The 56158-nt window shown below is 71.0% G+C and carries 53 protein-coding genes; 16 read left to right on the top strand and 37 right to left on the bottom strand.

The genetic code is table 11. The annotated features are described in order from the left end of the window. Positions 1 to 13: 13 nt before the first annotated feature. The gene (locus JKJ07_RS04820) at positions 14 to 568 is read right to left on the bottom strand and encodes a DUF2752 domain-containing protein (RefSeq protein ID WP_202990027.1); all 555 of its coding nucleotides are present in this window, start codon (positions 566 to 568) and stop codon (positions 14 to 16) included. A 160-nt stretch (positions 569 to 728) separates the two neighbouring features. Beyond that, positions 729 to 1967, bottom strand: a complete 1239-nt coding sequence (locus JKJ07_RS04815) for a winged helix-turn-helix domain-containing protein (protein WP_202990026.1) — start codon at positions 1965 to 1967, stop codon at positions 729 to 731. Between the two features lie 40 nt (positions 1968 to 2007). Here JKJ07_RS04815 and JKJ07_RS04810 point away from each other — a divergent pair, with 40 nt between their 5' ends. Genes JKJ07_RS04810 through JKJ07_RS04800 form a run of 3 tightly spaced genes read left to right on the top strand, consistent with a single transcriptional unit; the run spans position 2008 to position 3487 of the window. Continuing rightward, entirely contained in the window at positions 2008 to 2508 is a 501-nt protein-coding gene (locus JKJ07_RS04810; RefSeq protein WP_202990025.1) for a GNAT family N-acetyltransferase, read from the top strand. Positions 2509 to 2517: 9 nt separating this feature from the next. Further along, positions 2518 to 3081: a GNAT family N-acetyltransferase gene (locus JKJ07_RS04805; RefSeq protein ID WP_202990024.1), complete on the top strand. Its 564-nt coding sequence runs from the start codon at positions 2518 to 2520 to the stop codon at positions 3079 to 3081. 4 nt (positions 3082 to 3085) lie between these two features. Beyond that, entirely contained in the window at positions 3086 to 3487 is a 402-nt protein-coding gene (locus JKJ07_RS04800) for a thiol-disulfide oxidoreductase DCC family protein (protein ID WP_202990023.1), read from the top strand. Here the strand turns inward: JKJ07_RS04800 and JKJ07_RS04795 are convergent. Genes JKJ07_RS04795 through JKJ07_RS51030 form a run of 3 tightly spaced genes read right to left on the bottom strand, consistent with a single transcriptional unit; the run spans position 3469 to position 5242 of the window. Next, positions 3469 to 4320 (bottom strand): HTTM domain-containing protein, encoded by an 852-nt coding sequence (locus tag JKJ07_RS04795; protein WP_236028423.1) that lies wholly within the window; start codon positions 4318 to 4320, stop codon positions 3469 to 3471. The genes JKJ07_RS04800 and JKJ07_RS04795 overlap by 19 nt on opposite strands. Next, positions 4317 to 4754, bottom strand: coding sequence for a hypothetical protein (locus JKJ07_RS04790; protein WP_202990021.1), 438 nt, complete (start codon positions 4752 to 4754; stop codon positions 4317 to 4319). The genes JKJ07_RS04795 and JKJ07_RS04790 overlap by 4 nt, the downstream gene beginning before the upstream one ends. 11 nt (positions 4755 to 4765) lie before the next feature. Next, positions 4766 to 5242 (bottom strand): MarR family winged helix-turn-helix transcriptional regulator, encoded by a 477-nt coding sequence (locus tag JKJ07_RS51030; protein ID WP_202990020.1) that lies wholly within the window; start codon positions 5240 to 5242, stop codon positions 4766 to 4768. Between JKJ07_RS51030 and JKJ07_RS04780 the strand changes: the two genes are divergently transcribed. Both JKJ07_RS04780 and JKJ07_RS04775 read left to right on the top strand, forming a co-directional pair. Then, on the top strand, positions 5228 to 5791 hold the full coding sequence (locus tag JKJ07_RS04780) for an MMPL family transporter (protein WP_202990019.1): 564 nt from the start codon (positions 5228 to 5230) through the stop codon (positions 5789 to 5791). The two genes, JKJ07_RS51030 and JKJ07_RS04780, sit on opposite strands and share 15 nt — an antisense overlap. A gap of 11 nt (positions 5792 to 5802) precedes the next feature. Beyond that, complete coding sequence (locus tag JKJ07_RS04775; protein WP_202990018.1) at positions 5803 to 6273, top strand: MMPL family transporter; 471 nt, start codon at positions 5803 to 5805, stop codon at positions 6271 to 6273. On the opposite strand, the gene JKJ07_RS04770 is transcribed toward JKJ07_RS04775, so the two are convergent. The 4 genes from JKJ07_RS04770 to JKJ07_RS04755 are packed head-to-tail and all read right to left on the bottom strand — an operon-like array spanning position 6231 to position 10299. After that, on the bottom strand, positions 6231 to 7064 hold the full coding sequence (locus JKJ07_RS04770) for a carbohydrate ABC transporter permease (protein ID WP_202990017.1): 834 nt from the start codon (positions 7062 to 7064) through the stop codon (positions 6231 to 6233). The genes JKJ07_RS04775 and JKJ07_RS04770 overlap by 43 nt on opposite strands. After that, positions 7061 to 8074, bottom strand: coding sequence for a carbohydrate ABC transporter permease (locus JKJ07_RS04765; protein ID WP_202990016.1), 1014 nt, complete (start codon positions 8072 to 8074; stop codon positions 7061 to 7063). Before JKJ07_RS04765 ends, JKJ07_RS04770 begins: the two co-directional genes overlap by 4 nt. 2 nt (positions 8075 to 8076) lie before the next feature. Next, positions 8077 to 9312 carry a sugar ABC transporter substrate-binding protein gene (locus JKJ07_RS04760; protein ID WP_202990015.1) on the bottom strand — a complete coding sequence of 412 codons (1236 nt, stop codon included), beginning with the start codon at positions 9310 to 9312 and terminating at the stop codon, positions 8077 to 8079. Between the two features lie 18 nt (positions 9313 to 9330). Further along, positions 9331 to 10299, bottom strand: a complete 969-nt coding sequence (locus JKJ07_RS04755; protein ID WP_307834119.1) for a LacI family DNA-binding transcriptional regulator — start codon at positions 10297 to 10299, stop codon at positions 9331 to 9333. A gap of 134 nt (positions 10300 to 10433) precedes the next feature. On the opposite strand from JKJ07_RS04755, the gene JKJ07_RS04750 reads away from it, so the two are divergent. Further along, complete coding sequence (locus tag JKJ07_RS04750) at positions 10434 to 12362, top strand: glycogen debranching N-terminal domain-containing protein (RefSeq protein ID WP_202990013.1); 1929 nt, start codon at positions 10434 to 10436, stop codon at positions 12360 to 12362. A 154-nt stretch (positions 12363 to 12516) separates the two neighbouring features. Here JKJ07_RS04750 and dapB read toward each other — a convergent pair whose 3' ends face one another. The 16 genes from dapB to rimP form a co-directional block, all read right to left on the bottom strand. Further along, positions 12517 to 13275: a 4-hydroxy-tetrahydrodipicolinate reductase gene (dapB, locus tag JKJ07_RS04745; protein WP_202990012.1), complete on the bottom strand. Its 759-nt coding sequence runs from the start codon at positions 13273 to 13275 to the stop codon at positions 12517 to 12519. Then, positions 13259 to 14167 (bottom strand): phosphatase PAP2 family protein, encoded by a 909-nt coding sequence (locus JKJ07_RS04740; protein WP_202990757.1) that lies wholly within the window; start codon positions 14165 to 14167, stop codon positions 13259 to 13261. The genes dapB and JKJ07_RS04740 overlap by 17 nt, the downstream gene beginning before the upstream one ends. 86 nt (positions 14168 to 14253) lie before the next feature. Beyond that, entirely contained in the window at positions 14254 to 15588 is a 1335-nt protein-coding gene (locus JKJ07_RS04735) for a M16 family metallopeptidase (protein WP_202990011.1), read from the bottom strand. A 6-nt stretch (positions 15589 to 15594) separates the two neighbouring features. Then, positions 15595 to 17937, bottom strand: a complete 2343-nt coding sequence (locus tag JKJ07_RS04730) for a polyribonucleotide nucleotidyltransferase (RefSeq protein WP_202990010.1) — start codon at positions 17935 to 17937, stop codon at positions 15595 to 15597. A 194-nt stretch (positions 17938 to 18131) separates the two neighbouring features. Further along, a complete protein-coding gene (rpsO, locus tag JKJ07_RS04725; protein ID WP_202990009.1) occupies positions 18132 to 18401 on the bottom strand; it encodes a 30S ribosomal protein S15 in 270 nt (89 codons plus the stop codon). 116 nt (positions 18402 to 18517) lie between these two features. Beyond that, a complete protein-coding gene (locus JKJ07_RS04720; protein ID WP_202990008.1) occupies positions 18518 to 19450 on the bottom strand; it encodes a bifunctional riboflavin kinase/FAD synthetase in 933 nt (310 codons plus the stop codon). A 373-nt stretch (positions 19451 to 19823) separates the two neighbouring features. Then, complete coding sequence (gene truB, locus JKJ07_RS04715) at positions 19824 to 20663, bottom strand: tRNA pseudouridine(55) synthase TruB (RefSeq protein ID WP_236028487.1); 840 nt, start codon at positions 20661 to 20663, stop codon at positions 19824 to 19826. 59 nt (positions 20664 to 20722) lie between these two features. Further along, entirely contained in the window at positions 20723 to 22051 is a 1329-nt protein-coding gene (locus JKJ07_RS04710) for an MATE family efflux transporter (RefSeq protein ID WP_202990006.1), read from the bottom strand. Positions 22052 to 22527: 476 nt separating this feature from the next. Then, positions 22528 to 23565 carry a DHH family phosphoesterase gene (locus JKJ07_RS04705; protein WP_438871370.1) on the bottom strand — a complete coding sequence of 346 codons (1038 nt, stop codon included), beginning with the start codon at positions 23563 to 23565 and terminating at the stop codon, positions 22528 to 22530. An 11-nt stretch (positions 23566 to 23576) separates the two neighbouring features. Continuing rightward, positions 23577 to 24047 carry a 30S ribosome-binding factor RbfA gene (rbfA, locus tag JKJ07_RS04700; protein ID WP_202990005.1) on the bottom strand — a complete coding sequence of 157 codons (471 nt, stop codon included), beginning with the start codon at positions 24045 to 24047 and terminating at the stop codon, positions 23577 to 23579. Positions 24048 to 24141: 94 nt separating this feature from the next. Next, positions 24142 to 24435: a DUF503 domain-containing protein gene (locus JKJ07_RS04695; RefSeq protein ID WP_202990004.1), complete on the bottom strand. Its 294-nt coding sequence runs from the start codon at positions 24433 to 24435 to the stop codon at positions 24142 to 24144. A gap of 39 nt (positions 24436 to 24474) precedes the next feature. Beyond that, positions 24475 to 25497, bottom strand: a complete 1023-nt coding sequence (locus JKJ07_RS04690; RefSeq protein ID WP_202990003.1) for a TRM11 family SAM-dependent methyltransferase — start codon at positions 25495 to 25497, stop codon at positions 24475 to 24477. A 68-nt stretch (positions 25498 to 25565) separates the two neighbouring features. Beyond that, positions 25566 to 28631, bottom strand: coding sequence for a translation initiation factor IF-2 (gene infB / locus JKJ07_RS04685; protein ID WP_202990002.1), 3066 nt, complete (start codon positions 28629 to 28631; stop codon positions 25566 to 25568). 92 nt (positions 28632 to 28723) lie between these two features. Further along, entirely contained in the window at positions 28724 to 29062 is a 339-nt protein-coding gene (locus JKJ07_RS04680; protein WP_202990001.1) for a YlxR family protein, read from the bottom strand. A gap of 40 nt (positions 29063 to 29102) precedes the next feature. Then, a complete protein-coding gene (gene nusA / locus JKJ07_RS04675) occupies positions 29103 to 30137 on the bottom strand; it encodes a transcription termination factor NusA (RefSeq protein WP_202990000.1) in 1035 nt (344 codons plus the stop codon). Continuing rightward, positions 30134 to 30754, bottom strand: a complete 621-nt coding sequence (gene rimP, locus JKJ07_RS04670; RefSeq protein WP_202989999.1) for a ribosome maturation factor RimP — start codon at positions 30752 to 30754, stop codon at positions 30134 to 30136. Before rimP ends, nusA begins: the two co-directional genes overlap by 4 nt. Before the next feature lie 176 nt (positions 30755 to 30930). Here rimP and JKJ07_RS04665 point away from each other — a divergent pair, with 176 nt between their 5' ends. From JKJ07_RS04665 to JKJ07_RS04655, 3 genes are read left to right on the top strand one after another with little or no spacing between them, the layout of a single operon-like run. After that, the gene (locus tag JKJ07_RS04665) at positions 30931 to 31398 is read left to right on the top strand and encodes a hypothetical protein (RefSeq protein WP_202990755.1); all 468 of its coding nucleotides are present in this window, start codon (positions 30931 to 30933) and stop codon (positions 31396 to 31398) included. 13 nt (positions 31399 to 31411) lie between these two features. After that, positions 31412 to 31837: a ferritin-like domain-containing protein gene (locus JKJ07_RS04660; protein ID WP_202989998.1), complete on the top strand. Its 426-nt coding sequence runs from the start codon at positions 31412 to 31414 to the stop codon at positions 31835 to 31837. Positions 31838 to 31890: 53 nt separating this feature from the next. Then, positions 31891 to 32616: a nucleotidyltransferase domain-containing protein gene (locus tag JKJ07_RS04655; protein ID WP_202989997.1), complete on the top strand. Its 726-nt coding sequence runs from the start codon at positions 31891 to 31893 to the stop codon at positions 32614 to 32616. Here JKJ07_RS04655 and JKJ07_RS04650 read toward each other — a convergent pair whose 3' ends face one another. Both JKJ07_RS04650 and map read right to left on the bottom strand, forming a co-directional pair. Then, positions 32617 to 33306 carry a VIT1/CCC1 transporter family protein gene (locus JKJ07_RS04650; RefSeq protein WP_202989996.1) on the bottom strand — a complete coding sequence of 230 codons (690 nt, stop codon included), beginning with the start codon at positions 33304 to 33306 and terminating at the stop codon, positions 32617 to 32619. Next, positions 33303 to 34160, bottom strand: coding sequence for a type I methionyl aminopeptidase (map, locus tag JKJ07_RS04645; protein WP_202989995.1), 858 nt, complete (start codon positions 34158 to 34160; stop codon positions 33303 to 33305). Before map ends, JKJ07_RS04650 begins: the two co-directional genes overlap by 4 nt. Before the next feature lie 121 nt (positions 34161 to 34281). On the opposite strand from map, the gene JKJ07_RS04640 reads away from it, so the two are divergent. Further along, complete coding sequence (locus JKJ07_RS04640; RefSeq protein WP_202989994.1) at positions 34282 to 34593, top strand: STAS domain-containing protein; 312 nt, start codon at positions 34282 to 34284, stop codon at positions 34591 to 34593. Here the strand turns inward: JKJ07_RS04640 and JKJ07_RS04635 are convergent. From JKJ07_RS04635 to JKJ07_RS04605, 7 genes are all read right to left on the bottom strand, one after another. After that, the gene (locus tag JKJ07_RS04635; RefSeq protein WP_236028420.1) at positions 34583 to 38155 is read right to left on the bottom strand and encodes a SpoIIE family protein phosphatase; all 3573 of its coding nucleotides are present in this window, start codon (positions 38153 to 38155) and stop codon (positions 34583 to 34585) included. The genes JKJ07_RS04640 and JKJ07_RS04635 overlap by 11 nt on opposite strands. A gap of 74 nt (positions 38156 to 38229) precedes the next feature. Beyond that, the gene (locus JKJ07_RS04630; protein WP_202989993.1) at positions 38230 to 38979 is read right to left on the bottom strand and encodes a gamma-glutamyl-gamma-aminobutyrate hydrolase family protein; all 750 of its coding nucleotides are present in this window, start codon (positions 38977 to 38979) and stop codon (positions 38230 to 38232) included. A gap of 29 nt (positions 38980 to 39008) precedes the next feature. Next, the gene (locus tag JKJ07_RS04625; RefSeq protein WP_202989992.1) at positions 39009 to 39692 is read right to left on the bottom strand and encodes a gamma-glutamyl-gamma-aminobutyrate hydrolase family protein; all 684 of its coding nucleotides are present in this window, start codon (positions 39690 to 39692) and stop codon (positions 39009 to 39011) included. Positions 39693 to 39903: 211 nt separating this feature from the next. Beyond that, a complete protein-coding gene (locus tag JKJ07_RS04620) occupies positions 39904 to 40668 on the bottom strand; it encodes a 3-oxoacyl-ACP reductase (RefSeq protein WP_202989991.1) in 765 nt (254 codons plus the stop codon). Then, entirely contained in the window at positions 40669 to 42024 is a 1356-nt protein-coding gene (locus tag JKJ07_RS04615; RefSeq protein WP_202989990.1) for an aldehyde dehydrogenase family protein, read from the bottom strand. It abuts the gene before it with no gap. 55 nt (positions 42025 to 42079) lie between these two features. After that, complete coding sequence (locus JKJ07_RS04610; protein WP_202989989.1) at positions 42080 to 43426, bottom strand: glutamine synthetase family protein; 1347 nt, start codon at positions 43424 to 43426, stop codon at positions 42080 to 42082. Positions 43427 to 43490: 64 nt separating this feature from the next. Then, entirely contained in the window at positions 43491 to 45017 is a 1527-nt protein-coding gene (locus JKJ07_RS04605; protein ID WP_202989988.1) for an amino acid permease, read from the bottom strand. 720 nt (positions 45018 to 45737) lie between these two features. Between JKJ07_RS04605 and JKJ07_RS04600 the strand changes: the two genes are divergently transcribed. The 5 genes from JKJ07_RS04600 to JKJ07_RS04580 all read left to right on the top strand — a co-directional run bounded on the left by JKJ07_RS04600 (position 45738) and on the right by JKJ07_RS04580 (position 50135). Continuing rightward, a complete protein-coding gene (locus JKJ07_RS04600; RefSeq protein ID WP_202989987.1) occupies positions 45738 to 46109 on the top strand; it encodes a helix-turn-helix domain-containing protein in 372 nt (123 codons plus the stop codon). Between the two features lie 54 nt (positions 46110 to 46163). Further along, positions 46164 to 47450: a sensor histidine kinase gene (locus tag JKJ07_RS04595; protein WP_202989986.1), complete on the top strand. Its 1287-nt coding sequence runs from the start codon at positions 46164 to 46166 to the stop codon at positions 47448 to 47450. After that, a complete protein-coding gene (locus tag JKJ07_RS04590; protein WP_202989985.1) occupies positions 47447 to 48103 on the top strand; it encodes a response regulator in 657 nt (218 codons plus the stop codon). Before JKJ07_RS04595 ends, JKJ07_RS04590 begins: the two co-directional genes overlap by 4 nt. A gap of 77 nt (positions 48104 to 48180) precedes the next feature. Next, the gene (locus JKJ07_RS04585) at positions 48181 to 49074 is read left to right on the top strand and encodes an ABC transporter ATP-binding protein (protein ID WP_202989984.1); all 894 of its coding nucleotides are present in this window, start codon (positions 48181 to 48183) and stop codon (positions 49072 to 49074) included. After that, on the top strand, positions 49071 to 50135 hold the full coding sequence (locus tag JKJ07_RS04580; RefSeq protein WP_202989983.1) for an ABC transporter permease: 1065 nt from the start codon (positions 49071 to 49073) through the stop codon (positions 50133 to 50135). The genes JKJ07_RS04585 and JKJ07_RS04580 overlap by 4 nt, the downstream gene beginning before the upstream one ends. Here the strand turns inward: JKJ07_RS04580 and JKJ07_RS04575 are convergent. Genes JKJ07_RS04575 through JKJ07_RS04565 form a run of 3 tightly spaced genes read right to left on the bottom strand, consistent with a single transcriptional unit; the run spans position 50125 to position 54885 of the window. Next, positions 50125 to 50730 carry a TetR/AcrR family transcriptional regulator gene (locus tag JKJ07_RS04575; RefSeq protein ID WP_202989982.1) on the bottom strand — a complete coding sequence of 202 codons (606 nt, stop codon included), beginning with the start codon at positions 50728 to 50730 and terminating at the stop codon, positions 50125 to 50127. The genes JKJ07_RS04580 and JKJ07_RS04575 overlap by 11 nt on opposite strands. A 19-nt stretch (positions 50731 to 50749) precedes the next feature. Then, positions 50750 to 52885, bottom strand: coding sequence for a YhgE/Pip domain-containing protein (locus tag JKJ07_RS04570; RefSeq protein WP_202989981.1), 2136 nt, complete (start codon positions 52883 to 52885; stop codon positions 50750 to 50752). Then, entirely contained in the window at positions 52882 to 54885 is a 2004-nt protein-coding gene (locus tag JKJ07_RS04565; RefSeq protein ID WP_202989980.1) for an ABC transporter ATP-binding protein, read from the bottom strand. The genes JKJ07_RS04570 and JKJ07_RS04565 overlap by 4 nt, the downstream gene beginning before the upstream one ends. A gap of 117 nt (positions 54886 to 55002) precedes the next feature. Here JKJ07_RS04565 and JKJ07_RS04560 point away from each other — a divergent pair, with 117 nt between their 5' ends. Continuing rightward, the gene (locus JKJ07_RS04560; protein WP_236028418.1) at positions 55003 to 55983 is read left to right on the top strand and encodes an LLM class F420-dependent oxidoreductase; all 981 of its coding nucleotides are present in this window, start codon (positions 55003 to 55005) and stop codon (positions 55981 to 55983) included. Positions 55984 to 56158: the final 175 nt, after the last annotated feature.

Genomic DNA, 56158 nt, shown 5'->3' with positions numbered 1-56158 from the left:
TAGGACGGCCCGGTCAGACGTAGAGCGCGGTGAACGGGGCCCAGGGCAGGTTGCGCAGCACGCTCCAGACCGCCCACACAGCGACAAACGTGATCAGGACGGCCGGGCTGAGATTGAGCTGCGGCAGGTTCCACTTGAAGAGGCGCTTCGCGGCCCAGGCCACGTACAGATAAAGGAGGAACGGGACCGCGAAGGTGAAGAGGGCGTGGTGGCGGGCGGCGGCGGGGAGGTCGCCATGCAGCAGATACCACGCGGCGCGGGTGCCGCCGCAGCCCGGGCAGACGAAGCCGGTGGTGTATTTGAGCAGGCAGGTGGGGGCGTCACCGGCGCCGGCCTCGGCCGGGTGGGTGGCCAGGGTGTAGCCGACCGCGCCGCCCATGCAGACCAGCAGTGCCACGGGGGCGGCCCAGATCGGCGACCTGGTCCAGATTTTCTGCACGAAACGGGTAACCCGGTCGGGCTCCCTCGCGGCCTGCTGCTGCGCGTAATAGGCCAGCCACTCCGGCGGCACCGGCGGACCCTGCACCGGCTGGTCATCCAGCCACGGGCGCTCGGTGGCGGTGGTCATGCCCGCCACGGTACACCCGGCCGGCCGCTGCTCACTCCCCCAAGATCGCCGCTCATCGCCCGCTCCGCCCCGCCCCTCCACCCATGATCGACTCGCGGCCTTTGCGTGATCAACTCGCCGCCCCTCTACCCGTGAACAACTCGCCGCCTCTCTACCGTGATCAACCCGCCGTCCCTCTTGCCGTGATCAACTTCAGGGCCGAGGTCAGCGGGCCCGCCAGGTCGCCGCGCTCGGGCGGGGCGATCTCGTCGAGGCTCAACCAGGCGGCCAGGCGCTGCAGCTCGGCGGCGAGGGCGGTGGCAGTCTCCTCCTGCTCGGCCCCGGGCTCGAGCCAGGCGGCCGGGATCAGCAGCCGGCCCGTCTTGCGGTCGGCCTTGAGATCGACCCGGGCCGCCAGCTGATCGCCGAGCAGGAACGGCAGCACGTAATACCCGTAGAGGCGCTGCGCGGCCGGCACGTAGATCTCGATGCGGTAATTCATGCCGAACAGCCGCTCGGTGCGCCCCCGCTCCCAGATCAGCGGGTCGAAGGGGCTGACCAGCGTGGCCGCGCGCACCCAGCGGGGCAGCTTCGCCTCGTGATGCAGATAGGTCGGCTGCTTCCACCCGGGGACGGTCACCGGGCGCAGCACCTGATCGTCGACCAGCTCGGCCACGGCCTGCTTGAAGCCGTCGACCGGGAGGCGGAAGTAATCGCGCAGCTCGGGCTCGGCGGCCACCCCGAGCGCGCGGGCCGAGAGCTCGACCAGGGCCCGGAAGGCGTCGGCCGGGGCGGGGGTCGGCGCGTTGAGCACGGCCTGGGGCAGCACCCGCTCGGGCAGGTCGTAACGCCGGGCGAACGACGTCGTGCGCTCGGCCGCGGTGATCTGCCCGGTGTAGAAGAGCCACTCGAGGGCCTGCTTGACGGCCGACCAGTTCCAGCCCCAGTTGTCCTTGCGGCGGGGCTCGTCGTGCTCGATCTCCGCCGCCGTGATCGGGCCGCGGTCGCGCACCACGCCGAGCACGCGGGCGACCAGCTCGGGCTGCTCCTGCGCGACCCGGCGCATGCCGCCCCAGGCCATCTCGGCCGCGCGGGCCATCCGCCAGCGGAACAGCGGCTGCAGGTCGGTGGTGATCAGCGACGCCTCGTGACCCCAGAACTCGAACAGGTCGCGCGGCTTGCGATAGGCCGCCCGCTCGAGCAGCTCGACCGGATAGGGCCCGAGCCTGCTGTAGAGCGGCATGAAGTGGGCCCGCTGCAGCACATTGACCGAATCCATCTGGATCAGGTGGACCCGGCGCAGCACCCGGCGAAGGTGACGCAGGTCGGTCGCGCCGCCCGGCTTGGCGTCGGCGAAACCCTGCGCGGCCAGCGTCACCCGGCGGGCCTGCGCGACGGAGAGAGAGTCTGGGAGAGCCATCGATGAGCACGCTAGACCAGGGGTACGACAAAATCGCGGGATGACCGAGCTCCGGCGGATCACCGAGGCCGACTACGACGAGGTCGCGGCCATGCACGTCAAGACCTGGCAGACCGCGTACGAGGGAATTGTCCCGGCTGAGCACCTCGACGCGCTGGACCCGGCGGCGTTCGCGGCCCGCCGCCGAAGCAACCCGTACCCGGACGCCGAGCACCTGATCGCTATCGAGGACGGCCGCATCGTCGCCTTCGTCACTTTTGGACCCGACCGCTCGGATCCCGCCGAGGGCGAGCTGTACGGCATCTACGTGCTCGCCACCCACGCCGGCCACGGCATCGGCCGCCGGCTGCTCGAGGCGGCCCGGGCCGGACTGAGCGCGGCTGGTTTCCCGAGCATGCGGCTGTGGGTGCTCGAGGAGAACCACGCGGCCCGCGGCTTCTACGAGCGGATGGGCCTGACCCCGGACGGCGCCCGCAAGATGTGGACGCCGCGCGGTTCGATGGTCGAACTGCCCGAGCTGCGGTACGCGACGCCTCTGTAGGCTCCCCACATGGCAATCGGCTTCGTCCGTCCCGCCCGCCCCGAGGACGCGGCGGAGATCGCCCGCATCCAGCTGTCCACGTGGCGCTCGGCGTATCGGCGCATGTTCCCCGCCCACGTGCTCGCGAACCTCGACGAGGCGTACCTGGGCCGGGGTTGGACCGAGGCGATCGAGCGCCCGCCGACCGAGCGGCATCGCGTGCTGGTCGCGGTCGAGCAGGGTGAGGCGGCGTCGAGCACGGTCGGCTTCGCGGCGTTCGGCCCGGCCGACGAGCAGGCCCTGGCCCCCGAGGAGCCGGAGCTGCCCGAGACGGTCGCCGCGATCACCGACCTGCTGGTCGAGCCGCGCTGGGGCCGGCGCGGGCACGGCAGCCGCTTGCTCTCGGCCGCGGTCGCCCACTGGCGCGACGACCACTTCACGTACGCGGTGGCCTGGGCGTACGAGCAGGACAAGGCGATGCAGAAGTTCCTGACCTCGGCCGGCTGGGAGCCCGACGGCGCGGGCCGGGCGCTCGACGTGGACGACATGCTCGTCCCCCAGCTGCGGCTGCACGTGGCCGTGAGCGGAGAATAGCCGGGTGACCACGCCGACCTTCGTCTACGACGGCGACTGCTCCTTCTGTACGACGTGCGCCGAGTTCATCGAGACGCGCATCCCGACCCACGCCCGGGTGATCCCGTGGCAGTTCGCCGACCTCGACGCGCTCGGCCTCACGGTCGAGCAGTGCGAGGAGGCCGTGCAGTGGGTCGGCCCCGACGGCACGACGGCCGCGGGCCCCGACGCGATCGCCCTGATGCTGAACGACGCGGGCCGCGGCTGGCAGCTGGCGGGCGGCGCGATGCAGCTGGGTCCGATCCGGCTGGCGGCGTGGCCGGCGTATCGCTGGATCTCGGGTCACCGCCACCTGCTGCCGGGCGGCACGGCGGCCTGCTCGCTCCCCCAGGCCCAGCGCGACCTCCTCTACCCCAAGGACGCCTGAGCCCTCCCGCTCGGGCGGCCGAGGCGGCGGCGCACCCACTCGATCGGGCGCACCTTCTCCAGCGGCAGGAAGCTCGCCATCGCCACGAGGTGCGGGGCGAACGAGATCGTGATCATCGAGAACGTCATGACGTGGAACGAGTAGAAGAACGCCACGCCCATCCAGCGGAACCGCTGCGGCACCACGAAGATCAGCGGGCTCAGCAGCTCGAACAGGATGATGCCGACCTGGGCCGCGATCAGCAGGCCGGGGACCACCGCGATGTGGTCGGCCAGCCACGTGCCCCGGCGGATGATCGCCTGGGCCAGCACCGCGCTGGTCACCCAGTCGATGCCGCCGAACCGCAGCTTGGCCCACGCGGCCAGGAAATACGTGCAGATCACGGCGATCTGGGTGACCCGCAAGGCCCACCCGGCGGCCTCCGAGAGCGTCTTGTCGCCGAAGCGGGCCCTGCCGATCGTCGGCAGCACGGCCAGCGCCACGAGCAGACCGACCCGGTCGTGGTCGACCTTGCCGTAGCTCATCGCGATGACCATCCACTCCAGGTAGAGCGCGAACACCGCCCAGCCCAGAACGCGCGGTGCCCGCCCGGTGGCGGCGGCCAGCGAGAGCACGATCAAGGCCCAGAAGACGGCCCACACGAGGAAGTGCGTCGGCGTCGGCAACGGGAGGATCCGGCCGATCAGCAGCGGCTCGTAGAGCTCGCCGGGAGTGTTGGCGTGTGACCGCACCCAGGGCGTGAAGACGGTCAAATCGAGGGCGACGAAGACGTAGACCAGCGTGCGGAAGGCCGCGATCCGACCGAGCGGCACCGGCGCGAACAGCCACCTCATGGGCGCTTCCATTCGGCCACGACCTCGTCCCGCCACGTGCCGGTGGGGCGGGCGTGCTCGATGCCGTGCCAGCGCACCACGATGCGCACCGCGCTCAGCGGCGCCGCGCCCGGCGTGTGCTCCGCGTACGCCGAGGCGACCCGGCTCAAGCGGGACGGATCATCCACGTACGCCTGCTGCTGACCCTCGATCTCGGCCCGGCGGATGCCGCTGTTGCCCTCGGTGATCGCGACCGTGCGGCCCTCGGCGTCGACGCCCTCGACGCGGGTGTCGCGGGCGTCACCGTTGGGGTCGGGGGCCGTCGAATACATCCGGAAGGGGCCGAACGGGAAGTCGTCGTCGGTGCCCCACAGGGTGCCGGCGAGCAGCAGGACCCCCGCGAGCAGGGTGGCGAGCACCCGGACCCGGCGGCCGCGGACGGAAAGCTGGTTCACAGGAGCACAACTTATCGGTTCGGGTCCTGATCAGCGGGGTCGGCCGGGTCGTCCGGCCGTGCCGAGACGGCGTGCAGCAGCGAATTGAGCTGTCCGGCCTGTTCCCGGGTCAGCCCGAGGGATTCCTCCACCCCCATGACCGCTGTCGCGCACTCGCGCAGAACCTGCCGGCCGGCCGCGGTCAACCGGGCCGGAACCCGATGGCCCTGGCCGGCCGACCCGTCCCGTTCGACGTAGCCGAGACGTTGCAGCGAGTTCAGCAGGTCACTCATCGACTGCGGGGTCACCAGCACCGCCCGCGCGACTTCGCCGTTCGATGAGCCGGGGTGCAGGTCGAGCTCGAGCAGGACGCCGAACTGCGTGGGTGAGAGCCCGAGCCGGCCGAACGCCGACCGGAAGCGCCGGGCGACGCGATGACTGGCCTGCACGAGGGTCCACGCCACGATGTCGTCGGGCGCCGGTCCCGGCCACGTTTGTTCGACGCTCACCGCTTCTCCCTGCCCGGCCAGCCCGGTTTCGAGACCAATCAGGTGATCAAGGAACGGTTCGGGTCGGGCGGGGACGCTCTTCCGGTTCTGCTGGTCGATCGCCGGCCCTCGGCGGAACGGGCCGGCCGGTTGGTCGCGGCGGTCGAGCAGGCCCTGCCCGGCGCGAGCGTTCTGTCGTACGCCGATGAGAAGGCACTGCGATCGGCGGACGGACGGGCCGCGGTGGTCGTGGTCTACCCCCGGATCGTTCCCGGCCCGGAACCGTACGTCCAGGCCCTCCCCGCGCTGGGGCGGGTGGCGGCGGCGCACTCGGTGACGGTGACCGGCAAAGACGCGCTCGCGGCCGAAGGTGGTGGCGACCAGGGCGCCGATGTGCTGATCGAGACCGCCGCCGGGGCGCTGATCGTGCTGCTCCTGGTGTTCGGCTCGGCGCTGGCCCTGCTGCCGCTGCTGATCGCGGCCGGGTCGATCCTGACGACCTTGCTGTTCGTCTGGGGGCTGACCGGACTGACCGACATCTCGTTCATCGTGCAGTCCTGCTGGCGTTGATCGGCCTGGGCGTGGCCATCGACTACGCCCTGCTGATCGTCACGCGGTGGCGCGAGGAACTCGGCCGCGGCGCGGATCCGGCCGAGGCCGTGCACCGGTCGATGGCCACGGCGGGCCGCTCGGTGTTCGGATTGTCCATGGACTACGAGGTCTTTCTGCTGTCCCGAATCCGCGAGGAGCACGACAACGGCCATGCGACCGATGCGGCGACCGTGCACGGCCTGGCCCGCACCGGCCGGCTGGTCACCTCGGCCGCGCTGATCCTGTTCCTGGCCTTCATCTCGCTGGTGCAGGTGCCCACCACCGAGGTGAAGATGCTGGCCACCGCGCTCGCGCTCGGCATTGTCATCGACGCCACGATCGTGCGTGGCGTGCTGGCCCCGGCGCTGGTCGCCGCCCTGGGCCGAGCCAACTGGTGGACGTTGCGGCGACGACCGGGTCAGCCCTTGTCGGCGCCGGCGGCGGCGTCGCGTACGAAATAGCGTTGGAAGATCACGAAGATGATCGCCACGGGGATGGTGGCCAGCAGGGCCGCTCCCAGTTTGAGCGGATATTGCGTGCCCGCCCCCAGCGACCCGCTCACCAGGTCGGCCAGCCCGCGCGGCAGCGTGAACAGCCCCGGGTCCTGCACCGAGACCAGCGTGTGCGGAAACTCGTTCCACGACCCCGTGAACGACAGGATGGTCAGCGTGATCAGCGCCGGCTTAGCCATCGGCAGCACCACCGACCAGAACATGCGGAACGCCCCCGCCCCGTCGATGCGGGCCGCCTCTTCCACGCTGACCGGCACCGAGTCGAAGAACTGTTTCATCACGAAGATGCCGGTGGCGTCGGCCAGCAGCGGCACGATCAAACCGGAGTAGCTGTTGTACATGCCGAGCTGGTTGAGCACGAGGAATTTCGGGATGAGCAGCACGACCGGCGGCACGGCCATCAGCGCGAGCAGCCCGGCGAAGAGGGCTTTGCGACCACGGAACCGCAGGCGCGACAGGGCGTAGCCGGCCATCGAGGCGAACAGCACGCGCCCGATCGTCACGACGACGGTGACCAGCACCGAGTTGCCGAGCCAGGTGGGAAAGCCGGTGCCCTCGAAAATCCGTACGAGGGAATCGGTGACGACGGGTGAGGGGATCGGCGAGAGCGGGTTGTCGGCCGCGTTCGACTCGGTTTTGAACGAGTTCGCGATCTGGATGACGAACGGGTAGAGGAAGACCAGCGCGAAGAAGATCAGGATCGCGTAGCCCAGGAACCGTGAGGCCAGCGTACGGATCACGAGTCACGCTCCCGGGTGAGCCGCCGCTGCAGCAGCGTGAGCAGCACGATGATCAGGAACAGCACGAACGAGATGGCCGCGCCCGAGCCGTAGTCGAAGTCGCGGAACGCCGTGCGGTAGGACAGGAACGCCGGGGTCAGCGTGGTCTTGGCCGGGTTGCCCTGGCTCATCACGTAGATCTGGTCGAACACCTGCCACGTGCCGATCAAACCCAGTGTGATCACCAGGAAGGTGGTCGGGCGCAGCTGCGGCAGGATCACATGGCGCAGCAGTTGCCAGCGGTTCGCGCCGTCGATCCGGCCCGCCTCTTCGAGCTGCACCGGCACGTTCTGCAGGGCGGCCAGGAACATCACCATGAACGTGCCGGACGTCGTCCACACGACCAGCGAGATGATCGCGCACATGGCCACGCTGGGCCCCGACAGCCAGTCCCACCAGGACAGACCGAAAAGCCCGGAATCGGTGAGGAAAGGCGAGACGCCCAAACGCTCGAAAAGCAGATGGAGCAGTCCACGCGGATCCGAGAACCACTGCGGCCCTTGGATGCCGAAGACGCTCAGGATCGCGTTGATCGCCCCGCCGTTGGCGAACATGAACAGGAACACCACGCTGATCGCCACCGAGCTGGTGACGGACGGGAAGTAGAACGCCGTACGGAAGAAGCCTTTGCCCTTGAGCAGGCGGTTGTTGACGATCAACGCGAGCCCGAGCGCGAGGACGGTCTGGATCGGCACCACCAGGAACACGTAGTAAGCGTTGTTCCGGATGCTGGTCATGAAATCCTGCCGGGCCAGCCCCTCGTCGGTGAACAGCCGGGTGTAGTTGCCGAGCCCGGCGAAGGGCACGTCGCCGGTGAACGGGCTGCCCTGGCCGTTCCATCTGGTCAGGCTGACCCACAGCGCCATCAGGATCGGCAGCAGCATGAACAGGCCGAGGATGATGAGGGCGGGCGCGACGAACAGCCAGCCGGCCGGCTGCTCGTTGCCGCGGATGCCCTTTCTGGCAAACAAGGTCAGCCGCCGAGGGCCGTCTTGGCGTTCTTGTCGAAGCGTTGCAGCACCGTCGCCGGGTTGCCGTTCTGCAGGCCCTGCAGCCCGGCGTCGAGGTCGGCCAGCACACTGTCCATCTTGGGCGCGTTGACCGGGCCCTGCGCGTATTGCGCGCCCGCCACGAACGCGGCGTCGTCCGGGTTCTGCTGCTGATAGGTGGCCTGCGCGTCCTGCCGGGAGGGCATCACGCCGAACGCCTTGCTAAAGCTGAGCTGCTGGTCGGCGCCGGTCATGGCCTGCACGAAGGCGACCGCCTGCGACTTGAACTTGCTCTTGGCGGCGATGCCCCAGCACTGGGTGAAGCTGAGCGTGCCCTTGCCCTTGGGCCCGGCGGGCAGCTCCTTGACCGTGTATTTGATGGCCGGGAAGTCGGCTTTCAGCGCACCCTTGATCCAGTTGCCCTCGATCGCCATCGCGGCCTTGCCCTTGCCGAAGGCCTCGCCCGCCCAGCCCGCGTCCATGGCCTTCGGATACTTCGCCAGACCATCCTTCAACAGACCCTGTACGTATGTGAGGGCCTCGACGTTCTGCGGGGTGTCGCCGGTCGCCTGCTTGCCGTCCGCGCTCACCCAATAGCCGCCCGCCTGCACGAGGAAGGCCCCGATGCGGTCGCGGGTGTCGCCGATCGCGAGCGGGGTGACGCCCTTGGCCTTGATCTTCTCGGCCGTCGAGCGCAGCTGCTCCCAGGTGGTGGGGATGTCGGCGTCGGTCAGCCCGGCCTTGGCCCACAGGTCGGTGTTGATCTGCAGGGCGAGGGTCGAGGTGTCCTTCGGTACGCAGTACAGCTTGTCCTCGTACGTGAAGCTCTGCCGCAGATTCGGCAGGAACGCGTCCACCCCGTCCAGCCCCTGCGCGTACGGCTCCAGGGCCCCGACGCTCGCGTAGTCGGCGAACCGGGCCGCGTCGACGTAGAAGACGTCGGGCGGCGTGCTGCCCGCGAGGGCCTGGCCGAGCTGCTGCACGATGTCCTGGGCCGGGGTGATGGTCGCCTTGTTGCCGCTGCTCGAGGCCCACGCCGTGGCCGCCGCCGTCACCGCCTTGGTCTCGGCGTCACCGGACGAGGCGATCATGATCTTGAGGTCGGCCGGGCCGGTGCTCTCCTGCGTGGTGGTCGATCCGTTGTCGTCGAAGCCGCTGCCGCACGCACTCGTCACGACGAGCACGGCGGCGAGGGCGGCGCCGCAGAGTTTGCTTCTCATCAGGGGTCTCCAGGGGAGTCAGGCCGTCTGACGGACGACCAGGGACGGAGGGAGCAGGACGGTCGTCGGGAGGGACGGCGCGCGGCCGTCCAGCAACTCGGTGAGCAGGCCCATGCAGCGGGCGGCCGCCTCGGCGAGGGGCTGGCTAACGCTGGTCAGCCCGATCGCCTGGGCGACGGCGGTGTCGTCGAAGCCGACCACCGCGCAGTCGCGGCCCAGTTCGCGGGCGGCTTGGAGGGCGCCGAGGGCGAGGGAGTCGCTGGCGCAGACAAGGGCGGTTGGAGCCTCCGGTCGAGACAAAAGGGACTTAGCCGCCGCCGCGCCCGGCTCGACGCCATCCGAGGAAGTCGCTGACAGCGCTGAGAGACCGGCCGCCCGATGCCACCCCTCGCGCCGGGCGTCACCCACCCCCGAGCCGGCGGGCCAGCCCAGGAATCCGATACGCCGGTGGCCCGCGGACAGCAGATGCGAGGTGGCGGCGGCCGTGCCCGCGGCATTGTCGACGTCGACCCACGAGTGGGTGTCCGGCGCGCCCCACGGCCGGCCGAAGGTCACGAACGGCACGTCCCGGGCGGCCAGCCACGACGTGCGCGGATCGCCGTGGTGCGTGCTGGTCAGGACGAACGCGTCCAGGTCGTACGCGTTCAGCAGCTCGTCATAGGTGGCGATCTCGTCGGCGTCGCCGCCCGCCGTGTAGAGCATCACGCGATAGCCCGCGAGCCCGGCGGCGTCGGTCAGGCCGTGCAGGAAGCGGTCGAGCACCGAGCCGTTGATGCCGTCGCGGGCGGGCTCGATGCGCACCGCGATCAGGCGCGACCGGCCCGTGCGCATCTGCCGGGCGGCCTGGTTGACCCGATAGCCGAGCTCCTCGATCGCCTCGCGGACCCGCTCCCGGGTCTCCTCGCGCACCACGTCCGGCGTGTTGATCACATTGGACACGGTCTGGCGGGAGACGCCGGCCCGGCGGGCCACCGTCGCGATCGTCACCTTCTGCACCCTTGAATACCTTCCTGGGTCTTGAACGATCAAATTCTGATAGGGCAGGATTGGATCGATCAAGTTACGGGGTTGTTTCGCACTTTGCCTCCACCCCGGCCCGCTGTCAACCCGGGAGTTCGACCTTGTCTCTCCAGCCGCTTCTGCACGATCTGGTGCCCACCCTGGCCGCGCCGACCTCGGCGCTCTCCGGGCCCGACGGTCAGATCCGGGCCACCGGCGTGCACGGGGTGTTCCATGCCGACCGCCGGGTGCTCTCGCTGGCCGTGCTGCGGCTCGACGGTCGCGAGCCCGAGCCGATCGGTCACGCGCAGGCCGGGCCGGGCGCCACGCGGTTCGTCTCGCTGGCCCGCTGGCTCGGCGATCCCGGTCCCGATCCGACCGTCCGCATTGATCGCGTACGGCGGGTTCGCGCTGGTGGCCTCGACGAGGAGGTCACGATTTCCTCCACCGCGATCTCGCCGGTTACGACCACGTTGGCGATCGATACCGCCAGCGATCTCGCGCCGATCGAGCAGGTTAAGTCAGGAAATATCGGACTCTCGCAGGCCCAAGGCGACTTCCCCGTACGGATCTCAGGTGACCTGCGTAGGACGGTGACAATCGCACCCGGTGGCAGCGTGGTCGTCCGTTGGTCCCTCGACGTGGACGACCCGCACGCCGTGATGTTCCCCGGCCCCCGCGGCACCTTCGCCCGCCCCACGATCACCGGCCCCGACCGCCGGCTGGCCCGCCTCGTCGACCAGTCCCTCGACGACCTGGCCGCCCTGCGCCTGACCACCGCGATCGACGACGGCGACACGTTCCTCGGCGCCGGCGTGCCCTGGTATCTCACGCTCTTCGGCCGCGACAGCCTGTGGGCGGCCCGGATGATGCTGCCGCTCGGCACCGACCTGGCGCTCGGCACGCTGCGGGTGCTGGCCCGCCGCCAGGGCACGAAGCTCGACCCGGAGACCGGCGAGGCGCCCGGCAAGATCATGCACGAGCTGCGCCGCTCGGACGTGCAGGTCGAGGGGCGGCTGCCCGCGGTCTACTACGGCACGATCGACGCCACCCTGCTCTGGGTCAGCCTGCTGCACGACGCCTGGCGCTGGGGCCACGACCCGGCTGAGATCGAGGCGCTGCTGCCCGCGCTCGAGGCCGCGCTGGGCTGGCTCGACGAGCACGCCGACCCGGACGGCGACGGCTTCCTCGAATACCTCGACCCGACCGGGCGCGGGCTGGCCAACCAGGGCTGGAAGGACTCGCACGACGCGGTCCGCTTCCACGACGGCCGCCTCGCCGACCCGCCGATCGCGCTGGCCGAGGTGCAGGGCTACGCGTATCGGGCCGCCCTCGACGGCGCCGCCCTGCTCGACGCGTTCGGCCGCCCCGGCGGCGACCGTTGGCGCACGTACGCCGCCGCGCTGAGCGACCGGTTCCGCCAGGCGTTCTGGGTGGACGGTGGCCGCTACCCCGCGCTGGCGCTCGACCGTGGCAAGCGGCCGGTCGACGCGCTGACCAGCAACATCGGCCACCTGCTGGGCACCGGCCTGCTGACCGGCGACGAGGAGGCCCGGGTGGCCGCGGCGCTCGGCGCGGAGGACATGTCCGGCGGCTACGGCCTGCGCACGATGTCGGCCGCCGACGGCGGGTTCGCGCCGCTGTCGTACCACTGCGGCTCGGTCTGGGCCCACGACACCGCGATCGCGGCGGCGGGGCTGGCCCGGGGCGGTTTCGCGGCCGAGGCCGCCCGCCTCGTCGACGGCCTGCTCAGCGCGGCCGAGGCGTTCGGCTTCCGGCTCCCGGAGCTGTACGCCGGGGACGCCCGCACCGACATCGGCCGCCCCATGCCGTACCCGGCGTCGTGTCACCCCCAGGCGTGGTCGGCCGCCGCCTCAGTCCTGATCGTGCAGTCCCTGCTCGGCCTCGACCCCGACGTCCCCAACGGCATCATCCGCCTACGCCCACTCCCCGACGCCCCGGCAGTCACCGGCCTCCGCATCGCCGACTACGACATCGCGTACGCCGATGGCGCTTTGACCGGATTACCAAGCGAACTTCGAGTGGTTTAACCGCAACCAGAGTCGAATTTCGCCCGTCGATGACTTGGGCGCCGAAAACGGCTAGCGAAGCGAGGCCGTTTTCGGTGTCCAAGTCATCGGCCCCCCGGGGCGAAATTCTCGCCGAGCGGCAGCGAAGGCCAGCAAACTCAGCCAGCTAGCTCAATCAATCCAAAAAACTGTCCAGGCCGACGGTCAGGCCCGGGTGTTGGGCGATCTTGCGGACGCCAAGCAGGACGCCGGGCATGAAGGACACCCGGTCGAGGGAGTCGTGGCGGATCGTCAGCGTCTCGCCGAGCGACCCGAACAGCACCTCCTGGTGGGCGACCAGACCCGAGGCCCGTACGGAATGAACGCGCACGCCGTCGATGTCGGCGCCCCGCGCCCCGTCGACCTCCTCCTTGGTCGCGTCGGGCATCGGGCCCACGCCGGCCTCGGCCCTAGCCGCCGCAATCAGCTTGGCCGTGTGCGTCGACGTGCCGCTGGGCGCGTCGAGCTTGCGGGGGTGATGCTGCTCGATCACCTCGACGGACTCGAAATAGCGGGCGGCCCGCGCCGCGAACTGCATCATCAGCACCGCGCCGAGCCCGAAGTTGGGGGCGATGAGCACGCCGACCTCGGGCTTGGCGGCGAGCCAGCCGCGCACCTGCTCGAGCCGCTCCTCGGTGAACCCGGTGGTGCCGACGACCATGCTGATGCCCTGGTCGATCGCCCAGCGCAGGTTGTCCATTACGACGTCGGGCGTGGTGAAGTCGACGAACACCTGGGCGCCGGCGTCGGACGCCTGGAACAGCTCGTCACCCTGATCGATCATGGCTACGAGCTCCATGTCGCTCGCGCCGTCGACCGCCTTGCACACCTCGAGGCCCATGCGGCCCCGGGCACCGAGAACGCCGATGCGGATCGAATCAGGTTGCTGAGTCACCCGAGTAACTTATCGCAGCCTTCCGGCGGGCCCACCAGCGCTCGGCCAGGCTGACGAGCGCGAACGTCCCGGCGACGTACAGCCAGCCCACCAGCACGTCGATGATGTAGTGCTCGCCGGTGTAGACCAGCGTGAACGTCATCGCCAGGGGGTAGGCGAACAGCAGTGGCCACCATCGCCGGCGCACCATCGGCAGGAAGAAGGCGACGGCCATCATCGCGTACGCGGTGTGCAGGGACGGCATCGCGGCGACCGGGTTGGACTGGTGCACCTGCAGGGCGTTGAGGGTGTTGCCGGCGCCGTGCAGGCCGATCACGTCGAGGCCGCGCGACGAGAACCGGGCCACCTCGTCGGTCAGGTAGCCGTACTGCGAGGCCCACCACGGCGGGGCCGCGGGGTAGAGGAAATAGGTGATCAGCCCGGCCACGCTCAGCGTGATCCAGCGGCGGATGAAGCGGTACGACAGTTGCCGGCTGGCCACCCACAGCACCACGGCGACGGTCGGCACGGTGAGGAAGTGCGAGATGTAGACGACCGTCGTCACCACCTCCCACCAGGGCACGTGGTTGGGGTCGTACAGGTGCTCCTGAAGCCAGACCGTGGGGACCTTGCCGTCGGTGAGCCACCCGAACATCCACACGTCGGCGTCGATCAGCGGCGTCACGTGCGGGTCGAACAGCTTGTCGGCGGCGCCCCGGGAGACGTTGTAGCCGATCAGGAGCACCACGACCGGGCCCCAGTCGCGCAGGAACAGCAGGTGCTCGCGCCAGGGCAGATAGTTGCGCCAGGCGATCGTGGCCAGCCACAGCCAGCCGAAGGCGGTGAGCGGGTCGCTCGTCGGCACGCCGACCAGCCACACGAACACCGCGAAGGCCGCCGCCCACACCGCCATCCCGATGATCCGGCGTTTCCGCTGATCGGGGGTGATGGCAGGGGTGGGCGGCGGCGGGGTCTCCAGCGTCGTCACGGGGTCCAAGGTTAGCGGTGCGTGCCGAACGCGGATTCGTCGAAGGGCCCGACCACGGCCAGCGACATCGGCTGCGCCAGCAGCTGGGCCGCGATCTCGTTGACCTCGTCCAAGGTCACCGCGTCGACCCGGCCCAGCAGCTCATCCACCGACATGAGATCGCCGTGGAGCAGCTCGGACTTGGCCAGGCGGCTCATCCGCGACCCGGTGTCCTCCAGGCCCAGCACGTACGAGCCCTTGACCATGCCCTTGCCCCGGGCGATCTCGTCGGCGTCGATGCCCTTGGCCGCCACCCGTTCGAGCTCGGCGCGGGTGAGGTCGAGGACCTCGTCGACCTTGCCGGGCGCACAGCCCGCGTACACGCCGAACAGGCCGGCATCCGCGTACTGGCTCGCGTACGAGTAGACCGAGTAGGCCAGGCCCCGCTTCTCGCGGATCTCCTGGAACAGCCGGCTCGACATGCCGCCGCCGAGCACGTTGTTGAGCACGCCCAGGGCGAAACGGCGCTCGTCGCGGCGGCCGATGCCGACCCCGCCCAGCACCAGGTGGCCCTGCTCGGTGTCGCGGTTGCGCACGACCGTGTGCGGCTTCTGGGTCGGCACGCGCTTGGCTCCCGTACGGGGGCCGGCCGGGTCCGCCGGGGCGGAGTCGAGCGCCGTGCCGGCCAGGGCCTTGCGGACGAGCCGCACGACAGTGGCGTGGTCGAGGTTGCCCGCGGCCGCGATCACGATGTTCGGGGCGGTGTAGCGCCGCCGGTAGAACCCGTGGATCTGGTTGCGGGTCATCGGGGTGATCGATTTCTCGGTGCCCGAGATCAGCCGACCCAGCGGGTGATCGCCGAAGATCGCCTCGGTGAAGACGTCGTGCACCTCGTCACCGGGCTCGTCCTCGTGCATCGCGATCTCTTCGAGGATCACGCCGCGCTCGGTCTCGACGTCGGCCGGGTTCATGATCGAATCGGCCACGGCGTCGACCAGCACGTCCACCGCGAGCGGCAGGTCGGCGTCGAGCACCCGCGCGTAGTAGCAGGTGTATTCCTTCGTGGTGAAGGCGTTGGTCTCGCCGCCCACGGCCTCGATCTCGGACGAGATCTGCAGCGCGGTGCGCTTGTGCGTGCCCTTGAAGAGCAGGTGCTCGAGGAAGTGGGAGGCGCCGGACATGCCGGGCGTCTCGTCGCGCGACCCGATGCCCACCCAGACGCCGAGGGCGGCGCTGCGGGTGGTCGGGATCGCCTCGGTGACGATGCGCAGGCCGCTGGGCAGCGTGGTGCGCTTCGCGCCGTCCGCGAGGTTCTTGGTAGAAACGCGGGCCGGCTTGGCAGCCGACCCGCGGTTACTCGTTGTCACCGGTGATTAGTCGCGACGCTCGCCACGGTCGCCACCGCGGTCACCGCTCGGGCGGGACCGGCGACGGCGGGGCTCGCCACCACCCTCGCCACGGTCACCCCGCGGCTCGCGCGGCGGGCGGCCACCCTCGGAGCCCTCGGCCGGCGCGGCGGCCGGAGCCTCGGCGCCCTCGGGGCGAACCTTGTCGAGGTAGATCTTGCCGCGGGCGTCGATGTCCGCGATGGACACCTCGACCTTGTCGCCGACGTTGAGGAAGTCCTCGACCTTCTCGACCCGCTTGCCGTCGCCGACCTTGCTGATGTGCAGCAGGCCGTCGCGGCCGGGCAGCAGCGAGATGAACGCGCCGAACGCGGCCGTCTTGACCACCGTGCCGAGGAACTTGTCGCCGACCTTGGGCAGCGTCGGGTTGGCGATCGCGTTGATCCGCTCGACCGCGGCCTCGGCCGACGGGCCGTTGGTGGCGCCGACGTAGATCGTGCCGTCGTCCTCGATCGAGATGTCGGCGCCGGTCTCGTCCTGGATCGCGTTGATCGTCTGACCCTTGGGGCCGATCACCATGCCGATCTTGTCGACCGGGATCTTGACGGAGGTGACGCGCGGCGCGTACTCCGACATCTCGGCCGGCGAGCTGATCGCCGCCTCCATCACGCCCAGGATCGTGGCGCGAGCGTCGTGCGCCTGCTGCAGGGCACCGGCCAGCACGTCCGACGGGATGCCGTCGAGCTTGGTGTCTAGCTGCAGGGCGGTGACGAACTCGCTGGTGCCGGCGACCTTGAAGTCCATGTCGCCGAACGCGTCCTCCGCGCCCAGGATGTCGGTCAGCGCGACGTACTGCGTCTTGCCGTCGACCTCGTCCGAGATCAGGCCCATCGCGATGCCGGCGACCGGCGCCTTCAGCGGCACACCGGCGCTCAGCAGCGACAGCGTCGAGGCGCAGACCGAGCCCATCGACGTCGAGCCGTTGGAGCCCAGCGCCTCGGAGACCTGACGGATCGCGTACGGGAATTCCTCGCGCGACGGCAGCACGGGCACCAGGGCCCGCTCGGCCAGCGCGCCGTGACCGATCTCGCGGCGCTTCGGCGAGCCCACCCGGCCGGTCTCACCGGTCGAGTAGGGCGGGAAGTTGTAGTTGTGCATGTAGCGCTTGGACTTCTCGGGCGCCAGGGTGTCGAGCGCCTGCTCCATGCGCAGCATGTTCAGCGTGCTGACGCCCAGGATCTGGGTCTCGCCACGCTCGAAGAGGGCCGAGCCGTGCACGCGGGGCAGCACGCCGATCTGCGCGGTCAGCGGCCGGATGTCGCGCGGGCCGCGGCCGTCGATGCGGACCTGCTCGCGCAGCACCCGCTGGCGCACCTCGCTCTTGGTGACCGAGCGGAAGGCGGCGCTGATCTCCTTCTCGCGACCCTCGAAGCGCTCGTCGAGCAGCTCGTGCGCCTTGGCCTTGACCAGGTCGAGGGCCTCCTCGCGCTCCTGCTTGGCAGCGATCTTGAGGGCCTCGGCGGTCTCGGCCCGGACGGCCTCGGTGACGGCCGAGTAGACGTCGTCCTGGTATTCCAGGAAGACCGGGAACTCGACGGCCGGCTTCGAGGCGACCTCGGCCAGCTCGCTCTGCGCGCGGCAGAGCTCGCGGATGGCGGGCTTGGCGGCCTCGAGACCGCTCGCCACGACCTCCTCGGTCGGGGCGGTGGCGCCGGCCGCGATCAGCTTGACCGCGTTCGGGGTGGCCTCGGCCTCGACCATCATGATCGCGACGTCGCCGTCCTCCAGCGTGCGGCCCGCGACGACCATGTCGAAGGTGGCCCGCTCGAGCTCCTCGATAGTCGGGAAGGCGACCCACTGGCCGTCGATGTGGGCGACGCGGGTCGAGCCGATCGGGCCGCTGAACGGCAGGCCGGACAGCTTGGTCGACATCGACGCGCCGTTCATGGCGACCACGTCGTACGGGTGGGCCGGGTCGAGCGCGAGGACGGTCTCGACGACCTGGACCTCGTTGCGCAGGCCCTTGGTGAACGACGGGCGCAGCGGACGGTCGATCAGGCGGCAGGTGAGGATCGCGTCCTCGCTCGGCCGGCCCTCACGGCGGAAGAACGAGCCGGGGATGCGACCCGCGGCATACATCCGCTCCTCGACGTCGACGGTCAGCGGGAAGAAGTCGAAGTGCTCCTTCGGCTGCTTGCTGGCCGTGGTCGCGGAGAGGACGACGGTCTCGCCCAGCTGGACGATGACCGAGCCGGCGGCCTGCTTGGCGAGGCGGCCGGTGGAGAACGTGATCTCGCGAGTGCCGAACGACCCGTTGTCGATGACGGCGGTGCGGAACTCGGTGCCGAGAGCGGTGTTCTGCTCTGTCATGTGGTGCGGTACTCCTTCGTCGAGGACCCGGCGGTCTGCACATCGCGGTTCTAGGCTGCCGGTCTTCGATCGAAGTGCCCAGGATTGTCGCCTGGGAACCACTACCGAGGACCGGTGGCTCGCCTCTGCATCACCGCGCGGGTCCGTGGGTTAAAGCTCGGGGGAGCGGCCAGGTCGGCCACTCCCCCGTCGAATCAGCGGCGCAGGCCGAGACGCTCGATCAGCGTCCGGTAGCGCGCGATGTCCTTCTTCTGCACGTAGTTGAGCAGGCGGCGGCGGCGGCCGACCAGCAGCAGCAGACCACGACGGCTGTGGTGGTCGTGCTTGTGGGTCTTGAGGTGCTCGGTCAGGTCGGCGATCCGCTTGGTAAGCATCGCGACCTGGACCTCGGGCGACCCGGTGTCGCCGTCCTTCGCCTTGTACTCGTCGATGATCTTGGTCTTGGTCTCTTGATCGAGCGCCATGTTCTCCGTAATTCTGTGTTGCCGGTGAGAAGCGGTTTCTCCGCGGCCCGCGGCGTCGGGCAGGCAGGCGGGACCGGTCGCTGGACATCCAGCGTCTCCTCAACCCTACCAGGGTGCTATCGAAGCAGCGCGCGGGTCTCTTCGACGTCGGCGTTGATCTGGGCCACCAGCGGCTCGATGGCGTCGTACGTGCGTTGTTCGCGCAGGTGGGCCACGAAGTCGAGGCTCACGCGCTCGCCGTACAGGTCGCCGGCGAAATCGAGCACGTACGCCTCGACCCGGCGCTCGCGGCCCGAGAACGTGGGGTTTGTGCCGATCGACACGCTCGCGGGCAGCCGGGCGGCGTGCTCGCCCCCGCGGATCAGCCAGGCCGCGTAGACGCCGTCGGCCGGCACTGCCGCGTAGCGGTGCACCATCAGGTTGGCCGTCGGGAAGCCGAGCTCGCGCCCCCGCTGATCGCCCCGCACGACGACCCCGGCCAGCCGGTGCGGCCGGCCCAGCGCCGAGGCGGCCGCGCGCACGTCACCGGCGTCGACACAGCTGCGGATGTAGGTCGACGAGAAGACCAGCCCGTCCTCGGTGACCAGCGGCGCATCCTCGACCGTGAAGCCGAACTGCACCCCCAGCCGCTCGAGCTCGGTCACGTCACCGGCCGCCTTGTGCCCGAACCGGAAATTGTCACCCACCACGACGACGGCCGCGTGCAGCGCCTCGACCAGCACGTCATGCCCGAACGCGTCGGGGCTGAGCCGCGAGAACGCCGGGGTGAAGGGGACCACGCAGAGCGCGTCGACCCCCAGCTGCTCCATCAGCTCGGCCTTGCGCACCGGCTCGGTCAGCACGGCCGGATGCGACCCCGGCCGCACCACCTCGGCCGGATGCGGGTCGAAGGTGACCACGACTGACTGCAGCCCCAGATCACGGGCCCGCTTCACGGCGTGCCCGATGATCGCCTGGTGGCCGCGGTGCACCCCGTCGAAGACCCCGATCGTGACGACCGAGCGCCCCCACCCGCCGGGCACAGCCTCGAACCCCCGCCACCGCTGCATGTCTCGCGCCTCCGGTCAGCCTCGCTCCCGGGACAGCGTATAGGTCGCCCCGCACCCGCTTTCGGTGGGCGATTTGTCGGTTTCCGCAGCCGGTCCCGCCATCCCAAACCCCCGCCCACCACGGGGACCGGGTGGAGACTACGCCGCTGTCAAGCTTGCGGGCTGAGTTGTCCACAGGCGGCTCGAGCGCCGATCCGAGTTGTCCACAGCGGCTGGCCCTCCTGATCTCAGGCCGGGGCCCAGCACGATCTCCGCCCGCGCCCGCGCCCGCGCCTGCGACACGCGCTCCCAGCGGCCGCCCTAGCGCTCCCCGTGGCCGCCCTAGCGCTCCCCGTGGCCGCCCTCGCGCTCCCAGCGCCCGCCCCTCGTGTTCTCAGGCCGGGGCCAGCACAATCTCCGCCCGCGCCCGCCCCTCGCGCTCCGACACGATGGCCAGCACCTCCCCCGACGGCGAGAACACCGCGTACGGCCCCGAGATCCCGACCGCCGCGAGCGGCCCCCCATGGCTGAGCACCCGCGCCTCCTCCTCGGTGGCTTCCCGCTGCGGAAACGCCTGCCGAGCCGCCGCAGCCACAGGCAGCGTGACCACGTCGGGCGCCACCTCCTCGAGCTGCGGGAGCGTCCGCGCCGACTCCAAGGTCAAACCCCCCACGGCCGTACGGCGGAGGGCCGTCAGATGACCGCCCACGCCCAGCAGCGTGCCCAGGTCGCGGGCGATCGCGCGGATGTAGGTGCCCGACGAGCAGGTCACCTGGATGTCCACGTCGACGAAGCCGGCATCGCGCCGGATCTCCAGCACGTCGAGTTGCGAGATCGTCACCCGGCGGGCCGGGATCGACACCTCCTCGCCCTCGCGGACCCGCTTGTACGCCCGCTGCCCATTGATCTTGATGGCGCTCACGGCGCTGGGCACCTGGTCGATCTCGCCGCGCTGGCCGGCCAGCCCGTCCCGGATCGCGGAGTCGGTGACGCCGTCGACCGGGGACGTGGCCGTGATCTCGCCCTCGGCGTCGTCGGTGATCGTCGACTGGCCCAGGCGGATCGTCGCGGCGTAGCTCTTGGACGAGCCGATCACGTACGTGAGCAGGCGCGTCGCCCGGTTCACGCCGATGATCAGCACGCCGGTGGCCATCGGGTCGAGCGTGCCGCCGTGGCCGACGCGCCGGGTCTTGGCCAGCCGCCGGATCCGCGCCACCACGTCGTGCGAGGTCATCCCCGCCGGCTTGTCCACCACGATGAGTCCGTCCGCATTCACCGGCCCACCCTAGGCGTTCAGAGCGCCGCCCCGGTGACGGCCCAGCGTCCCGACCGCCAGCGCCACACCGTCGTGGCGAAGCGGATCAGGATCAGCAACGCCAGCCCGGCCCACACCCCGCCCAGGCCGAGGTCGAAGAAGTACGCGATCCAGATCGCCGGGAGGAAGCCCAGCAGGGCCGCGGCCAGGGTGATGTTGCGCAGGAAGCGGACGTCCCCGGCCCCGATCAGCACGCCGTCGAGCGCGTAGACCACCCCGGCGAACGGCATCAGCCCGATGAACCAGGGCCAGATGATCGCGGCCTGGGCGTGGACGCCCTCGTCGGGGGTGAACCAGCCCGGGATCGATCCCGCCCCGGCCGCCACGAGCAGGGCGACCGCGATCCCGGATAGCCCGCCCGCGATCGTCACCTTGCGGGCCACGGCCGTCGCCTCTTCCGCGCTGCCGCCGCCGAGCGCGGCCCCGACCAGCGACTGGGCCGCGATGGCGACCGCGTCGAGGGCGAGCGCGCTGAAGAACCAGAGCTGCAGCCCGATCTGGTGGGCGCCGACGGATGCGACGCCGAACCGGCTCGCCACCGCGGTCGCCGAGAGGAAGCAGGCCTGGAACGCGCCGCCGCGGATCAGCAGGTCCCGCCCGAGGCGCAGCTGGAGCAGGATGATCTGCGGGTTCGGGCGCAGCTGCTTGGTCTCGCGGACCAGGGCGTACAGGAAGAAGCAGCCGGAGATCGTCTGCGCGACCACGTTGGCGACGGCGGAGCCGGTCAGGCCCCAGCCGACCGGATAGACCAGCACCGGGCACAGGATCGCGGAGAGCACGTTCGCGCCCAGCACGAAGATCAGCGGGCGGCGGGTGTCCTGCACGCCGCGCATCCAGCCGTTGCCGGCCGCGGCGAGCAGCAGCCCGGGGGCGCCCAGCGCGGCGATGCGCAACCAGCCGGCGGCGGCGCCGGCGACCTCGGGGTCACCGGAGAGGGCCCGGGCCAGCGGGCCGGCCAGCGGTTGCGCGAGCAGGGCCACCAGCACACCCACGCCGAGCGCGAGCCACGACGCCTGCACTCCCTCGGCGACCGCGGCGGCCCTGTCCCCGGCGCCGAAGCGACGGGCGGCCCGACCGGTCGTGCCGTAGGACATGAGCGTGCCGAGCCAGGCGGCCACCGACATGACGGAGCCGCTGACGGCGACGGCCGCGAGCGGCACCGGGCCCAGGTGACCCACGACGGCGGTGTCGACGAGCACGTAGAGCGGCTCGGCGGCCAGCACGACCAGGGCCGGCAGGGCGAGCGAGGCGATCTTGCGCGCGGAGACACCCGGCCGCGGTCTCGCCTCAGGGGCAGACGGGCTCATAGGTAGTCATGATGCCCGCCCGTCCGTAAGGACTGCAATTCGAGTAGGTGCTTACTGACGAGTGTCCATCGACGTCTGCAGGGCGCGGCGGGCCTGCTCGCGGGCTTCGTCGGTGTTCTGCGGCTTGGGCTTGGCAGCCATGATCGTGGTCCTTCCACGGTGGGTGCGGGCGTGACGAGAGGCCACGCGCACGCTGTCTGGGATCGGTCGAGCGGGCGTCACATCGGGGCCGGCCCGGGATCGCCGGGCGCTTGGCGCTGGGTGACGCGACCCGGATGGGTGAACCCGGGTGGCTCGAGGTTCCACGGCGGGCTGTGGTCACGGCCGCGCAAAACCAAATCACCGTTCAGGTCACCAAACTATCGTTCAGTTCCGCTTGTTGAGGCGTGGTTCCCACTAATCGAGACACGCAGCCGATACCCGACAGAAAGAAAAAGCGCGCCCCACCGAAGTGAGACGCGCCGGCAAACAACGGATCAGGAGAGGTTGGCCTCCAGCAGGGGCACGATCTGAGCGATCACGTCGTCGGGGGTGCCGTACGCCGTGAAGCCGGCCGCCAGCCGATGCCCGCCGCCGCCCAGGGCGACCGCGACCGCGCTGACGTCGACGCCGCCCTTGGAGCGCAGCGACACCGACCACTCGCCCGCGGTCAGCTCCTTGACGACCACGGCCACGTCGGCCTCGGCCACCCCGCGCACGGGGTCGATCAGCGAATCCAGCACGTACGGCCGCTGGTGGTGCCGTTCGAGGTCGGCGGTCGTCGCATACGTCCAGACCATGCCGCGCCCGCCGGCCGCCGCCGGGTCGAGGATCGCGCGGCCCAGCACCTCGCCGGCCAGCTTCATGGCCCCGAAGGGGCGGGTGTCGAAGATGCGCCGGGCGATGTCGCCGGGGCTGATGCCGGTGGCGATCAGGCGGGCCGCCAGCTCGTGCACCGACGGGCTGCGGACGAACTTGAACGAGCCGGTGTCGGTGGCCAGCGCGACGTACAGGCATTCGGCGATCTCGGCGTCGAGCTCGACCCCCAGCCTGGTCAGCAGCTCGTCGGCCACCACCGAGGTCGCGACGGCCGCCGGGTCGACCAGGGTGACGTCGCCCAGGCCGGTGTTGGAGGCGTGGTGATCGAGCACGATCGCCGGGATACCCGCGTCGAGCAGGCCGGCCAGGGCCCCCAGGCGCGACTCGCCCGCCACGTCGAAGATCAAGATCAACTGCGGTTTCCCGTACGCCTGAGGCTCCGGCACCAGCAGCTCGGCTCCGGGCAGCGCGCGATACGGCTCCGGCACGTCGAAATCGCCGGGGAACGTGGCCCGCAGCCCGGTGAAGCCCAGCCGGCGCAGGCCCAGGGCGAACCCGAGCATGCTGCCGAGGGCGTCGCCGTCGGGGTTCACGTGGCAGATCAGCTGCACCTCGGCGTCGAGGGGCACCGCGCGGATCGCCGCGACGGCCGCGTCCCACGCCGCCGTGGTGATCGCGGAAGACGAGCGGCCCGGCTCAACGCCGGGCCGCGTCACGGAGGAGGAGGTCAACTCTGGTCCTCGCGGGCGCCCACCCGCTCGGTGGCGTCCTCGTCGTCCTCGTCGTCCTCGCTCTTGTAGGGGTCGGGGTCGCCGGCGTACTTCTTGCCCGCGGCCAGCCGCTGGACCTCCTGGTCGCGCTGTCGCGCCTCGGCCAGCAGGTCCTCCATCTCCTTGGCGTGGTCCTGCACGTTGTCGAGCACGAACGCCAGGCTCGGCGAGTGCCGCAGGCCCAGGGCGTGGCCCACGCGGCTGCGCAGCATGCCCTTGGCGCTCTCCAGCGCCGCCTGGGTGCCCGCCTGCTCGGTGGTGTCGCCGAGCACCGTGTAATAGACCGTCGCCTCGCGCAGATCGCCGGTGATCCGCGCGTCCGTGATGGTCACCATGCCGAGCCGGGGATCCTTGATCTCACGTACCAGCGACGCCACCAGTTCCCGTACGCGCTCGGCATGCCGACGCGTCTTGGCCGGGTCCGACATATCGCCCACCTCCGACTGTGATCCCGCGGGTTCGCAACCGCCCCCGCCCAACTGCTGAAGCCTACCCACGCGGCCGCCGGGCCGAACGTCTGAGTCAGTCGTCGTCGCCGTACAGCCGGCGCTTCACCGACAGCAACTCGACCTCGGGGCGACCGGCCACCTGGTTCTCGCAGGTGTCGATGACGGCCCGCGCCTGTGCGGGCTCGGCGGCCACCACCGCCACGCCGAGCTGGGCCCGGGCGTGCAGGTCGTGAAAGCCCACCTCGGCTGCGCTGACCTCGTATTTCTTCAGCATCGCGAGGATCGGGCGAACGTAGGAGCGCTTCTGCTTCAGCGATCGTGAATCGCCGGGCAGCAGCAGGTCGAACACTGCGGTCTCGGTATACATCAGCGGGAAGGTTACTGCCGGGGTGCGACAGTTCGCGGCTCAATTTCGGCGGGCGATCACCACATCACGCTCGATGCCCTGGTCCACGCGGTGCACGAGGGGGAGCTGGGGCACGATTTCCAGCCCGTTCGCCTGCAGGATGTCCTCGGCCAGCTCGCGCTTGGCGACCTTGGTGTTCCACGACAGGCCGATCGCGCCGCCCGGGCGCAGCAGCGGCAGCCACTGCGGCACCGCGCGCTCCAGCAGGTCGAGCGGGCGCCGGGAGAGGCCGCCCTCGTCGTCGTAGGAGCCGTGCGCCACCCCGTACGGCAGGTCGGCCACCAGCACGTCGGCCACGTTCCCGCGCAGCAGGCCGTCGAGCTGGGTGGTGTCGGCCTGCAGCACGACGAGCTTCTGCACGGCCCCGGCCTTGTGGTCGTCCTTGCTGGCGGCCATCGTCACCTCGAGCCGGCGGGCGGCGCGGCGGCCCTGACGCCGTACGGGAACGAGGTCGGCGGTGTGTTTGAGGCGCTTGCGCTTGAGCCAGGTCTGCAGGAACAGCTTGTACGCCTCTAAGTCCTTGCCGTCCAGCTCGACCCCGACGCCGTCGTAGCCGTACATCAGCGCCTGGTTGAGGGTCGTGCCGCGGCCGCACAGCGGGTCGAGCACGGTGAGGTGGCCGTCGAGCATCTTGGGGGCCGACGCCGAGGCCAGGATCGTCAGGTTGAGCACGAGCTTGGTGAACTGCTCGTTGGTCTTGCCCACGTATTTCGGGATCGTGATGAGGTCGCTGTCGTACCGGGCCAGCGGGGTCATCATCACCGGCCGCAGGTGATCGTCGTCGGTCCGCTCGAACAGCGCGTACGCCGCGGAGAGGTTCGACAGGTAGGCGACGTCGCGAACCGTCAGGTCGCCGGTGAAGGCCAGATATTCGACGCCGCCGAGCGTGATGACGTCGATGTCGTCGAGGCCACCGGCGAGCACCGGCGCGAACCCGGCCAGCTCGGCGACGGCTAGGCGGGCGGCCTGATCGGCGTAGACGCGATTGGCGGAGGGCGCGAGCAGCAGGGCGTACCGGGACATGGCAGTCATTGGACAGCAAGGCCCCCAGCGCCGAAGCACTGGGGGCCTTGACCGTTGCTACTGACCCTTTACGAGCGGGGCTTCTCGCGCATCTCGAAGGTCTCGATCACGTCGCCGACCTGCGGGGTGCCGAAGCCGCTGAGCGTCAGACCACACTCGAAGCCCTCGCGGACCTCGGTGGCGTCGTCCTTGAAGCGGCGCAGCGAGCTGATCGTGACGTTGTCGGCCACCACGGTGCCCTCCCGCAGGATGCGGGCCTTGGCGTTGCGGCGGATGAGACCCGTCCGGACCAGACAGCCGGCGATGAGACCGATCTTGGACGAGCGGAAGACCTCGCGGATCTCCGCCGTGCCCTGCTCGACCTCCTCGTACTCCGGCTTGAGCAGACCCTTGAGCGCGGCCTCGATCTCCTCGATGGCCTGGTAGATCACGCTGTAGTAGCGGATCTCCACGTTCGCCCGGTCGGCCATCTCCTTGACCTTGTTCGAGGCCCGGACGTTGAAGCCGATGATCGTGGCGGTGGCCTCCGAGGAAGCCGACGCCAGGTTCACGTCGCTCTCGGTGATCGCACCGACGCCGCGGTGGATGACCTTGAGCTGGATCTCGTCCGGAATCTCGATCTTGAACAGCGCGTCCTCGAGGGCCTCGACCGAACCGGACGAGTCGCCCTTGATGACCAGGGTGAGCGAGGTCTTCTCGCCCTCCTTGAGCTGCTCCATGAGCGTCTCGAGGGTGGCCTTGGTCTGCGAGTTGGCGAAGCTCGCGGCGCGACGGCGGGCCTGCCGCTGCTCCGCGATCTGCCGGACCGTGCGGTCGTCCTCGCCGGCCAGGAAGGTGTCACCCGCGCCGGGCACCGAGGTCAGACCGAGTACCAGCACCGGACGCGCCGGCAGGGCCTCGGCCACGGTGTTGCCGTTCTCGTCGAGCATGGCGCGGACGCGGCCGTGCGCGCCGCCCGCCACGATCGAGTCGCCGGCCCGCAGCGTGCCCTTCTGCACCAGCACCGTCGCGACCGCACCGCGGCCCTTGTCGAGGTGGGACTCGACGACGGCGCCCTGGGCCGGCCCGTCGACCGGAGCGGTCAGCTCCAGCGACGCGTCGGCGGTGAGCAGGACGGCCTCGAGCAGCTCGTCGATGCCGATCCCGGGCTTGGCGGCCACGTTCACGAACATCGTGTCGCCGCCGTACTCCTCGGCCAGCAGGCCGTAGTCGGCCAGCTGCTGACGCACCTTCTCGGGGTTGGCGTCGGGCTTGTCGACCTTGTTGACCGCGACCACGATCGGCACCTCGGCCGCCTTGGCGTGGTTCAACGCCTCGACCGTCTGCGGCATGACGCCGTCGTCGGCCGCGACCACGAGGATCACGATGTCGGTGACCTGGGCACCACGGGCACGCATGGCGGTGAACGCCTCGTGACCCGGGGTGTCGAGGAAGGTGACCGCGCGGTCCTCGCCGTTGTGCGGGTAGTGCACCTGGTAGGCGCCGATGTGCTGGGTGATGCCACCCGCCTCGCCGGCGACCACGTTGGTCTTGCGGATCGCGTCGAGCAGCTTCGTCTTACCGTGGTCGACGTGACCCATGACGGTCACGACCGGCGAACGGCTGACGAGCCTGTCCTCGGCCACCTCGGCGTCGAGGTTGATGTTGAACTGCGCGAGCAGCTCACGGTCCTCGTCCTCGGGGCTGACGATCTGCACGTCGAAGCCCAGGTGCTCACCGAGCAGCTGGAGCGTGTCGTCCGAGCAGGACTGCGTCGCGGTGACCATCTCGCCCAGGTTGAACATCTCCTGGACCAGCGAACCGGGGTTCGCGTTGATCTTGTCGGCGAAGTCGGAGAGCGACGCGCCGCGGGAGAGCCGGATCTCCTGGCCCTGACCACGCGGAGCGCCCGAGCTCATCTGCGGAGCCGACAGGTTGTCGAACTCTTGACGCCGCTGCTTCTTCGACTTGCGACCGCGGGTCGGCCGGCCACCCGGACGCCCGAAGGCACCCGCGGCACCGCCGCCACGGCCACGACCGCCACCACCGGGACGACCCGGGGCACCGGCACCGGCCGGAGCACCGCCGCCGCCACCGGGACGGAAGCCGCCACCGGCGCCGCCGCCACCGGGGCCACCACGGTAGCCACCGCCACCGCCGCCGCCACCGGGACCGCCGCGGTAGCCACCGCCACCGCCGCCGCCACCGGGACCGCCGCGGTAGCCACCGCCACCGCCGCCACCACCGGGACCGCCACGGCCGCCGCCGGGACCACCGGGACGACCGGCGCCGCCGCCGGGACCGCCACGACCGGGACCGGCCGGGCGCTGCGCGGGCATGGACGCGGGGCTGGGCCGCGGCGGCATCGACGCCGGGCTCGGCCGCGGCGGCATGCCGGGCTGGTTGGGCCGGGGCATCGCGTTGGGCGTGGGCCGGGACCCACCGCCGCCGGACACACCGAACGGGTTGTTACCGGGACCACGCTGCGGCGGGCGCGGGGCGCCACCGGCGGGGCCGGGACGCGGGCCGTTGCCCGGAGCACCGGGAGCCGCGGGCCGACCGGCGGCCGGGGAACCCGGACGCGGCGGGACCGAGCCGGGGCCCGGAGTGCGGGGACGCGAGCCGCCGTCGGACGGCGGCTGCTGGGAGCGACGCTCGGCGTCGCGGGTGCGGGCGGCCTGTGCGGCCTTGACCGCGGCCTCCTGCTCGGCCTTGAGCGCCGAGGCACGAGCCTCGGCCGCCGCGACCTCGATGTCGTGGGCGCTCGCCGGCTTGGCGACCGGACCGGGCGTGGGGCCCGGACGGCCGGCCGGCGGCTTGGGACGCGCGAAGGAACCGGGCGACGGCGCCGGGGACGTGGGGGCGCTGGGCGCTCCCGCGGCCGGGGCAGCCGGCTTGCGCGGCGGCTGGGGCCGCACGCTGGGCGGGACCGGACGGGCGGAGGTGGGCGCGGGGGCACTGGGCGCCGCCGGGGCCGGGGCCGCCGGGGCGGAACCTGCCTCGAGGGCACCACGCAGCCGCCGGGCCACCGGGGCCTCGACCGTGCTTGATGCGGACTTGACGAACTCGCCCATCTCCTTGAGCTTGGCGAGAACGGTCTTGCTGTCGACCCCGAGCTCCTTCGCGAGCTCGTGTACGCGGGCCTTTCCTGGCACTGCACTCCTCACTTCGAGGTCGTGCGAGCGCACCCGCAACGACCTCACTCGTGCACTAGAAGCCTGTTCATTTCAGGGACTTCATCGTGTGCTCATCTGGGTCGTCCTACCTTGCTGGGTCGTGACTCGGCCACGGCGGCCGTGCCATCGGTCGTTCCGAGTGGCGTGACGGCCACCCGGATGTGCTCGGCAAGCATTCCGGTGTCAGCAACACCGGGGAGACGCAGCGCCCGCCCGAAGGCACGGCGCCGCTCCGCCAGCGCGAAGCAAGCCGGATCAGGATGCAGATGCGCTCCCCGGCCCGGCAGTCGGCGGTTCGGATCGGGCTGGAGCCGGAGATCATCCCCGGAACCGGCCGCGACGAACCGAATCAAATCGGTGGCCGGCGCGCGCTTGCGACAACCGACACAGGTACGCGTCGGGCCGACCATGTGAAAGTCTACTCCTCGTGCGTCCCGGACGCGTATCCGGTCAGCTTCCCGCCTCGGCCGCATCACGATCGGCCGGGGCTGAGCGGTCGGAAGGGCCGGTCGGTTCGTTGTCCGGCCGGATGTCGATCCGCCACCCGGTCAGGCGGGCGGCGAGCCGGGCGTTCTGCCCCTCCCGGCCGATCGCCAGCGACAGCTGGAAATCGGGCACGGTCACCCGGGCCGTCCGGGTGGCGGCGTCCACCACCTCGACACGCAGGGCCTTTGCCGGCGAGAGGGCGTTGCCGACGAACTGGGCCGGATCCTCCGACCAGTCGATGATGTCGATCTTCTCGCCGTGCAGCTCGCTCATCACGGCCCGGACCCGCTGGCCCATCGGGCCGATGCAGGCGCCCTTGGCGTTGACGCCGGCGACCGTCGAGTGGACCGCGATCTTGGTGCGGTGACCTGCCTCACGCGCGATCGCGGCGATCTCGACCACGCCGTCGGCGATCTCGGGCACCTCGAGGGCGAACAGCTTCTTGACCAGGGCCGGGTGCGATCGCGAGAGGGTGACCTGGGGGCCGCGGAAGCCCTTGGCCACGTGCACAACGATCGCCCGGATCCGCGACCCGTGCTCGTACGACTCGCCGGGGACCTGCTCGGACTGCGGGAGCACCGCCTCGATCTTGCCGAGGTCGACGATCACGATGCCCTTCTCGGCCCGCGCGGCGTCGGCCTGCACGATGCCGGTGACCAGGTCGCCGTCGCGGCCCGCGTACTCACCGAAGTGCTGCTCGTCGGTGGCCTCACGCAGCCGCTGGAGGATCACCTGCTTGGCGGTCATCGCGGCGATCCGGCCGAAGTCGTGCGGGGTGTCGTCCACCTCGCGCACGACGGTGCCGTCCTCGTCGAGCTCCTGGGCCAGCACCGAGGCGACCCCGGTCTTGCGGTCGATCTCGACGCGGGCGTGGCTCTGCGCGCCCTCGGTGTGCCGGTAGGCCGTCAGCAGGGCCGTCTCGATGGCCGCCAGAATCGTGTCGAACGGGATCTCCCGCTCGCGCTCCAGGGCGCGCAGCGCCGCGAGGTCGATGTTCATTCCTCGCCCTCCCCTTCGTCGTCATCATCGTCGTCGTCTTCGTCGCCGAAGTCGGCCTCGTCCAGCCGTTTGAACTCGATCTGCACCTTGCCCGGCCCGAGCTCGTCGAAGCGCAGCTCGCGGGGCGTGCCGTCGACGTCGAGCACGATGCCCGCGTCGTCGGTGTCGACCACCCGGCCGGTCAGCCCGTTGACCGCGACCAGCCGGCCGCGGTTGCGCCGCCAGTGCCGGGGCAGGGTCAGCGGGCGGTCGACGCCGGGCGAGCCGACCTCGAGCTGATACTCGCCGGCGAGCACCTCGCCGCCGTTCTCGTCGGCGGTGTCGAGCGCGTTCGAGATCTCGCGGGCGACGATCGCCACGTCGTCGAGGCTGATGCCGCCGTCGGTGTCGACCAGTACGCGCACCACGTGGCGGCGGCCGGCCCGCGCGACGGCCACGTCCTCCAGGTCGTAACCCGTCTGGGCGACGACCGGCTCGATCACCTCGCGCACGCGGGCGCGGGCGGCGGTCAGGTCGATCCGGGGCGCGGCGGGCACGCGGGGCTGTTCGTCCTCGCGGCGGCGGCGAGCCCCGGGACCCTGACCGGGCCGGGCGCCGGCGCGACCACGCTGCGTCATCGGGGCTCGACCTCTCCTTGAAATCGGACAAACGACTGTATGCCGCCGGGCTGGAAAGCCCCGCGGCTCGGACAGAGCGTAACGCGCGCGGCGGGGGCCCGGTTCGCCGCCGCACCGAATCCGCGCCATCCGCAGGTCACGGCGCGTACTCCATAGTGTTGACTGGCTCGGTGCGGATGAGCATCACGGGGTATGGCCGCCGGCGCGTGCTGGGGGTCGCGGCGGCGGGCCTGGCGACCGCCTCGCTGGGCGCCTGCGGGCTCTTCGACGACGAACCGGCGCCGCCCGCGCCGCCCGACCCGCTGCAGCCGCTGCTCGACGAGGCGGTGGCGCTGGCCGCGGCCTACGACCGGGCGATCCTCTTCCAGCCCGGCCTGGCCGCCCGGCTCACTCCCCTGGCCGACGACCATCGCACGCACGTGGCCGAGCTGGCCCGCCTGATCGGCGCGACCCCGCCGTCGGCCGGGCCGAGCGCGAGCGCGGCGACCGGCGCCCCGGCCGAGACGATCGCCACGCTGCGCACGGCCGAGCAGGCGGCGCAGAAGTCCGCGGTCGCGGCGTGCCAGGCGGCCCCGGCCGAGCGGGCGGCCCTGGTCGGCTCGATCGCCGCCTGCCGGGCCACCCACGCCGAGGCGCTGCGATGAGCGGGGGACGAGAATGAGCCCGCAACTGGGCGCCGCGCTGGCCGCCGAGGAGGCCGCCATCTATGCGTACGGGGTGCTCGGGGTGCATCTGGGCGGCCGGGGCGACGTGACCGAGGCCCGCGCCGCCGAGCAGGCCCACCGCGGCCGCCGCGACTACGTCGTGGCCAAGCTGGCCCAGCTCGGGGCCAGTGCGGCGCCGTCGCCCGCGGGTTACGCGCTGCCGTTCGCGGTGACCGACCGGGCGAGCGCCCTCAAGCTGGCCATCCACGTCGAGGACGGCGTGGCCCAGGCGTGGCGGCCGCTGCTGCCCGCGACCACCGGCGCCGACCGCACCACCGCACTGGCCGCGATGACCGAGGCCGCCGTCCGGGCGACCCGCTGGCGCCGGCTGGCCGCGGTAAGCCCGGTGACCCTGCCCTTCCCGGGACGTCCCGAATAGGGGTTGATGTCCCTTCTCCAGCTACGCGCTGTAGACCTTTCGCGTACGCATGGATGCCCGAGAATGACGGGGTGCAGGACGAGATCGACTTCACGTCGCCGCGAGGACGCCTCGCCACCCGGCTGCGCGACATGATCGAGCGCCGCTGGTCGGCCGAGGTGGAGGCGATCGGCGTGCACGGGTCGCTGGCGCACGGCGACGACCACGACGGCAGCGACGTCAACCTGGTCGTCCTCACCTATCGGAGCGGCGCCGGGCCCCGGCCGGCCCTGCGCAAGGTGGACGGCATCCTGGTCGACCTGCAGGTCACGACGGCCGAGGAGGGCCTGCGCCGGGCGCGCGAGCTGACCCCGCGGTGGCCGCTGGAGGCGGAGCGGTTCGTCACCGGCCGCCCGTTGCACGACCCGCGCGGCCTGTTCGCCCGGCACCGCGACGCCCACCTGGGCCGGCTGGCCGAGGCCCGGCCGCTCGAGTTCAGCGGCCTGGCCCGGCACAACTGGGAGCTCGCCTCGGCCGCGCACAGCCGGGCCGTACGGCTGGCCGAGTATTACGACACCGACGCCGCGCTCGTCATGATGGCCGACGCCCGCCTGCACGCCGCCCTGGTCGCGGGGCTGCTCAGCCGCACGTATTTCCGCAACCCGGCCGACGCCGTCAAGCGCACCGGGCTGGCCGGCGCCGACGTGCAGGAGCTGAGCAAGATCCTGGACGCGCAGGCCGACGACCTGACCGCGCGGGGCCGCCCGGTCGACGGCACGCTGAAGGACCTGTTCGAGTAGTCAGACGCCGATCAGGACCCCGATCCCGTACGTGGCCAGGGCGGCCAGCGCCCCCAGGACGAGTTGCCGCAGGCCGCCGAGCCACCACGGACGGGCCGTGAACCGGCCGACCACCGCGCCCGCCGCGAACAGGCCGATCCCACCGACCGCCAGCGCGAGCCACAAGCTGTCGAAACCCAGCAGATAGGTGAGCAGCGGGATCAGCGCGCCCACGGCGAAGCACACGAACGAGGACCCGGCCGCCGTCCACGGGCTGGGCAGCTCGTCGGGCACCACCCCCAGCTCCTCCTGGGCGTGCACCCGCAGCGCCTGGTCGGGATGCTGCTTGAGCACGTCGGCGACCTCGCGGGCCAGCGGCTCGGGCAGCCCACGGGCGACCCAGATCGCGACCAGCTCGTCGGCCTCGCCCTCGGGGTTGCGCCGCAGCTCGCGCAGCTCCTTGGCCAGCTCGGCCGCGACCTGCTCGTTCTGCGTGCGGACGCTGGTGTATTCGCCGATGGCCATCGAGATCGCGCCCGCGACCAGGCCGGCCACCCCGGTGAGGACGAGCGTGGGACGATCGGCCCCGCCACCGCCCACGCCGGCGATCAGCGCGATGTTGGTGACCAGGCCGTCCATGGCGCCGAACGTGGCCGCCCGCAACCAGCCGCCGGAGACGTCGGCGTGGTGATGCTCGGCGACCTGCGTCACGGCAGGGTCAAAATCTCGGCGCCCTCGTCGGTGACCACCAGCGTGTGCTCGAACTGGGCCGTCCACCTGCGGTCCTTGGTGACGACCGTCCAGCCGTCCTTCCACATGTCGTACTCGTGGGTGCCCAGGGTGATCATCGGCTCGATGGTGAAGGTCATGCCCGGCTCCATCACCGTGTCGAGGCGCGGGTTGTCGTAGTGCGGGATGTAGAGCCCGGAGTGGAACGTCTCGCCGATGCCGTGACCGGTGAAGTCGCGGACCACGCCGTAGCCGAAGCGCTTCGCGTACGACTCGATGACCCGGCCGATGACGTTGATCGGGCGGCCCGGCGCGACGGCCTTGATGCCCCGCATCATCGCCTCGTGGGTGCGCTCGACCAGCAGCCGCGCCTCCTCGCTGGTCTCGCCCACGCAGAAGGTGGCGTCGGTGTCGCCGTGCACCCCGTTGAGATAGGCGGTGACGTCGACGTTGATGATGTCGCCGTCCTCGAGCACGGTCGAGTCGGGGATGCCGTGACAGATGACCTCGTTGAGCGACGTGCAGCACGACTTGGGGAAGCCCTTGTAGCCCAGGGTGGACGGGTAGGCCCCGTGGTCGCAGAGGAACTCGTGCACCACCCGGTCGATCTCGTCGGTGGTGACGCCGGGCTTGCAGTGCTCCCCCGCGAGCTGGGTGGCCTGCGCCGCCAGCCGCCCCGCGATCCGCATCTTGTCGATGGTCTCGGCGGTCTGCACGTGCGAGCCGCGCCACTCTTTCGGGCGCTTCTTCCCGACGTACTCAGGGCGGACGATCTGCGCCGGGACCGCCCGCCAGGGCGATTGCTTTCCCGGCGCCAGTGGGGCGCGAACGGTCATAGGCCCAGCCTATCGCCGGGCGCGGGCCCCGCAGGTGTGGTGACGGCCGCACCATAACGGCTCTGTTGAGGCCGAACGGGCGGTTCTTGCCGGTGCTGAGCCCCTGTGCAATCGTGTCAGCGTGGATCAAGAGCGGGCGGACCAGAACTTCACGGCCTCGGCGGTGGTGGAGTCGGGACGGGTCGTCGTCACGATCGGCGGCGAGGTCGACATGTCGACCGCCGGCGCGATGTTCGAGGCGGCCACCCGGGAGGGCACCGCGGCCGCCACGCTCGACCTGCGGAACGTCACCTTCTTCGACTCGGCGGCAATCCACGCGCTGCTGCGGCTGGCCGAGCGGTTCGGCGAGGGGCTGACCGTCCTGGCCTCGCCTCAGGTGCGCCGGGTGCTGGAGATCAGCGGGCTGTCCACGCAGCCGTGGCTCAGGGGCTGAAGGGCCGCCGCAGCGTCACCGACGTGCCCTCCGGCGAGCGCAGCACCGACAGCTCCGAGAGCGCGCCGATCAGAGCCAGCCCGCGGCCGCGGAACCCGCCCGACTCGCTGGGCCGCCAGCTGCCGCTGTCGCGCACCACGATGGTCACCGCCCCCTCGGCCACCGACGCCTCGACGGTGATGAACGGCTCGGCCGGCTCGATCGGGTGCTCGATCGCGTTGGCCGCCGCCTCGGACACCGCCACCGACAGGTCGAACGCGTCGGCCTCGGGCACGGCGTGCGCTGTCAGGAACTCGTCGAGCCGGCGGCGCACCACGCTGAGCTGGGCCGGCTCGGCCGGCAGCCGCAGCACGAACTCGCGCGGCTCGGTCGCCTCCAGCGCGAGCAGCGCGATGTCGTCGCGCCGGGTCCGTTTGGCCGCCTTGGCCAGCAGCGTGTCCAGCAGGTCCTCCACGTTCTCGGCGGGCTTGGCGGCGTCGGCGGTCAACTCGGCCAGCCCGGCGTCGATCCCGGTGCGTCTGTCCTCGACCAGGCCGTCGGTGTAGAGCAGCAGGCGCCCGCCGGTCGGCATCGGGGCCGAGAGGGTCGGATAGTCGACATCGCTGAGCGCCCCGATCGGTGGTCCGAGCGCCGAATTGTAGAGGAACGAGCCGAGCTCGCCCGGCGGCACCACGACGGGCGGCGGGTGCCCGGCCGACGAATAGTAGAGCCGGCCTTCCCGCGGGTCGAACCGGACGCACACGACTGTCGCGAACTGACGCCGGCCGAGGTTGTCGACGAGCCGGTTGAGCCGGGTCAGCGCGTCGCCGCAGTCGAAACCCTCCAGGATGTACGCCCGGAGCGCGTTGCGGAGCTGGCCCATGCCGGCCGCCGCCTGCACGCCCTTGCCGACCACGTCGCCGATCACCAGGAACAGCTGCTCGTCCTGGGCGGCGATCACGTCGTACCAGTCGCCGCCGACCTCGGCCTCGCTGCTGCCGGGCAGGTAGCGGCTGGCCACGACGGCCCCGGGCAGCTGGGGCAGCGACTGCGGCAGCAGGCTGTGCTGCAGCGTGGTCGCGATCCGGTGCTCGGCCTCGTAGAGCCGCGCATTTTCGAGCCGCAGCCCGATGAGCCGGGCCAGCTGGGCCAGCACGGCCGGTTCCGGGGTGCCCTGCGGCGACGCCCAGACCCGCAGCTCGCCTACGGTCGCCCCGGAGGTGTCGGTCAGCGGCAGCGCCACGTCGGGCGCCGAGAGCGGGTCGGCCCCCGCGTCCACCTCGGCCCGCGCGCCGGGGACGGTGACGACCACCCGGCCCGCCGAGGCCATGTCGCGCACGTGCTGGGCGGCCACGTCGAGCACCTCGGCCGTGGTGCGTACGGAGTTGACCGCGGCCGCCGTGTCGACGAGCTCGCGCAGCCGGTCGAGGACCCGCCGGCGGGCCTGCCCGAGATCGAGGTTGGCCCGCACCCGGGCGGTCAGGTCGCGGGCCGAGAACGGCTTGACCAGGTAGTCGTCGGCGCCGGCGGCGAGGCCCTCGCTGGACGCCTCCTCGCCGGCCCGGGCCGAGAGCACGACGATCGGCACGTCCCGGGTCCGCTCGCCGGCGCGCAGGGCCGCGATCAGGCCGAACCCGTCGAGCCGGGGCATCATCACGTCGGTCAGCACCAGGTCGAACTGCTCCCGGCCGGCCAGCTCGAGCGCGGCCCGGCCGTCGACCGCGGTGGTCACCTCCCACGACGGGCGCAGCAGCCGGCTCAGATGGTCGCGCAGGTCGGCGTTGTCGTCGACGAGCAGGATGCGGCCGCGGGGCCGGTCGGCCGGGGCGGGCCCGGGCAACGGCCCGGACGCCTGGTCACCGGCCCACCAGTGCTCGGCCTCCTCGACGTACGGGCGGGCGTCGATCTCGGGAACGATGCGATCGCCGCCCTCGGTGATCCGGTCGGCCGGCAGATGCGCGGTGCCGAACGGGACCGTGACGGTGAAGACGCTGCCCTCGCCGGGCTCGCTCTCGACCCCGGCCGACCCGCCGTGCAGCTCGGCCAGCTCGCGCACCAGGGCGAGGCCGATGCCGGTGCCCTCGTGGCTGCGCGACCAGATGCCGGTGACCCGGTGGAAGCGGTCGAACAACAGCGGCAGCTGGTCGGCCGGGATGCCGATGCCGGTGTCGCGCACGATCAGCTCGGCGCCCCGGTCGACGGCCCGGATGCGCACCTCGATGCGCCCGTGCGGGGTGAACTTGACCGCGTTGGAGAGCAGGTTGAGGACGATCTTCTCCCACATCTCGCGGTCGACGTGCACCGGGCCGGGCAGCGGCGGCGCGTCCACCACCAGCTCGAGGCCGGCCCGCTCGGCGGCCGAGCGGAACGTGCTGGCCAGCCGCGCGGTGTAGTCGGCCAGATCGGTCGGCCGGTACGCCGCGCGCAGCCGCCCCGATTCCAGGCGCGAGAAGTCGAGCACCGTGTTGACCAGCTTGAGCAGGCGCAGGGCGTTGCGGCGCATGGGCTGCAGGCGCTCGCGCTGCTCGCCGGGCAGCTCCGGGTCGTCCAGCAGATCCTCGAGCGGGCCCAGGATCAGGGTCAGCGGGGTGCGGAACTCGTGACTCACGTTCGAGAAGAAGTTGGTCTTGGCGCGGTCGAGGGCGGCCAGCTCGACGGCCCGGGCCCGTTCCTGCTCGTACGCCCGCAGGTTGCCCACGGCCCGGGAGATCTGCGCGGCGGCCAGCTCGAGGAAGTCGCGATAGCCCCCGCCCAGGGCCAGAAAGCGGCTCACCCCGATCACCAGCGCCCCGGCCCGGGCCATGCCGACGGTGACCGGCAGCACGAGCGCCTCGTCGGCGTCCGCGGACGGCGCGCCGGTCAGCTCGGACAGGGCGGCCGAGGCCGGACGACCGGTCTGGATCACCCGCCGCACGAGCGGATGCGCCGAGGCCGCGTCGTCGTCGAGGATCAGCTCGGCGTACGGGACGTCGGCCGCGTTCTCCGCGAACACCGCCGCCACCTCGGCCGCCAGCGACGCCTGATCGGGTGAGCCGGCCAGGCGTGAGCCCAGGGCGCTGAGCGTGCCGACCCGTCGTTCGCCCAGCACCCGGCCGGTGGTGTCGGTGACGATGCAGAAGATGCCGTCGACCGTGCCCGCGGCGGTGCGGATCGGATCGTACGAGATGTCGAAGTAGGTCTCTTCGAGGAAGCCGTGCCGCTCGAGCATGAACGGGTGGTCGGCCGCCCAGAACGCCTCGCCGCTGCCCACCACGCCGTCGAACAGGGTCTCGAGCACGGACCAGGCCTCGGCCCACATCTCGTGACCGGGCCGGCCCAGGAAGGCGGGGTGCTTGGTGCCCATCGTGGCGATGTAGGCGTCGTTGTAGAGCGAGCAGTACTCCGGGCCCCAAAAGATGATCATCTGGGCCCGGGAGGCGAGCATCGTCGCCACCGCGTTGCGCAGCTCGGGGGCCCATCCGGCCGGCGGCCCGAGCGGGCTGGCCGACCAGTCGAGCGCGGCCATCCGGCGGCCCATCTCGCCGCCCCGCTCGAAGGCCACCCGGAGCTGGCTCGGGAGGACGCCGTCCGAGCTAGCGCCCATGGCTCCTCCCCAACCGTGTTGCCGGTACGGATGAGCACGGTAACACCGCGTGGGGTGCCCGGCTCGCCCGGTGACTATGCGGCGAAGGCTTCCGGCTGCAGTCCGGAGCGCCGGGCGGCCGCCTCGATCAGGGCGGCGAACACCCGGAGGTCGGCGGTGCGCTCGGGATGCCACTGCACTCCCAGCGCGAACGAGTAGGCCGGATCCTCGATGATCTCGATGACCCGGTCGTCGGGGCACCAGCCGGTCGCGGTGAACGAGCCCGGGTCGTCGACGGCCTGGTGGTGGAACGAGTTCACCGTCGCGTGGGCGCCCAGGATCCGGTGCGCGATCGAGTCGTGCTCGATGATCACGTCGTGCCGCCCGTACGCCGAGGCGCCCGCGGCCAGCGGGTCGGTGCCCTTGGCGGCCCGGTGCCGGTCGTGGCCGATCACGTCGGGCAGGTGCTGGTGCAGCGTGCCGCCGCCGACGACCGCCATCACCTGCAGGCCGCGGCAGACACCCAGCAGCGGCAGGTCGGCGGCGAGCGCGGCCCGCATCAGGCGGATCTCGGACTCGTCGCGCTCCTTGTCGACCTCGGTGGTCGGGTGCCGCTCGGCCCCCCAGTACGCCGGGTCGATGTCGTTGCCGCCGCAGAAGACGATGCCGTCGAGCGACTCGATCACGTCCTCGCCGGGGTCGTCCGGGGTGATCAGCACGGCTCGCCCGCCCACCGCGTGCACGGCCCGCACGTACGTCATCGGGAGCATGCCCGCCATGACGTCGTTGCCGTTGTACTGCACTTGCTCTGCGTACGAGGTCATGCCGATCAGGGGCCTGCGCATGCGGTGCTTTCCTCCTTGTTGCTTCGTCCCTACTTGGCTGCCGCCGCGACGAGCGCCCCGAAGAGCCGCTCGTCGCGTACCACCTCGGGGTGCCACTGCACCCCGAGGACGAACTTGTGTCCCGGATCCTCGACGGCCTCGGGAAGGCCGTCCTCGGCGCGTCCGGTGACTGTGAGTTTTCCGGCATCGGCCACCCCTTGGTGGTGGAAACACCGGATTGCGAGGTCGTCGCCCATCAGGCCGGCGATCCGGCTGCCGGGGACGAACGACGCGTCGTGCTCGCCGTAGACCGCGGGGGCCGGGCGGTGCCGCTCGTGGCCCAGCACGTCGGGCAAATGCTGATGCAGGGTGCCCCCGGCGGCGACCACCAGAAGCTGCATGCCCCGGCACACGCCGAGCACGGGCACATCCATGTCCAACGCCCGGCGGACGAGCAAAATTTCCGCCCTGTCCCGATCGGGGCGGGTCACGGTCAGCGGCTCGGGCTCGGCGCCGTAGAGCTCGGGGCTCACGTCGGGCCCGCCTGCCAGCACCAGGCCGTCGAGCACGCGCAGCACGTCGACGTCCTCGTGGGGCGGGATCAGCACCGGCCGGCCACCCGCCTGGGTGACCGCCTCGACGTAGTCGTGCGGCACGAAAGTGGTCGGCAGGTCCCGCCAGACGCCCCAGGTGGCCTGATCCACATAGGTCGTGATGCCGATGATCGGACGCATCACCCCACCGTAACCAGATCATGTTTCCCGGCAACCACTGATCGGGTGATAGGGGTGCGCGGCGTCGCCCCCGTCATCGGAGGCGGCGCCGCGCCCGGGTCCCTCTGTCCCACCCGCACCGGGATCGACCAGCGTGGGCGGGGATTCGACCCCTGCACCCTGCGAAAAGGGTGTACAGGGCCGATGCCCGTGAAAACGGACTGTTAAACACTCAAAGCGGAGTTACATAGGCTCCCGTGATTCCGCCGTCGACCACGAACTGCGAGGCGGTCATGAAGGAGGCGTCGTCGCTGGCCAGGAAGGCCACCGCGGCCGCGATCTCGGCCGGCTCGGCGAACCGGCCCATCGGCACGTGCACCAGGCGTCGGGCGGCCCGCTCGGGATCCTTGGCGAACAGCTCCATGAGCAGCGGGGTGGCGACCGGGCCGGGGCAGAGCGCGTTGATCCGGATGCCCTCGCGGGCGAACTGCACACCCAGCTCGCGGGTCATCGCCAGTACCCCGCCCTTGCTCGCGGTGTAGGCGATCTGCGAGGTCGCGGCGCCGAGCAGCGCCACGAACGACGCGGTGTTGATGATCGAGCCCTTGCCCTGCCGCTGCATGTGCGGGATGGCGTACTTGCAGCAGAAGAACACGCTCGTCGTGTTGACCTTGAGGACCCGTTCCCAGGCCTCGATGCCGGTGACCAGGATCGAATCGTCGTCCGGCGGCGAGATGCCGGCGTTGTTGAAGGCGATGTCGACCCGGCCGTGGCGCTCGGCGACCCCCTCGAACAGGGCCTTGACCTGCTCCTCGTCGGACACGTCGCAGGCGACGAACTCGCCGCCGGTCTCCTTCGCGACCGCACTGCCCGCTTCTTCCGAGATGTCCACGGCGACGACTTTCGCCCCCTCGGCGGCGAACCGCCGCGCCGTGGCCAGGCCGATCCCGCTGCCGGCGCCGGTGATGACGGCGACCCGATCCTGCAAACGCTCCACTTAATCTCCCATCGCCAGGAACACGTTCTTGACGTCCGTGAAGGACAAAAGCGCATCCGGGCCCAGCTCACGGCCGAGTCCGGACTGTTTCATCCCGCCGAACGGGGTCCAGTAGCGCACCGACGAATGACTGTTGACGCTCAGCGCGCCGGTCTCCACGGCCCGCGAGACCCGCAGCGCCCGGCCCAGGTCGCGGGTCCAGAGCGAGCCCGACAGCCCGTATTCGGTGTCGTTGGCCAGGCGTACGGCGTCTTCCTCGTCCTTGAACGGCAGCACCGAGAGCACCGGCCCGAAGACCTCCTCGCGCCAGTGCCGGTCCTCGGTCGAGTGGGCCAGCAGCACGGTCGGCGGGAACCACCAGCCGCCGCTCTCCGGCGCGCTTCCCCGGAAGGCGACGTCGGACCCTTCCACGTACGAGGTCACGGTCTTTTTGTGCGCCGCCGAGATCAGCGGGCCCATCTCGGCGTCGGCCTGCGCCGGATCGGTCACCCGGAACGCCCGGACCGCGGGCTCGAGCAGGGCCAGGAACTTGTCGTAGACGGACTCCTGCACCAGCAGCCGCGAGCGGGCGCAGCAGTCCTGACCGGCGTTGTCGAAGACCGAGCCCGGCGCCGAGGCGGCCGCCCGCTCGAGGTCGGCGTCGGCGAAGACGATGTTGGCGCTCTTGCCGCCCAGCTCCAGCGTCACCCGCTTCACCTGGTCGGCCGCGCCCGCCATGATCGACTTGCCGACCTCGGTCGAGCCGGTGAAGCAGACCTTGCGGACGGCCGGATGGGTCACGAACCGCTGCCCGACGACCGAGCCCTTGCCGGGGACGATCGTGAACACGCCCTCCGGCAGCTCGGCCGCAAGCGCCAGCTCGCCGAGCCGGATCGCGGTAAGCGGAGTGAGCTCGGCCGGCTTGAGCACGACGGTGTTGCCGGCCGCCAGCGCCGGGGCGAACCCCCAGCCCGCGATCGGCATCGGGAAGTTCCACGGCACGATGATGCCGACCACGCCCAGCGGCTCGTGGAACGTCACGTCGAGACCGCCGGCCACCGGGATCTGCCGGCCGCTGAGCCGCTCGGGCGCCCCGGCGTAGTAGTCGAGCACGTCGCGGACGTTGCCCGCCTCCCAGCGGGCGTTGCCGATGGTGTGCCCGGCGTTGCGCACCTCCAGCTCGGCCAGCTCCTCGAGATGCTGGTCGACCACGGCGGCGAAGCGGCGCAGCAGCCGGGCCCGGTCGCCCGGCGCCACGGCCCGCCAGGCCGGGAACGCCCGCTGCGCGGTTTCGATGGCGGCGTCGGTCGCCGCCAGATCCAGCGACGGCACGGTCGTGAAGACCTCGCCCGTCGCGGGGTTGATCACATCTGTCACTAGCGAAGTCTCGCCTTCAGTCCGGTTTAGGGCGGCGGTGGGGTAGCGGACGGTGTCACATTCGCTCGAAGCCGCGGCGCAGCTCCCAGTCGGTAACCGCCGCGTCGAACGCCGTCAGCTCGACCTGGGCCATGTTCGCGTAGTGCCCGACCACGTCGGCCCCGAACGCCGCCCGCGCCACGTCGCTGCCCAGCCACAGCTGCTGGGCCTCACGCAGGGTGGTCGGCACCCGGTCGGCGGTCGCGTCGTCGTACGCGTTGCCCGGCGTCTCCGGCTCCAGCTCGAGCCCGTTCTCCAGGCCGTGCAGCGCGCCCGCGACCAGGGCGGCGATCGCCAGATAGGGGTTCACGTCGCCGCCCGGCACCCTATTTTCGACGCGCATGCCCGGACCGTGGCCGGCGATCCGCAACGCACACGTACGGTTGTCGACGCCCCAGCGCAGCGCGGTCGGCGCGAACGAGCCGGCCTGGTAGCGCTTGTACGAGTTGATGTTGGGCGCGAACAGCAGGCTGAACTCGCGCATCGTGGCCAGCAGCCCGGCCAGCACCCGCTGCCCGGTCTCGCTCAAGTGGGCCGGGCCGTCGCCCAGCATCGCCGACTTGCCGTCGCGCCCGCGCAGCGAGAAGTGGATGTGGCAGGAGTTGCCCTCCCGCTCGTTGGGCTTGGCCATGAAGGTCAGCGCCATGCCCTCCTGGGCGGCGATCTCCTTGGCCCCGTTCTTGTAGATCACGTGGTGGTCGGCGGCGGTCAGCGCGTCGGCGTAGCGGAAGGCGATCTCGTGCTGCCCGAAGTTGCACTCGCCCTTGGCGCTCTCCGGCACCAGCCCCGCGCCGTACATGTCGTTGCGGATCCGGCGCAGCAGCGGCTCGACCCGCGCGGTCCCCAGCAGCGAGTAGTCCACGTTGTACTGGTTCGCCGGGATCAGGTCGCGATAGCCCTTGTCGAAGGCCTGCTCATAGGTGTCCCGATAGAGCACAAATTCAAGTTCGGTTCCCGCGTACGCGGTGAGACCGTGCTCGGCCAGCCGGTCGAGCTGGCGCTTGAGGATCTGCCGGGGCGAGGCGTACACGGGTTCGCCGCTCGTGGTCTCGAGGTCGGCCAGCACCATCGCCGTCCCCGGCTGCCAGGGCACCGGCCGCAGCGTCGTGAAGTCGGGTTTCATGACGAAATCGCCGTACCCACTGGCCCACGACGACGACTCGTACCCGTCGACGGTGTTCATGTCGACGTCCACCGCGAGCAGATAGTTGCACCCCTCGCTGCCCCCGCTGACCACCTCGTCCATGAAGTAGCGGCCGTGCAGGCGCTTGCCCTGCAGCCGGCCCTGCATGTCGGTCAGCGCCAGCAGCACGGTGTCGATGCTGCCGTTGTCGACGGAGACGTCCAGTTCCTCGAGATCCATGCGGTCGGTCTCCTCGTTGCCTCAGGGGCCGGGCGCTGAAAAGAACGCCCGGCCCCATTCTTGATCAGTTCTCGGTCGGCATCGTCTGTTCGCCGTGGTGGGCCTTCTCGATCAGGTTCTGCTTCGGCCCGGTGAACCACTTGCGGGCGCCCGCGAACCACCAGATCGTGGCGAACGCCAGCACCACCGCGACGGCGACGATCGTGTAGTTGAAGTTGGCCGCGGTGATCGGGCTGGCCGTCGGCAGCACGAACAGCACGCAGATGATCACGACCCAGACGATCGCGATCCAGCCCACGGCCGCGCTCCACTTGCCCAGGTGCCACGGGCCCCGCTCGAACTCCGGGTTCACGCGACGCAGGAAGACCGGCATGACGTACGCGATGTAGAGGCCGATGACGGCGACCGAGGTGGCCGCCAGGTAGGCCGTCGTGTTCCACAGCGACGGCAGCACCAGCAGCGTGGACAGGGTCACGCAGAGCCAGATCGAGTTGGTCGGCGTGCCCGTACGGGGATTGACCTGCTTCCACAGCCGCGAGCCGGGCAGCGCGCCGTCGCGGGCGAAGGCGTACGACATCCGCGAGTTCGCGGTCACCGAGGCCATGCCGCAGAACCACTGCGCGACCATGCAGATGAAGAGCAGGAACGTGCCCGTGTTGTGCCCGGCGGCGTCGATGAAGATCTGCGCGGGCGGCAGGCCCAGGTCGGTGGTCCGCTGCGCCTCGTAGTCCTGGATCGACCAGGTGATCGCGAACAGCAGCACGAAGCCGGCGATCACCGAGACGACCACCGACATCACGATCCCGCGCGGGGCGGCCCGGGCGGCGTCGTGCGTCTCCTCCGCCACGTGGGCCGAGGCGTCGTAGCCGGTGTACGTGTACTGCGCCATCAGCAGGCCGATCAGCACCGCGTACACGCCGGCCCCGGCGAACGTGAAGCCGGTGGCGTTGTGCACCTCGGTGAACACCTCGGAGATGGGCTTGTGGGTGTCCGGCACGATCGCCAGCACGCCCACGATGACCGCCACGCCGACCAGGTGCCACCAGGCGCTGACGTCCGAGAGGACCCGCACCAGGTTGACGCCGAACGTGTTGAGCAGGCCGTGCACGACGATGATGACCAGGAAGATCAGGAACGTCCGCCCGGTCGTGACCTCCATGTCGAAGGTCAGGCTGAGGAACGCCGACGTCGTGATGGCCGCGCCGAAGTCGATGGCGGCGGTGACGGCGACCTCGCCCAGGAAGTTGAACCAGCCGACGAACCAGGCCCAGGCGGCCTTGTTGCGTTTGGCCAGCGCCGCCGCCCACCAGTAGAGCGCGCCGGCGGTCGGATAGGCCGAGCAGACCTCGGCCATGGCCAGGGCCACGAAGGTCACCATGATGCCGACGAACAGCCAGCCCAGGGTGATGGCGATCGGGCCGCCGGCCGCCATGGCGATGCCGTACGAGGTGATCGCACCGGCCAGAATGGAGATGATCGAGAAGGAGACCGCGAAGTTCGAGAAGCCGGACAGTCGGCGATGCAGTTCCTGCTGGTAGCCGAGTTGGGCAAGGCGTTCTTCGTCGGTGCTGGGTGCGGGGTTGACGCTCATGTGCGGCTCCCTTACCGAAGGGTTGCTGTGACCGAGGCCACGGCGTGCCGTGATGATCTACCCGCTGTGTTACCGCCGTCAATGCGCAGAGTTAAATGCGTTGCCGTGCCCCGATCCGGCCCGGCACACTCGTAGCCATGACAGGGCATCGAACGACTCGATCCCGGCCGGTGTTCTGACGCCGATCATCACGGCGCGCGAGCCCTCGGCAGGCTTCGCGAACACCCGGGGCAGCCCCACTGGCGCCCCTGCCCGCGGCGGCGCGGGACGCGGTCACCTCTCTCTCACGTGGCATCGCCACGCCGTGCGCCCGTCCCGCGCCGCCGCCCCACTCCCCCTGATTGACCTGCGGCAACATGGATCACTCCGACGATTTGTCCAAAAAATCTGTAGCTCCGGTACTAGAAATCCGGCCGTGATCGGAATACAGTTTCTGGAGTCGGCCACGCACAGCCGGCACGCAATCGCAGACCCTGAGTTGGCTAAGGAGGACGAGATACCGCAGCAACGCGCAATCGCAACGTCCCCGACCCGACAAGAGGTGATCGCAGCCGATGCCCATCACTCAGGTGGTCCGCTAGCGGCACGCAGGCGGACTGCCGAATGCGCCGGCGACGGCCGGCACCAGAATTGAAAAGCCAGGGCCCCGGTTACCCGCCGGGGCCTTGGATTGTGTTCGGAGATCCCGGCACAAGCCGCAAGACCCCCCGGAAGGGCACGATGAGCACGACCTTCGACGACGCCGACTTCCCGGCGTACACGATGGGCCGCGCCGCCGACATGATCGGCGTGACCCCCGCTTTCCTCCGCAGCCTGGGCGCCGCGGGCCTGATCGAGCCCGAACGCTCCCACGGCGGCCACCGTCGCTACTCCCGTCACCAGTTGCAGCTGGCCCAGCGAGTGCGCCAGCTCCTCGACGAGGGCTACCTCCTCACCGCGGCCTGCCGCATCGTCACGCTCGAGGACCGCCTGGCCGCGGCCCACCGCCAGATCCTCGAACTCGGCGGCACGCTGACTCCCGACGACGACGCCGACATCCCTACGCAAACCCACCCGGACATCGCGAAGACGCAGTACTACAGCGCAAGCTGACATCCGCGAACTCGCCATCCGTCGAGGCTGGGCCCGTGTGGCAGGCTCAGTGCCATGACCAGCCTCGACGACTGGCGGCGACCGGGGCCGACCCCGCGCCAGCGCCGCATCGACCTCGTCATCGGGCTCGTCGTGGTGGCCGCCGCCCTGCTCTACGTGATGCTCGCCCGCAGCGTGGGCCAGATCGTGTGGGGTGTCGAACGCAGCGCCTTCGAGCATCTCGCCTTCGCCTTCGCGGTCACGTTCCCGCTCGTCTGGCGGCGCAGCCACCCGGACGTCCTCATGATCGTCACGGCCGTGGTGTTCATCGCCGGCCAGGTCCGCGAGGCGCAGGAGATCCAGTTCGCCTCGGGCGCGATCTTCGCCGCGATCTATGCCGCGGGCGCATGGTCCCCGGATCACACGCGCTCACGCTGGCTGCGCGTCGGCGTCATCGGCGCGATGTTCGGCTGGCTCGCCATCACCTGGCTCATCTCGTACGACGGCATCGGCGAGGACGCCTTCCCCGACGGCACGGGCGAGCTGCCCCCGCTGCTCTCGGCCCTGGTCAGCCAGGTGCTGATGAACGTCGTGGTGTTCGGCTTCTCCTACTTCTTCGGCGAGATCGCCTGGCTGGCCGCCCGCCGCGAGGCCGTGCTGGTCGACCAGGCCGAGGAGCTGCGCCAGGCCAAGGTCGCGGCCGAGGCCCAGGCGGTCGTCTCCGAGCGCCTGCGCATCGCCCGCGAGCTGCACGACGTCGTGGCCCACCACGTGTCGGTCATGGGCATCCAGGCCGCCGCCGCGCGCCGGGCGATGGATCGCCACGCCGACACCGCGCGTGACTCGCTCACCGCCGTCGAAGAAAGCGCCCGTACGGCGGTGGACGAGCTCCAGCGCATGCTGGGCGCGCTGCGCACGGCCGACGAGCCGGTGACCGCGCCCAGCCCCGGGGTCGAGCGCGTCGAGGAGCTGCTCGACCGGGTCAGCGACGCCGGGCTGACGCCGCACTTCGCGGTCTACGGGACGGCCACCGACCTGCCCGCGTCGACGTCGCAGACCGCATACCGGATCGTGCAGGAGGCAGTGACCAACGCGCTCAAGCACGCCGGGGCGTCCACGATCGACGTCCGGATCCGCTATCTGACCCGGGAGCTGGAGATCGACGTGGCCGACGACGGGCGGGGCGCGACCCGCACGACCGGCGGCATGGGGCTGGTCGGCATGCGGGAACGGGCGGCGCTGCTCGGCGGCACCGTCGAGGCGGCCAACCGTACGGGCGACACCGGCGGCTTCCGGGTGCGATCGCGACTCCCGCTGGCGATCCCGGCCCCCCGCGAGAGCCAAGAGAAGGTGGCGTCATGATCCGGGTCCTCCTCGCGGACGACCACCGGCTCGTGCGTACGGGCTTCCGCGTGATCCTCGGCATGGAGGACGACATCGAGGTGGTCGGCGAGGCCGAGGACGGCGCCCAGGCGGTCGAGGCGTCCGCCCGGCACGCGCCCGACGTCGTGCTGATGGACGTCGAGATGCCGGTGCTGGACGGCCTGGAGGCGACCCGCCGCATCGTCGCCACCGGGGGCGGGCCGAGCGTGCTGATCCTGACCACGTTCGACCGCGACGACTACCTGTTCGCGGCGCTCGAGGCGGGCGCGAGCGGGTTCCTGCTCAAGAACAGCTCGCCGGAGACGCTGGTCGAGGCCGTACGGGTGATCGCGCGGGGCGACGCCCTGCTGGCCCCCGAGATCACCCGCCGCGTCATCTCGGCGTTCGCCCGGCCGGGAGCGCCGCGGGCCGAGCCGGCCGCCCGCCTCGACGAGCTGACCCCGCGCGAGCACGAGGTGCTGGTCGAGCTGGCCGGGGGCGCCACCAACGCCGAGATCGCGGCCTCCCTGCACCTGGGCGAGACCACGGTCAAGACCCATGTGAGCCGGGTGCTGACCAAGCTCGGGGCCCGCGACCGCACCCAGGCCGTGGTGATGGCGTACGAGCTCGGAGTCGTCCGCCCCGGCGGGTAGTCCTCCTTGCGGATGACTTTGATGATCATGCTCGAGCCGGACGTATTTCCGGGCCGCGATGCCTAGCGTCGAGTGGCATGACCACCGTGCTGAACGTGAGTTCCGTCAGCCGCAGCTTCGGTGACCGGGCAGTTCTCAAGAACGTCTCGTTCGCCGTCGGCGGCGGCAAGCTGACCGGGTTCGTCGGCGCGAACGGCGCCGGCAAGACCACCACCATGCGGATCATCCTGGGCGTCCTGGCCGCCGACACCGGCGAGGTGACCCTGGGCGGCACGCCGCTGACCCGCGAGGTCCGCCAGCGGTTCGGATACATGCCCGAGGAGCGCGGCCTCTACCCGAAGATGACCGTGCACGACCAGATCGTCTACCTCGGCCGGCTGCACGGCCTGAGCAGCAGCGCGGCCGAGGACCGTACGAAGAAGCTCTTGGAACGCCTCGGGCTGGGCGAACGGGCCGGCGAGAAGCTGGAGAAGCTGTCGCTCGGCAACCAGCAGCGCGCGCAGGTGGCCGCCGCGCTGGTGCACGACCCCGAGGTGCTGGTGCTCGACGAGCCGTTCTCGGGCCTCGACCCGATCGCCGTCGAGACGATGGTCGAGGTGCTGCGCGACCGGGCCGCGACCGGGGCCCCGGTGCTGTTCTCGAGCCACCAGCTGGAGCTGGTCGAGCGGCTGTGCGACGACCTCGTGATCATCGCGGACGGCGGGATCCGGGCCGCCGGCGACCGTGCCACGCTGCGCGCCCAGCACGCCGAGCCGCGCTATCAGCTGCAGGTCGACACCGACGCCGGCTGGCTGCGCGACCAGCCCGGGGTGACGCTGATCGACCTTGACGGGCCGCGGGCCGTCTTCCGCCTGCAGGACGGCTTCGACGACCAGAAGGTGCTGCTGGCCGCGCTGGAGCGGGGGCCGGTGCGATCCTTCGGCCCCGTCGTCCCGACCCTGACCGAGATCTTCCGAGAGGTCGTCCGATGAGCACCTACGCCGCCGCCAAGGTGGTCGCCGCCCGCGAGATCAAGGTCAAGCTGCGCGACAAGACGTTCCTCTTCAGCACCGCGTTCTTCCTGCTCTTCTCGATCGCCGTCACGGTGCTGCCGAGCCTCTTCTCGGGCGGACCGACCTCCGTCGCGGTAGCCGACCAGGCCACGGCCACGGCGCTGCAGCAGGCCGACCTCGAGGTGCGGGTGGTCGGCGACGACGCGGCCGCCGAGAAACTGCTGCGCGACGGTGACGTGGACGCCGCGGTCGTCTCCGGGCCGGAGGTGCTCGGCATGTCGGAGGCGCCCAACGACGTGGTGCGGGCGTTGAGCACGGCTCCCCCCGTACGCCTCCTGGACGCCGACGCCGTGGACCCGTTCCTGGCCTACATCGTCCCGTTCGCGCTGGCGTTCGTCTTCTTCTTCACGTCGTTCCTGTTCGGCCTGCAGATCGCGCAGAGCGTGACCGAGGAGAAGCAGACCCGGATCGTCGAGATCCTGGTGGCCAGCGTCCCGACCCGGGCCCTGCTGGCCGGCAAGGTGGCCGCGCTCTCGCTGCTGGCCTTCGTGCAAGTGGGCCTGATCGCGATCGTGACGCTGGTCGGCTCGCGGCTGGCCGGGCTCGACAGCGGAGTGCTGCGCCTGCTGGAGCCGACGATCGGCTGGTTCGTCGCGTTCTTCGTGGTCGGCTTCGTAATGCTGGCCGCGCTGTGGGCCGGCGTGGGCGCGATGGCGTCGCGGCCCGAGGAGCTGAGCAGCTCGTCGCAGCCGGTACAGATGGCGGTCATGCTGCCGTTCTTCGCGGTCATCTTCTTCGGCGAGAACGAGCTGGTGCTGCGGATCCTGTCGTACGTGCCGATCTCGGCGCCGGTGGCGATGCCGACCCGGATCTTCAAGGACGAGGCGGCGCTGTGGGAACCGCTCGTCTCGCTCGGCCTGATGGCGGTGACGGCGGCCGTGCTGCTGGCCATCGGCACGCGGATCTACGAGGGTTCGCTGCTGCGCACCAACGGCCGCACCTCGTGGGCCACGGCCTGGCGCTCGAACGCTACGTCGTAGTTCCCACTCTTCTAACAATTGCCAGGAGCGACTCCTCGACCTGTTCGAGGGGTCGCTCCGGCGTGAAGACCAGCCAGTCGACGGCCACCACCAGCCCGACGCCGAACAGCGCCGAGCTCGCCACCCGGACGTCGAGGTCGGCCGGCAGGTCACCCGAGTCGACGCCGGCCTGCACCGTCTCGGCGATCACGCCGATGGCCTGCTCGCGCAGCAGCACCAGGGTCTGCTGCCACTCCCGGTTGGTCCGCCACATCTCCGACAGCAGCAGCTGCGCGAACGCCCGATACCGCCGGATGTACTCCAGCTGGCTGCGGATCAGGGCGGCCACCGCCTCGCGCGGGGGCAGCCCCTCCACCGCGGCCCGGAACTCGCCGGTCAGCAGCCCGATGCCGTGCCGCAGCAGCTCCTCGAACAGGTCGGTCTTCGACTTGAAGTTGTAATAGACCGTGCCCTTGGCGACCTGGGCCCGCAGCGCGATGTCATCCACCGTCGTGGCCGAGAACCCCTGCTCGGCGATCAGCTCCACGGCCGCCTCGAAGAGCCGCTGCCGGGTGTCCTCGCGCCGCCGCGTCCGCCCGTCCGTCGTCACCGTCATAGTGTTTCAGAGCTGTTTCTCAGAACGCCAAGGCCGGGTGCAGGTCGCTCATGGTCATCCGCCGTTTGCGCCGGGCCGCCAGCAACGTCAAGGTCAAGGCCCCCAGCCCGTACGCCACCAGCACCGCGACCCCCCGCACGACGGTGTCCCCCGGGCCGCCGTCGATGAGGTGCCGCGCGGCCTGCACGACGTACGTCATCGGCAGCAGCGGGTGAATCGCCTGGAAGAACCCGGGCGACGTTTCCACCGGATAGGTGCCACCCGAGGACGTGAGCTGCAGCATCAGCAGCGCGAGGGCGAGGATCCGCCCCGGGGCGCCGAACGCCGCACCGAGCAGCTGCATGATCGCGGCGAACACGGCCGCGGTCAGCGCGAGCAGCCCCCACGTGGCCGCCGGGTGCACCGGATCGAGCCCGAGCCCGAAATGCACCACGACAAACAGCAGCGTCGCCTGCACGAGCCCGATCGCCACCGCGGGCAGCAGACCGGCCAGCACGACCCGGTACGTGGGCGCCTCGCTGACCAGATAACGACGGTTGAGCGGACGCAGCACCATGAACGTGATCATCGCGCCGACCCAGAGCGCGAGCGCCAGGAAGTAGGGGGCGAAGCCGACCCCGTACGTGGCCGCGGGGTGCCGGACGCTGCGATCGAGCGAGACCGGGTCGGCCAGCACGTCGGCCCGGTGGCTCGGATCGTCACCGTAACCCGGGATCTTGTCCGCGCCGTCGGCCAGCCCGTCGGCCAGTTGCTGGGCGCCGCCCTGCAGGTCGCCCAGCCCGTCGGCCAGCCGATGCCCGCCGCCGGCCAGCGTGGACAGCCCACCACTGAGCTCGCGCGCGCCGGAGGACAGCCGATAGAGGCCGCCCTGCAGGGTCTTCGCGCCCTGCTCGGCCTGCGCGGTGCCGGTCTGCAACTGCCCCGCGCCCGTGGCCAGCCGGTCCAGCCCCGTGGCCAGCTGGTCGACCTTGCTCCGGGCGGCCCGCACGTCATCCGCGAGGTGCGGCGCCACGGCGGCGATCTGCTTCGCCGTGGCCGAGACCTGCCTGAGGTCGGCCCGCAGGTCGTTTAGGTCGAGGCTGCTTCGCACCCGCTTGGCCTCGCCGACCAGCCGGGCGGCCAGGGCCCGGGCCTCGGTCACGCCCTCGGTGTCGTCGGGAAGGCCGTCCACATAGTCCTTGAGGTTTTGCGCGTCTTCCACAGCCCTTCGCGCCGCGTCGTCGACGCTCCGGATGTTCGCGGCCAGGGTGTCGGCCCCTCGCGCGACCAGGTCGGCTGCGTCCTCGATGCGCTGGGCGTTGTCACGCAGCAGCGGTTCGGCCTTGTCCGCGGCGGCGTCGACGGCGTTCGCGAGCCGGCGTCCCCCGGTCGCCGCCTGCCGGGTACCGGTCGCCAACTGCTGTGCGCCCGCGTTGAGCTGCTCGAGCCCGGTCGCCAGGTCGCCGGTCTTCGTGGCCGCCGTTCCCAGCCCGTTCTTCAGCTGCGTCGCACCGCCCTCGGCATCATCCAGCCCACCGGCCAGCCGATCGGCCCCCGACTCGGCGCTGGTCGCCCCGTCCCGCAGCTTGCCGGCCCCGTCCGCGGCCTGCTGAGTCTGTTGCTTGAGGTCGGTGAACCCGATCAACATCTTGTCGAAATAGCCGGCCGACGCGCTGGCCGCCGCAGCCGCCCTGACCTCCTCGAACGCGCTGCGCGCAAAGACACCGCTCAGATAGTTGGTGGCGTCATCACTGACCGCGGTAAGCGTCGCCGCCCGCGGTTGCTCGTCCTGATCGGGCGGGCTGACAAGATCCCGCGAGAAGTCCCTGGGGATCCGAAGCATCAACTGATAGCTACCGTCAGCCAGCCCTTCCTCGGCTTGCTCCTCCCCCACCACATGCCAGTCGAAGATCTCCCGCTCGATGAGCTCGTCGCCCAGATCCTTGCCCGCATGCACCTTGGTGCCATCACTAGCGGTGACAGCTGCATCCTCAAGAACAAGCGCCGCCGGAATGTGATTGAGCCGCCCGTAGGGATCCCAGAACGCGTAGAGGTAGAGCGCCCCGTAGAGCAACGGAACAACAGCCAACGTGACCACTGCCGCCCGAGTCAGCCGCCCCCGCAAGAACCGCCGCAACTCAAGCCCGGCCAACGTCAGTATGGACAGCCCCCTCATCGCCCAACCCCACCCTCATCCACAACCGCATCGCGTACGTCATCCACAGCCCCCACAAACCCGCGCCCGCCATCCACAGCCGCCGGCCCACCCGCGTCATCCACACCCACAGCCGACCCGCGCCCGCCGTCCACAGGCCGAACTGGTCCGCCCGCGTCATCCACAGCTGCATCCGACCCGCGCACGCCGTCCACAGACCCAACCGATCCACCCACGTCATCTACAGCCGCATCCGACCCGCGCACGCCGTCCACAGACCCAACCGGTCCACCCACGTCATTTAGAGCTGCACCCGACCCGCGCACGCCGTCCACAGGCCCAACCGGTCCACCCATGCCATCCACACCGACCGCCGACCTACGCTCGCCGTCCACAGCCGCCGCACCACCGCGCCCGTCATCCACATCCAGCACGGCCCCGCGACGCCCGTCCACAGCCGGCGGTGCTTCAACTTCGCCGTCCACCCCTGGGGCCGGTTCAGCCGCGTCTTCCACACCCGCAGCCGACTTGCGTGCGCCGTTTGCAGCCGCTGCAGCGCGCTCGTCATCCACAGCCAGCACCGCCCCGCGACGCCCATCCACAGCCGGCAGTACTTCACTTCCGGCATCCACACCCGGCGCCAACTCAGCCGCGTCATCCACACCTGCGCTCAGCCCGACTTCGTCATGCACACCCGTGGCGCCGTCACCCACAAGCTGAGCCGCATCGATCCCGTCCACCGTCGGACCCGACTCGGAGCCGCTATCCACAACCGCAGTTGACTTGACGGCGCTATCCACATTTGGCCGCGCTCTAACGGCGCTTTCCACAGGCGGCGTTGCGGTTTCACTGTCCACAGGCCGCGCTACGGCAACTCCGGCGTCCACAACCGGTGCCGTCCGCTCGTCGCCGTCCACAACCGGCCCCGTCCGGGCATCGCCATCCACAGCCAGCCCCATCAACCCGTCGCCGTCCACAACCCGCGCCGCCCGCACATCGCCATCCACAACCGGCCCCGTCCGCGCATCGCCATCCACAGCCAGCCCCATCAACCCATCGCCGTCCACAACCCGCGCCGCCCGCACATCGCCATCCACAACCGGCCCCGTCCGCGCATCGCCATCCACAGCCAGCCCCATCAACCCATCGCCGTCCACAACCCGCGCCACCCGCACATCGCCATCCACAACCGGCCCCGTCCGCGCATCGCCATCCACAACCCGCGTTCCGGCGACTTCGCCGTCCACAAGCCGCGCCATCCCCGTATCGCCGTCCGCAACCCGTGTTTCGGCGGCTTCGCCGTCCACAACCCGCGTCGGTTCCGGTTTGCCGTCCACAGCTGGGGCTGCGGCTGATTGGTTGTCCACAGTTGGGGCGGGAGGGCTGGCCGCAAACGGTGCTGCGGCGACCTCCGCCGGTTCTCCGTCCGGCGATTTGTGAGGTTGGGCGTTATCTGGGTGGAGGTGGATCACTGTGGTGAAGGTGGTCTCGTCTACTTCGCGGGCGGTCACGATTACTGCTGCGCCGCGGGCTGTGGACTTCGAGATCAACTGCCATAGGGCTGCCTGCTCGGGGGCGTTCAGGCCCTCGTCGAAGCCGTCGAGGGCGATTACGGACGGGGCGGCGAGCTCGGCGAGGATCAGGCCGAGGACCTGTTTCTCGTACGGGGAAAGGTCCTGACCTTGCTTGTGCGGGTCGAGGCCGTGCAGTGGGACCGAAGCGGCCGAGGGGCGACCGAGCAGGGTCAGGCATTCGCGGATGTGTTCGGTGACGGTGAAGACAGGTTCGGGGGCCGAGACGTCGGGCACGTAGCCCAGCGAGGCCCGGCCGTCGATCTCGACCCGGCCGGCGGTCAGACGAAAGCGGCGGGTCAGCGCCAGCAGCATCGTCGTGCGGCCGCTGCCGGGCGGGCCGACCACCGCGACCGTCTCGCCGGGCGAGACTGCCACGTCGAGGTCGCGGAAGAGCCATTGGTGACGGCGACGGCGAACGCCCGCCCCGCGCGCGATGAGCACCGACATGGCCGGGCCCTCCAAGAACTTAGACTGACTGGTCAGTTTAAAAACATACTCCTGGCATTGATCGTTCCCACCGTGCGGTGGTGGACCTCACTGTCGCGCCAGGGCAGGATCGTGGGCATGTCGATGCGATGGGGCATGACCGTTCCCCTGGGCGGGATCCCGCTCTCCGATCACGCCGAGGCCTTCGCCGCGCTGGGCGATGCCGGCTTCACCGACCTGTGGACGTCGGAGGTGGCCGGCTCGGACGCGTTCACCCCGCTGACGCTGGCCGCCGCCTGGGCTCCGCGGTTCCGGCTGGGCACGGCGATCGCGCCCGTCTTCACGCGCGGCCCCGGCCTGCTCGCGATGACCGCGGCCGCGCTGGCCGAGGCCGCCCCGGGGCGGTTCCAGCTCGGGATCGGGGCGTCGTCCCCGGTGGTGGTCGGCGACTGGAACGCGGCCGAATTCACGCAGCCGTTCCAGCGCAGCCGCGACATGCTGCGCTTCCTGCGGGCGGCGCTCGCCGGCGAGCTCGTCGACCAGCAGTTCGAAACCTTCGCCGTACGCCGGTTCCGGCTCGAACGGCCCCCGGCGGTCCCGCCGCAGATCCTGCTGGCCGCGCTGCGCCCGGGCATGCTCCGGCTGGCCGCCGCCGAGGCCGACGGCGTGATCCTCAACTGGCTCTCCCCGGCCGACGTGACGACCGCCCTGGCCGAGGTCAAGACCGACAAGCCCGGCTTCGACGTGGCCGCCCGGATCTTCGTCTGCCCGACCGACGACGCCGAGCACGCCCGCCGGGTGGGCCGTCGCATGATCGCCGCCTATCTGACCGTGCCCGCGTACGCCGAGTTTCACCGCTGGCTGGGCCGCGGCGACGTCCTGACCCCCATGTGGCAGGCGTGGTCGTCCGGTGATCGCAAGGCGGCGCTGGCGGCGATCCCCGACTCCGTCGTCGACGACCTGATCGTGCACGGCTCTCCCGCCGAGTGCCGGGCCAAGGTCGAGGCGTACGTGGCCGCGGGCATCACCGTTCCCGCGATGGCGCTGCTCCCGACCCCGGTCCTCGACTCCGGTGACGCCGCCGCGATCCTCGCCGTGCTGACCGGGCTGGGCCGCTGACCCGGTGTAGGCCCGCTGACCGGGCTGAGCCGCTGACCGGGTGCCGGCCTGAGTTCCCCCCGGTTTGGCGGAGCTTCTCAAGCATGATCGACTGATCATGGGGAGGAATTATCCGTGGCCGCACCGAAGAAGTACCCCGACGAACTACGGGCGAGGGCTGTGCGCCTGTATCGCG

This window comes from Paractinoplanes lichenicola, assembly GCF_016785085.1.
Classification (GTDB): Bacteria; Actinomycetota; Actinomycetes; order Mycobacteriales; family Micromonosporaceae; genus Actinoplanes; species Actinoplanes lichenicola.
The sequence above is the reverse complement of the archived record's forward strand: the minus strand, read 5'-3'. Positions and strand labels throughout refer to the sequence as shown.

What these genes read in the sequence shown, in the direction of transcription:
- JKJ07_RS04820 (WP_202990027.1), bottom strand. Translation starts at nt 568, where the DNA reads ATGACCACCGCCACCGAGCGCCCGTGGCTGGATGACCAGCCGGTGCAG.
- JKJ07_RS04815 (WP_202990026.1), bottom strand. Translation starts at nt 1,967, where the DNA reads ATGGCTCTCCCAGACTCTCTCTCCGTCGCGCAGGCCCGCCGGGTGACG.
- JKJ07_RS04810 (WP_202990025.1), top strand. Translation starts at nt 2,008, where the DNA reads ATGACCGAGCTCCGGCGGATCACCGAGGCCGACTACGACGAGGTCGCG.
- JKJ07_RS04805 (WP_202990024.1), top strand. Translation starts at nt 2,518, where the DNA reads ATGGCAATCGGCTTCGTCCGTCCCGCCCGCCCCGAGGACGCGGCGGAG.
- JKJ07_RS04795 (WP_236028423.1), bottom strand. Translation starts at nt 4,320, where the DNA reads ATGAGGTGGCTGTTCGCGCCGGTGCCGCTCGGTCGGATCGCGGCCTTC.
- JKJ07_RS04760 (WP_202990015.1), bottom strand. Translation starts at nt 9,312, where the DNA reads ATGAGAAGCAAACTCTGCGGCGCCGCCCTCGCCGCCGTGCTCGTCGTG.
- JKJ07_RS04740 (WP_202990757.1), bottom strand. Translation starts at nt 14,167, where the DNA reads ATGGCGGTGTGGGCGGCGGCCTTCGCGGTGTTCGTGTGGCTGGTCGGC.
- JKJ07_RS04730 (WP_202990010.1), bottom strand. Translation starts at nt 17,937, where the DNA reads ATGACAGAGCAGAACACCGCTCTCGGCACCGAGTTCCGCACCGCCGTC.
- rpsO (WP_202990009.1), bottom strand. Translation starts at nt 18,401, where the DNA reads ATGGCGCTCGATCAAGAGACCAAGACCAAGATCATCGACGAGTACAAG.
- JKJ07_RS04720 (WP_202990008.1), bottom strand. Translation starts at nt 19,450, where the DNA reads ATGCAGCGGTGGCGGGGGTTCGAGGCTGTGCCCGGCGGGTGGGGGCGC.
- truB (WP_236028487.1), bottom strand. Translation starts at nt 20,663, where the DNA reads ATGACCTCGCACGACGTGGTGGCGCGGATCCGGCGGCTGGCCAAGACC.
- JKJ07_RS04710 (WP_202990006.1), bottom strand. Translation starts at nt 22,051, where the DNA reads ATGAGCCCGTCTGCCCCTGAGGCGAGACCGCGGCCGGGTGTCTCCGCG.
- rbfA (WP_202990005.1), bottom strand. Translation starts at nt 24,047, where the DNA reads ATGTCGGACCCGGCCAAGACGCGTCGGCATGCCGAGCGCGTACGGGAA.
- JKJ07_RS04695 (WP_202990004.1), bottom strand. Translation starts at nt 24,435, where the DNA reads ATGTATACCGAGACCGCAGTGTTCGACCTGCTGCTGCCCGGCGATTCA.
- JKJ07_RS04690 (WP_202990003.1), bottom strand. Translation starts at nt 25,497, where the DNA reads ATGTCCCGGTACGCCCTGCTGCTCGCGCCCTCCGCCAATCGCGTCTAC.
- JKJ07_RS04680 (WP_202990001.1), bottom strand. Translation starts at nt 29,062, where the DNA reads ATGGTCGGCCCGACGCGTACCTGTGTCGGTTGTCGCAAGCGCGCGCCG.
- nusA (WP_202990000.1), bottom strand. Translation starts at nt 30,137, where the DNA reads ATGAACATCGACCTCGCGGCGCTGCGCGCCCTGGAGCGCGAGCGGGAG.
- rimP (WP_202989999.1), bottom strand. Translation starts at nt 30,754, where the DNA reads ATGACGCAGCGTGGTCGCGCCGGCGCCCGGCCCGGTCAGGGTCCCGGG.
- JKJ07_RS04665 (WP_202990755.1), top strand. Translation starts at nt 30,931, where the DNA reads ATGAGCATCACGGGGTATGGCCGCCGGCGCGTGCTGGGGGTCGCGGCG.
- JKJ07_RS04660 (WP_202989998.1), top strand. Translation starts at nt 31,412, where the DNA reads ATGAGCCCGCAACTGGGCGCCGCGCTGGCCGCCGAGGAGGCCGCCATC.
- JKJ07_RS04655 (WP_202989997.1), top strand. Translation starts at nt 31,891, where the DNA reads ATGCCCGAGAATGACGGGGTGCAGGACGAGATCGACTTCACGTCGCCG.
- map (WP_202989995.1), bottom strand. Translation starts at nt 34,160, where the DNA reads ATGACCGTTCGCGCCCCACTGGCGCCGGGAAAGCAATCGCCCTGGCGG.
- JKJ07_RS04635 (WP_236028420.1), bottom strand. Translation starts at nt 38,155, where the DNA reads ATGGGCGCTAGCTCGGACGGCGTCCTCCCGAGCCAGCTCCGGGTGGCC.
- JKJ07_RS04630 (WP_202989993.1), bottom strand. Translation starts at nt 38,979, where the DNA reads ATGCGCAGGCCCCTGATCGGCATGACCTCGTACGCAGAGCAAGTGCAG.
- JKJ07_RS04625 (WP_202989992.1), bottom strand. Translation starts at nt 39,692, where the DNA reads ATGCGTCCGATCATCGGCATCACGACCTATGTGGATCAGGCCACCTGG.
- JKJ07_RS04610 (WP_202989989.1), bottom strand. Translation starts at nt 43,426, where the DNA reads ATGGATCTCGAGGAACTGGACGTCTCCGTCGACAACGGCAGCATCGAC.
- JKJ07_RS04605 (WP_202989988.1), bottom strand. Translation starts at nt 45,017, where the DNA reads ATGAGCGTCAACCCCGCACCCAGCACCGACGAAGAACGCCTTGCCCAA.
- JKJ07_RS04600 (WP_202989987.1), top strand. Translation starts at nt 45,738, where the DNA reads ATGAGCACGACCTTCGACGACGCCGACTTCCCGGCGTACACGATGGGC.
- JKJ07_RS04595 (WP_202989986.1), top strand. Translation starts at nt 46,164, where the DNA reads ATGACCAGCCTCGACGACTGGCGGCGACCGGGGCCGACCCCGCGCCAG.
- JKJ07_RS04590 (WP_202989985.1), top strand. Translation starts at nt 47,447, where the DNA reads ATGATCCGGGTCCTCCTCGCGGACGACCACCGGCTCGTGCGTACGGGC.
- JKJ07_RS04585 (WP_202989984.1), top strand. Translation starts at nt 48,181, where the DNA reads ATGACCACCGTGCTGAACGTGAGTTCCGTCAGCCGCAGCTTCGGTGAC.
- JKJ07_RS04580 (WP_202989983.1), top strand. Translation starts at nt 49,071, where the DNA reads ATGAGCACCTACGCCGCCGCCAAGGTGGTCGCCGCCCGCGAGATCAAG.
- JKJ07_RS04575 (WP_202989982.1), bottom strand. Translation starts at nt 50,730, where the DNA reads ATGACGGTGACGACGGACGGGCGGACGCGGCGGCGCGAGGACACCCGG.
- JKJ07_RS04570 (WP_202989981.1), bottom strand. Translation starts at nt 52,885, where the DNA reads ATGAGGGGGCTGTCCATACTGACGTTGGCCGGGCTTGAGTTGCGGCGG.
- JKJ07_RS04565 (WP_202989980.1), bottom strand. Translation starts at nt 54,885, where the DNA reads ATGTCGGTGCTCATCGCGCGCGGGGCGGGCGTTCGCCGTCGCCGTCAC.
- JKJ07_RS04560 (WP_236028418.1), top strand. Translation starts at nt 55,003, where the DNA reads ATGTCGATGCGATGGGGCATGACCGTTCCCCTGGGCGGGATCCCGCTC.